This is a genomic window from Nocardia sp. GP40, from assembly GCF_050434125.1.
Taxonomy (GTDB): Bacteria; Actinomycetota; Actinomycetes; order Mycobacteriales; family Mycobacteriaceae; genus Nocardia; species Nocardia albiluteola.
This window is the reverse complement of record NZ_JBNPVW010000002.1, coordinates 515452-573122: the sequence shown is the minus strand read 5'-3', so window position 1 is coordinate 573122 and position 57671 is coordinate 515452. Positions and strand designations below refer to the sequence as shown.

General features: G+C 68.1%; 49 protein-coding genes and 1 pseudogene (2 of these 50 only partly in view). 23 read left to right on the top strand and 27 right to left on the bottom strand.

All coding sequences use genetic code 11. From position 1 onward, the window contains the following. From ABH933_RS07195 to ABH933_RS07175, 5 genes are all read right to left on the bottom strand, one after another. Positions 1–523 carry the 5' portion of an MCE family protein gene (locus tag ABH933_RS07195; protein WP_429419213.1) on the bottom strand. It extends 473 nt beyond the left edge of the window, so 523 of the gene's 996 nt are visible here — the first part of the coding sequence; it begins with the start codon at positions 521–523; the stop codon falls past the left edge of the window. Then, positions 523–1551 (bottom strand): MCE family protein, encoded by a 1029-nt coding sequence (locus ABH933_RS07190; RefSeq protein WP_429418524.1) that lies wholly within the window; start codon positions 1549–1551, stop codon positions 523–525. Before ABH933_RS07190 ends, ABH933_RS07195 begins: the two co-directional genes overlap by 1 nt. Positions 1552–1627: 76 nt before the next feature. Continuing rightward, a complete protein-coding gene (locus ABH933_RS07185) occupies positions 1628–3124 on the bottom strand; it encodes an MCE family protein (RefSeq protein WP_429418522.1) in 1497 nt (498 codons plus the stop codon). 9 nt (positions 3125–3133) lie between these two features. Continuing rightward, the gene (locus ABH933_RS07180; RefSeq protein WP_215914956.1) at positions 3134–3997 is read right to left on the bottom strand and encodes an MlaE family ABC transporter permease; all 864 of its coding nucleotides are present in this window, start codon (positions 3995–3997) and stop codon (positions 3134–3136) included. A 3-nt stretch (positions 3998–4000) separates the two neighbouring features. Then, entirely contained in the window at positions 4001–4819 is an 819-nt protein-coding gene (locus ABH933_RS07175; RefSeq protein ID WP_429419211.1) for an MlaE family ABC transporter permease, read from the bottom strand. Between the two features lie 582 nt (positions 4820–5401). Here ABH933_RS07175 and ABH933_RS07170 point away from each other — a divergent pair. Further along, positions 5402–6073, top strand: coding sequence for a serine protease (locus ABH933_RS07170; RefSeq protein WP_429418520.1), 672 nt, complete (start codon positions 5402–5404; stop codon positions 6071–6073). A 90-nt stretch (positions 6074–6163) separates the two neighbouring features. Here ABH933_RS07170 and ABH933_RS07165 read toward each other — a convergent pair whose 3' ends face one another. Beyond that, positions 6164–7639: an MFS transporter gene (locus tag ABH933_RS07165; RefSeq protein ID WP_429418518.1), complete on the bottom strand. Its 1476-nt coding sequence runs from the start codon at positions 7637–7639 to the stop codon at positions 6164–6166. A gap of 143 nt (positions 7640–7782) precedes the next feature. Here ABH933_RS07165 and ABH933_RS07160 point away from each other — a divergent pair, with 143 nt between their 5' ends. The 9 genes from ABH933_RS07160 to ABH933_RS07120 all read left to right on the top strand — a co-directional run bounded on the left by ABH933_RS07160 (position 7783) and on the right by ABH933_RS07120 (position 18403). Next, entirely contained in the window at positions 7783–8364 is a 582-nt protein-coding gene (locus tag ABH933_RS07160) for a DUF6764 family protein (RefSeq protein WP_429418516.1), read from the top strand. 164 nt (positions 8365–8528) lie between these two features. Then, entirely contained in the window at positions 8529–9755 is a 1227-nt protein-coding gene (locus ABH933_RS07155) for a serine hydrolase domain-containing protein (protein WP_429418514.1), read from the top strand. Then, on the top strand, positions 9755–11155 hold the full coding sequence (locus tag ABH933_RS07150) for a cytochrome P450 (RefSeq protein WP_429418512.1): 1401 nt from the start codon (positions 9755–9757) through the stop codon (positions 11153–11155). The genes ABH933_RS07155 and ABH933_RS07150 overlap by 1 nt, the downstream gene beginning before the upstream one ends. 335 nt (positions 11156–11490) lie before the next feature. Continuing rightward, entirely contained in the window at positions 11491–12372 is an 882-nt protein-coding gene (locus tag ABH933_RS07145; protein ID WP_429418510.1) for a L,D-transpeptidase, read from the top strand. Between the two features lie 328 nt (positions 12373–12700). Continuing rightward, on the top strand, positions 12701–13624 hold the full coding sequence (locus ABH933_RS07140; protein ID WP_429418508.1) for a carbohydrate ABC transporter permease: 924 nt from the start codon (positions 12701–12703) through the stop codon (positions 13622–13624). Further along, entirely contained in the window at positions 13624–14472 is an 849-nt protein-coding gene (locus ABH933_RS07135; RefSeq protein WP_429418506.1) for a carbohydrate ABC transporter permease, read from the top strand. Before ABH933_RS07140 ends, ABH933_RS07135 begins: the two co-directional genes overlap by 1 nt. A gap of 82 nt (positions 14473–14554) precedes the next feature. Continuing rightward, entirely contained in the window at positions 14555–15826 is a 1272-nt protein-coding gene (locus ABH933_RS07130; protein WP_429419209.1) for an ABC transporter substrate-binding protein, read from the top strand. An 88-nt stretch (positions 15827–15914) separates the two neighbouring features. Then, entirely contained in the window at positions 15915–17147 is a 1233-nt protein-coding gene (locus tag ABH933_RS07125; RefSeq protein ID WP_429418504.1) for an alginate lyase family protein, read from the top strand. A 116-nt stretch (positions 17148–17263) separates the two neighbouring features. Then, positions 17264–18403, top strand: coding sequence for a Fic family protein (locus ABH933_RS07120; RefSeq protein ID WP_429418502.1), 1140 nt, complete (start codon positions 17264–17266; stop codon positions 18401–18403). 145 nt (positions 18404–18548) lie between these two features. On the opposite strand, the gene ABH933_RS07115 is transcribed toward ABH933_RS07120, so the two are convergent. The 3 genes from ABH933_RS07115 to ABH933_RS07105 form a co-directional block, all read right to left on the bottom strand. Then, positions 18549–20531 carry a M13 family metallopeptidase gene (locus ABH933_RS07115; protein ID WP_429418500.1) on the bottom strand — a complete coding sequence of 661 codons (1983 nt, stop codon included), beginning with the start codon at positions 20529–20531 and terminating at the stop codon, positions 18549–18551. A gap of 82 nt (positions 20532–20613) precedes the next feature. Continuing rightward, positions 20614–21003: a DUF397 domain-containing protein gene (locus ABH933_RS07110; RefSeq protein WP_215914966.1), complete on the bottom strand. Its 390-nt coding sequence runs from the start codon at positions 21001–21003 to the stop codon at positions 20614–20616. A gap of 10 nt (positions 21004–21013) precedes the next feature. Then, on the bottom strand, positions 21014–21865 hold the full coding sequence (locus ABH933_RS07105) for a helix-turn-helix domain-containing protein (RefSeq protein WP_429418498.1): 852 nt from the start codon (positions 21863–21865) through the stop codon (positions 21014–21016). 113 nt (positions 21866–21978) lie between these two features. Between ABH933_RS07105 and ABH933_RS07100 the strand changes: the two genes are divergently transcribed. Continuing rightward, positions 21979–22506 (top strand): hypothetical protein, encoded by a 528-nt coding sequence (locus tag ABH933_RS07100; RefSeq protein WP_429418496.1) that lies wholly within the window; start codon positions 21979–21981, stop codon positions 22504–22506. Position 22507: 1 nt separating this feature from the next. Here ABH933_RS07100 and ABH933_RS07095 read toward each other — a convergent pair whose 3' ends face one another. Both ABH933_RS07095 and ABH933_RS07090 read right to left on the bottom strand, forming a co-directional pair. Then, entirely contained in the window at positions 22508–22990 is a 483-nt protein-coding gene (locus tag ABH933_RS07095; protein WP_429418494.1) for a DUF4190 domain-containing protein, read from the bottom strand. A 70-nt stretch (positions 22991–23060) separates the two neighbouring features. Beyond that, positions 23061–23852 (bottom strand): pirin family protein, encoded by a 792-nt coding sequence (locus tag ABH933_RS07090; RefSeq protein ID WP_215914969.1) that lies wholly within the window; start codon positions 23850–23852, stop codon positions 23061–23063. A 205-nt stretch (positions 23853–24057) separates the two neighbouring features. On the opposite strand from ABH933_RS07090, the gene ABH933_RS07085 reads away from it, so the two are divergent. Beyond that, entirely contained in the window at positions 24058–25428 is a 1371-nt protein-coding gene (locus ABH933_RS07085; protein ID WP_429418492.1) for an MFS transporter, read from the top strand. A gap of 16 nt (positions 25429–25444) precedes the next feature. Here the strand turns inward: ABH933_RS07085 and ABH933_RS07080 are convergent, their stop codons facing one another. After that, complete coding sequence (locus ABH933_RS07080; RefSeq protein ID WP_429418490.1) at positions 25445–25753, bottom strand: hypothetical protein; 309 nt, start codon at positions 25751–25753, stop codon at positions 25445–25447. Positions 25754–25955: 202 nt separating this feature from the next. On the opposite strand from ABH933_RS07080, the gene ABH933_RS07075 reads away from it, so the two are divergent. Beyond that, positions 25956–27563 carry a DUF4185 domain-containing protein gene (locus ABH933_RS07075; RefSeq protein WP_429418488.1) on the top strand — a complete coding sequence of 536 codons (1608 nt, stop codon included), beginning with the start codon at positions 25956–25958 and terminating at the stop codon, positions 27561–27563. Here ABH933_RS07075 and ABH933_RS07070 read toward each other — a convergent pair. The 5 genes and pseudogenes from ABH933_RS07070 to ABH933_RS07050 form a co-directional block, all read right to left on the bottom strand. Next, complete coding sequence (locus ABH933_RS07070; RefSeq protein ID WP_429419207.1) at positions 27551–28177, bottom strand: TOBE domain-containing protein; 627 nt, start codon at positions 28175–28177, stop codon at positions 27551–27553. The genes ABH933_RS07075 and ABH933_RS07070 overlap by 13 nt on opposite strands. Beyond that, positions 28151–28936, bottom strand: a pseudogene (locus tag ABH933_RS07065) (sulfate/molybdate ABC transporter ATP-binding protein); the annotation flags it as partial. The gene ABH933_RS07070 and the pseudogene ABH933_RS07065, both read right to left, overlap by 27 nt. A 289-nt stretch (positions 28937–29225) precedes the next feature. Beyond that, entirely contained in the window at positions 29226–30080 is an 855-nt protein-coding gene (locus tag ABH933_RS07060; RefSeq protein WP_429419205.1) for an ABC transporter permease, read from the bottom strand. A gap of 448 nt (positions 30081–30528) precedes the next feature. Next, positions 30529–31296, bottom strand: a complete 768-nt coding sequence (gene modA, locus ABH933_RS07055; protein ID WP_429418486.1) for a molybdate ABC transporter substrate-binding protein — start codon at positions 31294–31296, stop codon at positions 30529–30531. After that, a complete protein-coding gene (locus ABH933_RS07050; RefSeq protein WP_215914973.1) occupies positions 31293–31691 on the bottom strand; it encodes a TOBE domain-containing protein in 399 nt (132 codons plus the stop codon). Before ABH933_RS07050 ends, modA begins: the two co-directional genes overlap by 4 nt. A gap of 140 nt (positions 31692–31831) precedes the next feature. Between ABH933_RS07050 and ABH933_RS07045 the strand changes: the two genes are divergently transcribed. Continuing rightward, positions 31832–32647, top strand: a complete 816-nt coding sequence (locus ABH933_RS07045) for a hypothetical protein (RefSeq protein ID WP_215914974.1) — start codon at positions 31832–31834, stop codon at positions 32645–32647. A 10-nt stretch (positions 32648–32657) separates the two neighbouring features. Here ABH933_RS07045 and ABH933_RS07040 read toward each other — a convergent pair whose 3' ends face one another. Further along, positions 32658–34115, bottom strand: coding sequence for a CCA tRNA nucleotidyltransferase (locus ABH933_RS07040; RefSeq protein ID WP_429418483.1), 1458 nt, complete (start codon positions 34113–34115; stop codon positions 32658–32660). Positions 34116–34239: 124 nt separating this feature from the next. On the opposite strand from ABH933_RS07040, the gene ABH933_RS07035 reads away from it, so the two are divergent. From ABH933_RS07035 to ABH933_RS07000, 8 genes are all read left to right on the top strand, one after another. Further along, positions 34240–34776, top strand: a complete 537-nt coding sequence (locus tag ABH933_RS07035; RefSeq protein ID WP_429418481.1) for an NUDIX hydrolase — start codon at positions 34240–34242, stop codon at positions 34774–34776. Between the two features lie 22 nt (positions 34777–34798). After that, complete coding sequence (locus tag ABH933_RS07030) at positions 34799–37369, top strand: DUF6049 family protein (RefSeq protein ID WP_429418479.1); 2571 nt, start codon at positions 34799–34801, stop codon at positions 37367–37369. A gap of 1483 nt (positions 37370–38852) precedes the next feature. After that, positions 38853–42731, top strand: a complete 3879-nt coding sequence (murJ, locus tag ABH933_RS07025; RefSeq protein ID WP_429418477.1) for a murein biosynthesis integral membrane protein MurJ — start codon at positions 38853–38855, stop codon at positions 42729–42731. 293 nt (positions 42732–43024) lie between these two features. Then, a complete protein-coding gene (sigM, locus tag ABH933_RS07020) occupies positions 43025–43582 on the top strand; it encodes an RNA polymerase sigma factor SigM (RefSeq protein WP_429418475.1) in 558 nt (185 codons plus the stop codon). Positions 43583–43774: 192 nt separating this feature from the next. After that, the gene (locus tag ABH933_RS07015; protein ID WP_429418473.1) at positions 43775–44623 is read left to right on the top strand and encodes a hypothetical protein; all 849 of its coding nucleotides are present in this window, start codon (positions 43775–43777) and stop codon (positions 44621–44623) included. Positions 44624–44772: 149 nt separating this feature from the next. Next, on the top strand, positions 44773–45759 hold the full coding sequence (gene trxB, locus ABH933_RS07010; protein ID WP_429418471.1) for a thioredoxin-disulfide reductase: 987 nt from the start codon (positions 44773–44775) through the stop codon (positions 45757–45759). A 26-nt stretch (positions 45760–45785) separates the two neighbouring features. Next, complete coding sequence (gene trxA, locus ABH933_RS07005) at positions 45786–46112, top strand: thioredoxin (protein ID WP_215914979.1); 327 nt, start codon at positions 45786–45788, stop codon at positions 46110–46112. A 305-nt stretch (positions 46113–46417) separates the two neighbouring features. Continuing rightward, complete coding sequence (locus tag ABH933_RS07000; RefSeq protein WP_215914980.1) at positions 46418–47611, top strand: N-acetylmuramoyl-L-alanine amidase; 1194 nt, start codon at positions 46418–46420, stop codon at positions 47609–47611. 85 nt (positions 47612–47696) lie between these two features. Here the strand turns inward: ABH933_RS07000 and ABH933_RS06995 are convergent, their stop codons facing one another. From ABH933_RS06995 to rpmH, 9 genes are all read right to left on the bottom strand, one after another. After that, positions 47697–48449, bottom strand: coding sequence for a GNAT family N-acetyltransferase (locus ABH933_RS06995; RefSeq protein WP_215915848.1), 753 nt, complete (start codon positions 48447–48449; stop codon positions 47697–47699). A 208-nt stretch (positions 48450–48657) separates the two neighbouring features. Further along, positions 48658–49674 (bottom strand): ParB/RepB/Spo0J family partition protein, encoded by a 1017-nt coding sequence (locus ABH933_RS06990; RefSeq protein ID WP_215914981.1) that lies wholly within the window; start codon positions 49672–49674, stop codon positions 48658–48660. A 4-nt stretch (positions 49675–49678) separates the two neighbouring features. Next, on the bottom strand, positions 49679–50671 hold the full coding sequence (locus tag ABH933_RS06985; protein ID WP_245400320.1) for a ParA family protein: 993 nt from the start codon (positions 50669–50671) through the stop codon (positions 49679–49681). An 803-nt stretch (positions 50672–51474) separates the two neighbouring features. Continuing rightward, on the bottom strand, positions 51475–52209 hold the full coding sequence (gene rsmG / locus ABH933_RS06980) for a 16S rRNA (guanine(527)-N(7))-methyltransferase RsmG (RefSeq protein ID WP_429419202.1): 735 nt from the start codon (positions 52207–52209) through the stop codon (positions 51475–51477). A gap of 212 nt (positions 52210–52421) precedes the next feature. Continuing rightward, positions 52422–53060, bottom strand: a complete 639-nt coding sequence (locus tag ABH933_RS06975) for a protein jag (RefSeq protein WP_429418467.1) — start codon at positions 53058–53060, stop codon at positions 52422–52424. A 32-nt stretch (positions 53061–53092) separates the two neighbouring features. Then, the gene (gene yidC, locus ABH933_RS06970; protein WP_429418465.1) at positions 53093–54298 is read right to left on the bottom strand and encodes a membrane protein insertase YidC; all 1206 of its coding nucleotides are present in this window, start codon (positions 54296–54298) and stop codon (positions 53093–53095) included. A gap of 4 nt (positions 54299–54302) precedes the next feature. Further along, a complete protein-coding gene (gene yidD / locus ABH933_RS06965; protein WP_429418463.1) occupies positions 54303–54692 on the bottom strand; it encodes a membrane protein insertion efficiency factor YidD in 390 nt (129 codons plus the stop codon). Next, positions 54689–55090, bottom strand: coding sequence for a ribonuclease P protein component (gene rnpA, locus ABH933_RS06960; RefSeq protein ID WP_215914985.1), 402 nt, complete (start codon positions 55088–55090; stop codon positions 54689–54691). The genes yidD and rnpA overlap by 4 nt, the downstream gene beginning before the upstream one ends. 159 nt (positions 55091–55249) lie before the next feature. Further along, positions 55250–55393: a 50S ribosomal protein L34 gene (gene rpmH, locus ABH933_RS06955; RefSeq protein ID WP_033085250.1), complete on the bottom strand. Its 144-nt coding sequence runs from the start codon at positions 55391–55393 to the stop codon at positions 55250–55252. Between the two features lie 599 nt (positions 55394–55992). Between rpmH and dnaA the strand changes: the two genes are divergently transcribed. Next, positions 55993–57671, top strand: the 5' portion of a protein-coding gene (dnaA, locus tag ABH933_RS06950; protein ID WP_429419200.1) for a chromosomal replication initiator protein DnaA. It continues 67 nt past the right edge of the window; 1679 of the gene's 1746 nt are visible here — the first part of the coding sequence; it begins with the start codon at positions 55993–55995; its stop codon lies off the right edge, out of view.

The following is a 57671-nucleotide window of genomic DNA, read 5'->3' as shown; positions in this document are numbered from 1 at the left end:
CGGTCAGCTGCGGTGAGCCGTCGAGCTGATCGCCGATAACCTTGAACGACTGCACCAGCTGCTGGGTGTTCAGCGCCTCGAACTTCGGTGTGCCGACCTGGATCACGTCGTTCAGGTCATAGGGAACCACGGTGTTGTTCTTGTGGATCCGGTTGCCGCTCAGGCCCGATCCATCGCCCGGATCCAGGCTGATGTAGCGGGCGCCGAGCAGCGTGGCCATCTTGATCGAGGCCTTCGCATCCGGGCCCAGCTTCAGATCGCCGTTGACCTGCAACGTGATCAGGACGTGGTCGCCCTCGAGCTTCTCACCCGAGACCGCGCCCACCGGTACGCCCGAGACATCGACCTTGTCGCCCACGCGCACGCCCGCGGTCTGGGCGAATTCGGCGTCGATGGACTGCTTGCCGACGCCCAGCTTGTTGAAGCCGGAGGAGCCCACGAGCAGCACCACGATCAACGCGGCGCCGATCATGCCCAGCCAGAAGTTGCGGTTGCTGTTGAAGCGCGCCTTGATTTTTCCCATCATGGCCGGCACACCGCCGACTGGGAGTGACCGCCGATCTGGGTGAGCAGGCCGCGCGGCAGCAGCACCCCGTACAGCGAGACGTCGAGGCTGCACACGTAGGCCTGGCCGTACGCGCCGTCCTGGGTGAACTTCTCGACGTCGGCCAGGATGTTCGGAAAGTCGATCGCGGCCTGATCGAGCTTGGCGCCATTGGCGATCAGCATGGTCAGCGCGTCGACGGTGGCGTTCTGCGCGGCGGCGATCTTCGGCTGCACGCCGCCGACCATGTTCACCAGCGAGGTCGTGGCGTCGGCTATCTGCACGGTCGAGCGCTGCAGCGACTGGCCCTGTTCGTACAGCCCGCCGATCAATGCACGGGTCTGGGTCACCAGCGTCTCCAATTCGTCGCCTCGTTTCGCCAGCCCCTGCATGACCCCGGACAGGTTGACGATGACATCGGACAGGATCGCGTCGCGGCGCTGGAAGTCGCCCGCGAGCGCGGCGGCCTGGGTGATGAACGCGCTCAGCGAGACGCCGTCACCCTGCAGCGCCTGGATGAAGGTGTTGGACAGGTCGTTGACCTGCTGCGGGTTCAGCGTCTGGAACAGCGGCTGAAAGCCGTTGAGCAGCCCGGAGATATCGAAGGACGGCTCGGTGTGGTTCAGCGGGATCGAGGCCCCGTCCCGCAGCGCGTTCCCGTCTCCCTCGGTGCCGGGGGCCAGCGCCACGTACCGCTGGCCGATCAGGTTCTGGTAGCGGATCAGGGCCTTGGTGGTGCCGAACAGGGTCTGTTCGCGCTGCACGATGAACGTCACGACGGCGTGGTGCTGCTTGTCCAGGTCGATCTTGCTGACCTTGCCCACGCGCACCCCGGCCATCCGCACGTCGTCGCCCGGACGCAGGCCCAGCACATCGGTGAACGTCGCGGAGTAGGAATTGGTGGAGCCGGAAACGCTGCGCGCCAGCGTATTCCAGATGACCACCGTCACCAGCACCGAGACGATCGCGAAGACGCCGAAGCCGATCAGCGGTTTACGAATACTCACGACTGCGCCTCGCTGGCGCTCGGCTCCGTCGTGCCCGAGGCGTGCTGGCTCATTGGTTCACTCCGCTTCGCTCCGTTCACCGGCCCGCACCGTTTTCGGTAACTTGCAAGGTTCCACCGTTCAATATCGAGCTCAGCAGCAGGTATTCGGCGATGGTCGGCTGGCGTCCCAGCAGCGCGGTGACGGCCGCGTCACCGGTGTAGTCGACCGTCCCGGCGATCGGCGCGGCGGCCGGTTTCGGCGAGACCGGAAGGGCGGCCGGGCCATTCGGCGCGGCCGGCTTCGGCGCGGTGGGCATCGAAAGGCCCGGGATGCCGCTCGGGAACAGGCCCTGCAGCGGGGTCCCGGCGAAGGGAACCGCGGGCGCGACCGGGGCCGCGGGCGCGGACACCGTGAGGCCCGGGATCGCGGGCAGGCCCGGAACCGCCGTCAGCGGCGGCAGGCCCCGCGCGGAGTCCAGCGCGCGCGGCTTGAGCGCCGGGGTCGCCGGACCCGGATCCGACACCACCGGTGCGGTCCCGCAGCTCGGCCCGGCCATGGTGCCGTAGCGCGGGCAGTTGCTGCGGTCGTAGGGCTTGTACGGGGTGAAGGTGAGGCCCACATTCCAGACCATCTGCCGCTGCGGACCCCAGTGGAAGGTCGTGTTCAGCGCCCGGATCGAGGTGTTCAGGCTCGCGATGGCCGCGGGGATCGCCTGCGGATCGGCCGAGATCGCGCCGAACACAGTGCCGGTGTCCCGGGTGAGCCGCTCGCCGGCGTCCCCGTTGGCCGCGAACAGGGCGTTGACCTTGTCCACGGTGCTCTCGCTGCCGGTGATCAGTGCGGCCACCGCGGCCCGCTTGTCGGAGATGGTCTTCGCCGTCTTCACCGACTCGGCCAGGGTCTGCACCAGCTGCGGCGCGGACTGGTTCAGGGCGTCGAAGGAGGAGGAGAAGTTGTCCAGGGTCTGGCCCACGTTCGGCACGGCCGCGCGGACCTTGGTCAGCCAGTCGTTCAGCCGCTCCACGGTGGAGCCGGGCACCCGGCTGCCGCTCTCCAGCGCATAGGACAGCGTGCCGAGCACCCGGCCCAGCTGCACCGGATCGATCTTGTTCAGGATGGTGCGAACCGTGGTCAGCGTGTCCTGCAGCGCGATGGTGCCCTGGCTGCGGTCCTCGGCGATCTGCGAACCCTGGTGCAGGGAAGCCTGATCGGAGCCGTTGTAGACCAGCTCGACCGAGGTGACGGCGAACAGGTTGCTCGGTACCACCCGGGCGGTGACGTTGGCCGGGATCCCGTCGGTGTACTCCGGCTTCAGCTCGATATGCACCTGCTGTTGGGTGCCCTGTTCGGCGACGGCCACGTCCTTGACCGAGCCGACCAGCACGCCGCGGAACTTCACATCGGCATCGGAGGGAAGTCCGTCGCCCGTGGTGCTCAGGTTCGCGGTGACGTCGACCTTGGGATGCAGGATGTAGCCCTTGTAGCGGGCCATCAGGAAGGTCAGGATCAGCGCGAAGACGACCACCCCGGCCACGCCCGCCACCAGCAGCTGCCGCATCGTCGGTCCGCGCCCACTCGGATCGATGATCATGCCCGGCCCCTATCCCGAAATCCTGATGCCGGGGTTGACTCCCCAGACGGCCAGCGTGATGAACAAGTCGGCGAAGACCACGGCGATGATGCAGTACTTGATGGCGCGCCCGGCCGCGACGCCGACGCCCTCGGGGCCGCCGGAGGCGAAGAATCCGTAGTAACACTGGATGAAGGTGGTGATCGCCACGAAGACAATGGCTTTCAGCAGCGACCACAGCACGTCGTGCGGTACCAGGAATTGGTAGAAGTAGTGCTGGAAGGTGCCGCTGGCGGTGCCGCCGTAGAGCCGGACCGTGATCGCGCAGGAGATGTAGGCGAACGGCAGGGCCAGGCAGTACAGCGGTACGATCGCGATCATCGCCGCGATCATCCGGGTGCTGACCAGATACGGCAGCGGGCGAATGGCCTGAGATTCGAGGGCGTCGATCTCCTCGGCGATGCGCATCGAGCCCAGCTGCGCGGTGAACCGGCAGCCGGCCTGCGCGGCGAACGCCAGGGTCGCGAGCATCGGGCCCAGTTCACGGGTGGTGGCGAAGGCCGAGATGGCGCCGGTGATCGGGCTCAGCCCCAGCAGATTCAGCGAGGTGTAGCCCTGGATTCCCACGGTCATACCGCCGAAGGCGCTCAGGATCAGCACCACGCCCACGGTGCCGCCGCCGACGATCAGGCTGCCGTTACCCCAGGTGACGTCCGAGAGCAGACGCCAGATCTCCTTGGGATAGTGCTTGAACGCCAACGGCATCGAGCCGATCGACCGCAGGAAGAAGAAGACCTGGTGACCGATGCGGGCCAGCCAGTCGCGCGGCGCGCCGGCCGACGACTTGAGGCGCTCGAGAGGCCGCAGCAGCGGCGGTACATAGGTTGACGACACCGCTCAGACCATCTGTGGGGGGAACAGGGTGTTGTAGATCTCCGTGACGATCAGGTTCACACCGAACAACATCACCGCGGACAGCACCACGGCCGTGTTCACCGAGTTCGCAACTCCGCCCGGGCCACCACGGGTGTTCAGCCCGGTGTCGCAGGCGATGATGGCCGCCAGCAACCCGAAGATCAACGACTTCACCAGTGCCACAAGCAGGTCCGTAGTGACCGCGAAGGAGGCGAAGGTTCCGATGTAGGAGCCCGGCGTGCCGTTCTGCGCAAAGATATTGAAGATGTAGCCGGTCAGGAAGCCGACGAAGACGACGAACCCGCACAGCAGAACCGACACTAACATAGCGGCGCCCAGGCGGGGCGCTACGAGACGGCGCATCGGGTCGACACCCATCACCTTCATCGCGTCGATCTCCTCGCGGATGGTGCGGGAACCGAGGTCGGCACAGATGGCCGAGCCGACCGCGCCCGCGATCATCAGCGAGGTGACCAGCGGGGCGCCCTGCTGGATGATGCCCAGCCCGTTGGCCGCGCCGATGAAGGAGGTCGCGCCGACCTGCCCGGCGACCGAGCCGACCTGGATCGAGACGATGACACCGATCGGGATGGCAACCAGCAGCGTCGGCGCGGCGGCGACGCTGGACATGAACGCGCACTGGCGAACGAATTCGCCGAAGGGAAACCGGCGGCGGAAGATGCTGACGAACAGCTCGGCGACGGCCGCAATGCCCATGGTGATCTGACGGCCGAAGGTTTCCAGCGAACGCTTCGGATGGTCCTGCCAGTACCCTCTGGTCCAGTCGAGCGCGCCGCTCATTCGCGACGCCGGACGCGTGGCCCCCGACCCGCCCGGACCGTCGGTGGTGACTTGCACTGGCTAACCCCTCTCGACGCCGGTTACTCGCCCCGACGACTGTTTGCTTGACGCACCCTACTACGGAGTTAGGAAAAACACATCACCATCAGTGACTCCAGCCATAGACCCACATCACGGCCGGTCCGGGGCTGTGAAATGGGCCAATTGGTTGGGAAATGCAACAAAAATGGCGGATGACTTCTAGAGCAGGTTCTACACTCCTGAACGAATGTCCAACTCTTCTCGGTCGCTCCGCGAAATAAACCGGAACGAATTAATCTAAATAATGGCTCGCCGTGTAAACTCGGAGCCTATCTCCCGAACCCGCGAATCGTGTATCTTTGCGGGCCGTGTCGCGGCGCCGACGCGCCGGTCACGACGCCGCGTGCGCCCCGCGCGCCGCGCCCGGCCCGACCTCACGATCCGTGGCAGCCGACCAGCAAACTACAGTCCCGTAGAACGCACACCGGAGCGCGAATACTGACAGGATGTAGTAACTACATGGATTGATATCGTGCGGGCTTCCGACGTCTCTGGAGGGACATGTTCAATACACTCGCCAAGGCGGCGCGTACCGCCTTCGCAGTCGCCATCGGCGCGGCGCTGCTCGGGACGGGCGCGGGAGTCGCGCAGGCCGCGGCCGGACCGGCGGTCATCGGTGGCGGTTCCGGAATCATCATTGACAACCAGTTCGAGTGCACGGTCACCACGATCGGCCACGACGGGGCGGGACGGCTGGTCGGCCTGACCGCCGGCCACTGCGGCGAGGCGGGCGCGCAGGTGTGGGCCGAACGGGATCGCGGCGCGGGTGTGATCGGCCGCTTCGTGTATTCGAACCACGATCTGGACTACGCGGTGATCCAGTTCGATCCAGGCAAGGTCGTCCCGGTCAATCGGGTCGGCAACGTGACGATCACCCGGCTCGGCGCCCCGGCGCAGTTCCCCAACATCGTTTGCAAGGAGGGCCGCACCACCGGCAACACCTGCGGCATCGCGTGGGGCGACATCTTCCAGACCGATGAGACCTGGTCCCAGATGTGTGTGGTGGAGGGCGATTCCGGCGCACCGGTGGTCATCGGCTCGACGCTGGTCGGCATGGTGAACGCCTACCTGGCGGTGTCCTGCTTCGGTCCCGAGGTCGGCACCAACATGAGCGCGATCGTGCGCGATCTGAACACACGCGGCGGCGCCGGCGCGGGCTTCCGCCCGATCTGACCGGTTCTCCCTCGTTCGGAGCGCGGAGTGAAACCCGCACCGCGGGGCGGCAATTCGAGTGTTCGACTCGGACAGCCGCCTCGCGGTTTTTTATTGCCCGGAAAGCTTCGGCTGCACGGCCGGTCCGGTCACTCCGCAGTTCGGCAGGCAATCCACGTCGGTCGGCTGGGCGGGCAGCGCGTCGCGCTGGCGCGGGCTGCCGAGCAGTGCGGCCGCGATGACCGCGCCGACGACCAGCAGGCCCGCACAGATCCACATTGCCACCCGGAAGCCGTGATCGATCACGGCGGCGTCCCCGATCGAACCCGAAATCCCCGCCAGCCCCGGCAGCGCTGCCACCGCGAGCAACTGCGCGGTACGGGCGACCGCGTTGTTGACCCCCGACGCGATCCCCGCCTCGCCCGCCGGAACCGCGCCCAGCACCGCCCCCGTCAGGGGGGCGACCAGCGCCGAGAGCCCCAACCCGAACACCAGCACACCGGGCAGCACGTCCCGCAGATAGCCGCCGATGCTGCCCGAGCCGGATCCGATGCGCAGCAACAGCACCAGCCCGCCCGCGGACAGCAGCGGTCCGATCGTCATGAGCGGGCGCGGGCCGTGGTGCTGGGCCCAGCGCCCCGCGCGGGAGGACAGGACCAGCATGAGCAGCGTGATCGGGAGCGTGGCCACGCCCGACATCAGCGGTGAGAAGTGCGCGACCTGCTGCAGCTGCAGCACCAGCAGGAAGAACACCCCGCCCAGCGCGGCATAGACGGCCAGGGTCACCAGGTTCGCCGCGGTGAACACCCGGGACCGGAACAGCGACGGCGGCACCAGCGGATGATCGCTGCGCAGCTCGATCACCACGAACACCGCCAGCAGCACCAGACCGGCGACCGCGAGCACCGGCATCTTCTCGATCAGGCCGAAGGTCAGCGCGCCCAGCGCGAGGGCCACCACCACCGCGCCCGGAATGTCCAGCCGCGTCGAGGCGTTCGGATCGCGGCTCTCGGGCACGTGCCGCAGCGAGACGGCCACCACCACCGCGGCAAGCGGCACATTGATCAGGAAGATCGAGCGCCAGGTGGCCACGTCGATCAGCCAGCCGCCCAGGAACGGGCCGATCGCGCCCGCGATCCCGCCGAATCCGGACCACAGGCCGATCGCCGCGCCCTGGTCGCGCCGGTCGATGGACGCCGAGATCAGAGCCAGGCTGCCCGGGGTGAGCAGCGCACCGGCCACCCCCTGCACCACCCGCGCGGCGATCATCATCTCGATGTTCACCGCCGCGCCGCACAGTACCGAGGCCGCCGCGAAACCGATTGTGCCCCAGACGAATACCTTACGACGGCCGAGTTTGTCCCCCAGCGATCCGCCGAGCAGGATGAACGAGGCCAGCGTCAGCGTGTAGCCGCTCAATGTCCATTGCAGCCCGGAAACCCCGGTGTGCAGGGCATTCCCGATGCGCGGCAGCGCGATGTTGACGACCGTGGCATCCATCGAGGCCACCGCGGAGCCCAGCACCGTGGCCAGCAGAATCCATCGCCCGGTCGCCGAACGCAGGCGCGGGGATGCAGAATCACTCATTGCTCTCACGCTACGGATCGCGACGAGAATCGGTGTCGTTTCACATGCGGGAATCCGCCACGTGAAACGGTCGCGTACCGAATTACTGAGTCATAGCAACCATCTGGGTACAGTGGTCTCGTACGTCAGGATGGAGTTTAACCATGAAGCTGATCAGCATGATTGCGTGTTCCACCGCAGCAGTCGGTATATATGCAAATGGAATTAGCAACGCATCAGCTACCGCAGTGAACTGCGATTCCGACCGGGGCGAGGACGTCACGGTCGTCGACGGGCACACGGCCTGCCGGGCCGCGGTCTCCGATGCCGGATACGCCCGCGCCGGCGCCTACGACGGGGTCGGATATGCCAGGGCCAGTTCGGGTGCGATGGCCTTCGGATTCGGCGCGAGCGGCGGCGTCGGAGCCAGCGACGGGGCCGCGGGGGTGCCGATCGCGATCGGCCTGGGTCCCGACGCGTTCGCGTACACCTCGCTGCGCGCAGCACCGGCCGGCGACCTGATCGCCCTCACGATCGCGATGAACGGCTCACAGGCACAGGTGATTTCGGGTGGGCCGACGGTCGTCTGCCTGGGTTCGGCGGCCCTGGCCTGGGATTCGCACAGCGGCGCGGCGTGCCTGGCCACACCGTTCGGCCGCTGGCAGACCGCCTCGCCGCCGGGCTGCCCGGCTCCCCAGGAACGGTCGGCGGCGCCCGCCCGCCCGGAGGACTTCCGCATCGGCTGAAGGCACGCCCGCGGCGGATCGAGGCCGTGAATGTGCCTGATCACACCACGTTACCTGCGAGTAAGGTCGGAGCGGGCAGAGTTAGGCTGGCTGTCGGGCCGTCGTCGCCCTGACGAGGCCCGATATCGGAGCAGGGCGAGGAGGTTCGGCAGATGGTTGCGGCGATGCCAGATCAGGACGACATCACCCCGGAGCCGGGCGCGCCGCGGATGCTCATCGACCCGCGCTTCGTCCCGGTCGTGCACCACTTCCTCCGGATATACGACCGGCCCACCCGCGGCGGCGGCGCGCTCGCGATCTATCTGGACGGCCGTCCGGTGGTGGACGTGTGGGCGGGATGGGCCGCGCCGGACCGGCGCTGGGCGGCCGACACGGTCGCGCTGAGCTTTTCCACCGGCAAGGGCGTCGCGGCCACGGTGCTGCACCGGGTCGCCGAGCGTGGGCTGATCGACTACGACGCGCCGGTCGCCGAGTACTGGCCGGAGTTCGCGACGAACGGCAAGGCCGCCATCACCGTCCGCGAGGTGCTCGCCCACCGCGCCGGGTTGCACCGGGTGCGCGGGCTGGCCCCGGCCCCGGCCGACCTCCTGGACTACGACGCCATGGTGGCGGCGCTGGCGGCGGCCCCGCCGGACCCGCGGCGCCTGCACGCCTCGGGATACCACGCGGTCACCTTCGGCTGGCTGGTGGCCGAGATCGTGCGCCGGGCCACCGGCGACGATTTCACCGAGGTGCTGCGCCGCGAGATCGCCGAACCGCTGGGCACCGCCGAATTCTGGTATCGCGTACCGGAATCCGAGCGGTTCCGCATCGCGCCGACCTTTCCCCGGCTGAAGATCCCGGGGATGCGGTGGGATACCGCGGCCGCACAGTTCGAGCGCAACCACGTGATGCGCGGTGTGGCCGAGGCCGGAATGCCGGACGGATTCGACACCCTGGCCGCGGACCCCCGGGTGCACGACGCGGTGATGCCCGGGTTCAACGGCGTATTCACCGCGCGCTCGCTCGCGCGCATGTACGGGGCCCTGGCCAACGGCGGCCGGCTGGCCGGTGCCGCCCCGGATGCCCCGCCGCTGCTGCGGCCGGAGACGATCGCGGCGATCAATCACGTGCAGCGCGCGGAACGTCGCGACTACGTGCTCGGCGTTCCGTCCCCGTTCACCCTGGGATATCACCGCCCGCCGGTACTCTCGCGCCGCCCGCCTGGCAAGGCGTTCGGGCACTACGGTGTCGGCGGTTCGGGCGCGTTCGCCGATCCGGAGCTGCGCCTGTCGGTCGCGTTCGTCACCAACCGGCTCGGCAACGCGCTCAACACGATCGGCGACGGTCGCATGGCCCGGCTCGGGGGTATGGCGCACACCGCGGTGCTGGATGAGGCCAGGTTGGAGTGATGTCGTCTCCGACGCCGGACAGCCACGGACCGCGGGCGCCGCGGCCCGTCCTGCTGCACGCACTGTTCGCGGGGGTCGACTTCGAGCGGTATTTCCGGTGGCGCCGCGCCCGCGACGGGGATCCGTTCCTGGTCCGATTTCCCGGGTTCGGCGGCGGCCTGTTCACCGGCACCCCCGCCGGGGCGCGCGAGCTGTTGCGCGCGCCGATCGAGCTGGTGGTGCCGCCACTGCCGAATCCCATTGAACCGATGGTGGGTTCGGCGTCGCTGATCCTGGCCCGCGGGGAGCGGCACCATCGCGAGCGCACGCTGCTCGCACCGGTCTTCCATCGATCCCGAATGATTCGCTACGCCACCATCATTCGCGATTCCGCCCGGAACGAATTGGACGGCCGCCGCACCGGAAAGCCGTGGGCCCCGGGCACCCGGGTCGATGCCCGCGCCGCGGCCCGCGCCATTACCCTGCAGGTCATTCTCGAGGCGGTACTCGGCATCGAAAGCCCTTCCCGCCGTGCCGAATACATCGATGCAGTGACCCAATTTCTGAATGCCTTCGGCGGCCCGCTGATGCTCGTTCCCGCATTGCGGCGCGGCGTATTCGGCCGTTCGCCGTGGGACCGGTTCACCGCGGCCCGTGCGCGCCTGGATGCGCTCATGTCCGCCGATATCGAAACCCGCCGCGCCACCGGAATATTCGGCGAGGATGTGCTGGCGATGCTGCTCGAGGCCCGCTACGACGACGGCGAGGCGATATCCGACACCGATCTGCTCGAACAGCTGCGCACCCTGCTCGTCGCGGGGCACGAGACGACCGCAACCACCCTGGTCTGGGCGCTGTACCGGCTGCACCGCCATCCCGAGGCGCTGCGGCGGCTGCGCGCGGAGCTGGCGCAGGTGGATCCGGCAACCGCACCGCACGACCTGGTCCGGCTGCCCTACCTGGATGCGGTCTGCCAGGAGACGCTGCGCCTGCATCCGCCGGTGCCGATTGTGCTGCGCCGCTTGACCGGGCCGTACACGTTGCGCGGCGTCGAGCTCGGCGCGGGGGACACCATGGGCATCGCGGTGCCGCTGCTGCATTCGGATCCCGAGGTCTGGAGCGATCCCGCGCGGTTCGCGCCCGAGCGTTTTCTCGAACGCCGTTACGGCCCCTTCGAATTCGCGCCGTACGGGGGTGGGCACCGCCGCTGCGTGGGCGCCTCGCTCGCGGACTACGAACTGCGCATCGTGCTGGCCACCGTGATCGCCCGGACCGAACTCGCGCTCACGCCCGCATACGCCCGGGGGCCGATGCCGCTGTCGGTGCCGCACAACATCGCCACCGGACCGCGTTCGGGTATTACCTTCAAGGTCATCTCTCGCCCCGGCCAGGACAGTGATTTGCCTCACAATGATGTTTGAGTAGGCATCGTTTCTCTTATCTGCGACCACGTCGCAGTTCCGGTCCGGCAAACCGCCCCGAGCGGCGCAGACGACCCGGATCGATACCGCACTCCGGGATCGGTGATCGATCGCACATCGCGCGCTGCGAGTTCATAACTGGCATTGGACGATTGGATCGCATCGCCCGGAGATGTAGTAATGGAATACGAGCAGGGGGCGATACACATTTCGCTGTGGATCGTGAGCGAGATCTTCCGCGCGTTTTCGCGCGTGAGTTTGTGAGATTGAGAGGACGAACGGCTTTGCGCATCACCACCTGTCGGAAACCCCTGCGGGACAAGACACCCCGGACAATGCGGATCGGAGTCCTATCCCTCGCGGTAGCCGCCGCCGGTGCGCTGGCCGCAGGCACGGCCGCCGCCACGCCGCTGTGGCCGGGTGGCCCCGATATCCCGGGTGCGCCCGCGCTGGTGCAGAGCCCGCAGCCCGCACCCGGCGCCGCGCCGATGCAGAACCCGCCGGCGCTCCCGCAGGCCAACTTCGCCCGGCCCACCCTCAGCCCCGGTGACGGCGACGTCGTCGGCGTGGCCGAGCCGGTCTTCATCAACTTCAAGGATCCGGTCACCGACCACGCCACAGCGGAGAAGGCCATCCGGATCACCTCGTCGACCCCGGTGAAGGGCCACTTCTACTGGTACGGCGACAAGCAGGCGCGCTGGCGGCCGGAGAACTTCTGGCCCGCCCACGACAGCATCACCGTCGAGGCCGGCGGCACCAAGGTCGCCTACAAGACCGGCGACGAGGTCATCACCACCGCCGACGACACCACCCACACCATCACCATCACCAAGAACGGCCAGGTCATCAAGACCATGCCGACCTCGATGGGCAAGACCGCGCACCCGACGCCCAACGGCATCTACTACGTCGGTGAGAAGAACCGGAAGATGATCATGGATTCGGCCACCTTCGGTGTGCCGGACACCTCGCCCGAGGGTTACAAGGTCCCGGTCGAGTTCGCCACCCGGCTGGCGAACAACGGCATCTTCCTGCACGCCGCGCCCTGGTCGGTGTCCCAGCAGGGCAACTCGGACGTCAGCCACGGCTGCCTGAACGTCAGCACGGCCGATGCCCAGTGGTTCTTCGAGAACGCGCAGAAGGGCGACCCGGTGGTCGTGAAGAACACCAACGGTGGCGCCGCCAGCCACAGCGACGGCATGGGCGACTGGGCTTGAGAGTGAAATAGTTGCTGGTCACGCGGCCCCGGACATCGAGTCCGGGGCCGCGTTGCATCTATTGATCTACCAGCATTGTTGTCCGCTGGGTGCCGTTTCCCCCATGGCACCGTCCGCCGAGCCGACATCATCGGTGGGCGTTGTGTTGATCTCCGACTGAAGTTCATTGGCGATTAACCACGCAATCGAGATCCGTCCCTTTACGATTCGGCGCATGTCTGGTTTGCCCGGGGAGACGTCGGCGATAGGTGATCCACCGCGCGGACTGTTCAGCAGGCGGGCAACGGCGATTAACCGACTGTTCGCCCGAAGGCGTAAGGCTGCCACGGTGCGACCGCGACCCGAACGAGTTCTGCCTGGCCGCGGGCGTGGCCTGCGGGGGCGGCCCTGGAGTGACTATGGGCTGTTCCTTGTTCTGGTGGTGCCCAATCTGGTGCTGCTCGGGGTGTTCGTCTACCGGCCGCTGATCGACAACATCCGGCTGTCCTTCACCGACTGGAATCTGGCCGATCCGCTCGCGAACTACATCGGCCTGAGCAACTACCGGGAGTGGTTCGGCCGCGGCGATTCCTGGCAGATCGTGGGCAATACGGTGATCTTCACCGTGGCCGCGGTCGCGGGCAGCATGATCCTCGGACTCGCGCTGGCCATGCTGCTGGATCGGAAGCTGTTCGGCCGCAATGCTGTTCGGTCGGTGATCTTCGCGCCGTTCGTCATCTCCGGTGCGGCGATCGGGGTGGCGTTCCAGTTCATCTTCGATCCCAGCTTCGGCCTGGTGCAGGACGTGCTGCACCGGCTCGGGGTGTCGAATGTGCCGGACTTCTATCAGGATCCGCACTGGGCGCTGTTCATGGTGACGATCACCTACATCTGGAAGAACCTCGGCTACAGCTTCGTCATCTACCTGGCCGCGCTGCAGGGCGTGCGGGCCGAGCTGTCCGAGGCCGCCAGGATCGACGGCGCGGGCGCGTGGAGCCGGTTCTGGCACGTGCTGCTGCCGCAGCTGCGCCCGACCACCTTCTTCCTGTCGATCACCGTGATGCTGAATTCGCTGCAGGTCTTCGACATCATCAACGTGATGACCCGCGGCGGACCGCTGGGCACCGGTACCACGACGATGGTCTACCAGGTGTATCTGGAGTCCTTCCGCAACTTCCGGGCCGGCTACGGCGCGACGGTCGCGACCATCATGTTCGTCGTGCTGCTGATCGTCACGCTCGTGCAGGTCCGCGTCATGGATCGGGAGGCATAATGACCATGACATACCAACGCCGCCGGTTCGCCGCCACGTTCCTCGGTTACGCCGCGATGGTGTGCGTGCTGATCATCGTCGGGGTGCCGCTGTTCTGGATCCTGATCACCTCGTTCAAGGCGCGCCCGGACATCTACACCCAGCCGGCGACGTACTGGCCGCACAGCTGGCATCCCGAGAACTACCACGTCGCCACGACCGCCCTGCCGTTCTGGCATTTCCTGCGCAATTCGCTGATCGTCACCGCGATCGTGGCGGGGGTGAAGTTCGTGCTCGGCGTGCTCAGCGCGTACGGGCTGGTATTCCTGCGCTTTCCCGGCAAGACAGCGATCTTCCTGCTGATCATCGCGGCCCTGATGGTGCCCAACCAGATCACGGTGATCTCCAACTATGCGCTCGTCGCGCAGCTGGGGTGGCGAAATACCTTCCAGGGCATCATCGTTCCGCTGTGCGGGGTGGCGTTCGGAACGTTCCTGATGCGCAACCATTTCCTGTCGCTGCCGAGCGAGGTCATCGAGGCCGCGCGGATCGACGGCGCGAACTGGTGGCGGCTGCTGACCCGGGTGGTGCTGCCGATGTCGGGGCCGACCATGGTCGCGTTCGCCGTCGTCACGCTCGTCAACGAGTGGAACGAATATCTGTGGCCGTTCCTGATGGCCGACGACTCGCGCGTGGCCACCCTGCCGGTCGGGCTGACGCTGCTGCAGAACACCGAGAATCCGAGCGTCACCAACTGGGGTCCGGTCATGGCCGGAACCCTGCTCACCATGGTGCCGATCCTGCTCGTCTTCCTGATTCTGCAACGCCAGATGATCAAGGGCCTCACCTCCGGTGCGGTCAAAAGCTAACCATTACAAGGAGTTTGCCGTGTTCAGTTCGGATTCCCTTCGGCCCGCGCTGTCGCGCCGCGGCTTTCTGGGCCTGACCGGGATGGCCGCCACCGGCCTGGCGCTGACGGCCTGCGCCGGAACCGGCGGCGGGACAAAGCAATCCGGTGATGCCAAGACGATCACCTTCTGGTCCAACCATCCCGGTACCTCGAAGGATCAGGAGACCGAGCTGATCAATCGGTTCCACGCCAAGTACCCGGATCTGACGGTCAACCTGGTCGACGCCGGCAGCAACTACGAGGAGGTCGCGCAGAAGTTCAACGCCGGGCTGACCGGCGGCGAGCTGCCCGATGTCGTTGTGCTGTCGGATGTCTGGTGGTTCAACTACGCGCTGACCAACGCGATCGAGCCGCTGGACGGCCACTTCTCCGCGGCCGGGGTGAACGTCGCCGACTACGTCGACTCCTTCGTCAACGACTACAAGTTCAACGGCAAGACCTGGGCGCTGCCATATTCCCGCTCGACCCCGATCTTCTGCTACAACAAGGACATCTGGGCCAAGGCCGGGCTGCCCGACCGCGGCCCCGAGTCCTGGCAGGAATTCGACCAGTGGGGCCCGGAGCTGCAGCGCGTGGTGGGCGACGGCAAGTGGGCGCATGGCTGGGGTAATGCCAAGAACTACCTGGCGTGGACGTTCCAGGGGCCGAACTGGACCTTCGGCGGCGCCTACTCCGATCAGTGGACGCTGAAGTTCACCGATCCCCACACCATCGAGGCCGGGAACTACCTGCGCTCCTCGATCAACGACAAGAAGTACGCCAGCATTCGCCCCAACATCGCCACCGATTTCGGCACCGCCGTCGTGGCCTCGGCCATCACCTCCACCGGGGACCTGAAGGGCATCAACGCGAACGCCGTGGGCAAGCTCAACTTCGGCACCGCCTTCCTGCCGCACCCCAACGGTCCCGGCTGCACGACCGGCGGCGCCGGCCTGGCCATTCCCGCCCGCATCTCCGATGCGCGAAAGGCCAACGCGCTGAAGTTCATCGACTTCATCACCAACGCCGCGAACACCTCGTTCTTCTCCCAGGCCACCGGCTACATCCCGGTCCGCAAGTCGGCCGTACAGGAGCCGAGCGAGGCTGACTTCCTGGCGAAGAACCCGGTCAACAAGACCGCCATCGATCAGCTGGCCCTGACCAAATCCCAGGACTACGCCCGCGTCTTCCTCCCCGGCGCCGACCAGATCATCGGCACCGGCCTCGAACAGATCGGCCTCCAGAACAAGGACGCCGCCGCGGCCCTGGCGGGCGTCCAGGACCAGCTCCAGGCCATCTACACCCGCCAGATCCAGCCCAAGCTCCCGAAATAGCGCGCACGGGATCCCCCACCGGTAGACGATCGAACGCTGCGCGACGATAGGTTGACTGCGACCACACTCGACACCGCACCGATCTCCGATGGGGGACATCCGTATGCCCCGGCACCGCCGCGCCCGAATCGTATCGATCCTGATCGCGGTCATGGCCATCGCCGGATCATCGGTGGGGTGCTGGAGCGGAGGCGGGCAGCCGGGTGCGCATGCCGCGCCGGCCACCACCGCCTCCGCAACAGGGGATTTCGCGCATCCAGGGGTGCTGGTATCGCGCGACCAGCTGGATTTCGTGAAGAAACAGGTCGCCGCGAGGGCGCAGCCGTGGAAGCAGGCCTACGATGCGATGCTGGCGACACCGTCTGCTGCGGCGGGTTATCGGACCAAGCCGCGTGCTGTCGTGGACTGCGGTCCGTACGACCATCCCGACAACGGATGCGGTGACGAGCGCCGCGACGCCGCCGCGGCCTATACCGACGCGCTTGCCGGGTACATCTCCGGTCAGGCGCGATTCGCGCAGAAATCCATCGAGATCATGGATGCCTGGTCGCAGGCGCTCACCGGACATACCGGTAGTAATGCGCCGCTGCAGAGCGGGTGGGCCGCCTCGGTGTGGACCCGGGCCGCGGAGATCGTGCGGTACACCTACACCGGCTGGCCGGGCGCGGAAAAGTTCGCCGAGCTGCTGCGAAAGGTGTACCTGCCCAAGGTGATCACCGGTTCCCCCTCGAACGGGAACTGGGAGCTATCGATGCTCGAGGCGAGTCAGGGCATCGGGATATTCCTCGACGATCGCGCCACCTACGACAAGGCCGTCGCGATGTATCTGAACCGGGTCCCGGCCTACGTCTACCTCAGCTCCGACGGCCCGCTGCCCAAGGTCTCGGCCCGCACGCACGCGCACACGCCGGCGGAGATCACCAAGTACTGGTGGGGGCAGTCCCAGCTCGTCGACGGCGTGGCACAGGAGACCTGCCGAGACTTCGCCCACACCGGGTACGGCCTGTCCGCGATCGCGCACATCGCCGAGACCGGCCGCATCCAGCATCACGACCTCTATCCGCAGGTTGCCGACCGCCTGCGGGCCGGCTTCGAACTGCACTCGAAATACCAACTGGGCGAACCCATGCCGGCCTGGTTGTGCGGCGGACACCTCGAGCGCGAGCTCGGCCCGGTCACCGAGGTCGCGTACAACGCGCTGCACAGCCGGATGGGCATGGACATGCCCTACACCGGGCAGCTCACCGATAAGCAGCGCCCGGCGGGCATGGACCTGTTCACCATGTGGGAGACCCTGACCCACGCGAGTAATCCCGCCTGAATTCCCCGCCGTCGTATCGAGGGTCGACAGCCTCGGCGCCCGATGCCGAACCAGATGCAATAGCCGACAATTCTGTACGCATTGACGTAATTAATGTATCTATATATCATTTATACATGCTGTATCCAACCCCCACGCTGACCGCAGCTGATACCCGCGTCTTGGCCGATGTGGATCGGATACGCGACGAGCTACGCAATCAACTTCAGGCTCATCCAGGAAAATGGACTAGTGGTCTGCGTAAGTTCCTCACCGCAGACGCTGTGGCAGCCTCCAATTCGATCGAGGGTTTCAAGGTCTCCACGATCGACGTGGAGGACCTGATGTCGGGCGAACGTGACGTCGAAGTCTCCGAAGAAAACCGGGCCGAAACGCTCGCATACGAGCGGATGATGACGTACATCCAGACCCTGCATGATGCGGACGACTTTGCCTACAGCAAAGGTCAACTCAACGCATTGCACTGGATGTTGCAGGGACACAGGCACACACGGAACAAGCCCGCCGGACAATGGCGGCGGGGCCCGGTCTATGTGACCAGTGCCCGCAATCCGAGGACCGCCGCATACACCGCACCCGATGCCGACAGTGTTCCCGCTCTGATGGCCGAACTCGTCGACTGGCTGAATACCCCAGATGACACCCATCCATTGATCCGGGCCTCGATGGCGCATCTGCACCTGGTGTCGATCCATCCGTGGCCTGACGGCAATGGCCGATTGTCACGCTCCCTACAGACCCTGTTGATCTCCCGCGAAGGAGTGCTGGCTCCTGAGTTCTCGTCCATCGAGGCATGGTTGGGTGAGCCCGGCAACACCTGGGAGTACTACCAAGTACTCAGTCGACGGGGCAGCACATACCAGCCGGAGCAGGATGTATCCGAATGGATCCGGTTCAATCTGCTCGCCTACCATCAACAAGCGCAGACCGTGCATGCCAGGTGGAAGCAATCCGGGCAAGTATGGGCACTGCTGGACGAGTTCGCCGCGAACGCCAAGCTCGACGAGCGTGTCGTGGCGGCCCTGCACGATGTAGCGATGTCCGACCGGGTACGGCGCACTCGTTATGAGCAGTCCGAGGGATTGAGTCTGCAACAGGCTCAGCGCGATCTACGCGACCTCGTCAATCTGGGGATACTCCAGCCCGTCGGTCGCACCCGTGCGCGCTACTACATCGCCGGACCGCAATTCCCCGCCGACGTCCTCGATGTTGCACAGACACCGACCGTGTTGTCCGACCCCTACGGGGAGAGGTGATCCGCCCGTTGGCTGGTTATCGACTCGGCACGTCCTACGTCAGATCTCCTGGCCGACAACAAGTCCCGAGTTCCAGGTAGGTACCCGCGCAGAGAGCAGTACTCCGAAAGGTACCGCGCTCTGCGCGAACGACGGTCCCGCACGCCTACCAGATGCGGACGCGCTCGGCGGGGGCGAGATACAGCTCGTCGCCGGGCTCGACCTCGAATGCCTCGTGGAAGGTGTCGAGGTTGCGCACGACGCCATTGCAGCGGAATTCCGGCGGGGAGTGGGGGTCGACAGCGAGGCGGCGGATGGCCTCCTCGGCGCGAGCCTTGGTGCGCCAGACCTGCGCCCAGCCGAAGAACACGCGCTGCAGGCCGGTCAGGCCGTCGATGACGGGAGGCTGATCGGCGCCCAGGGCGATCTGGTAGGCCACCAGGGCGATCGAGAGGCCGCCGAGATCGCCGATGTTCTCGCCGATCGTGAACTCGCCGTTGACCTTGTGGTTACCGGCGAGAGCCTGGGGGGAGAACTCGTTGTACTGGTCGATCAGAGCCCTGGTGCGCTTGCCGAATTCGGTGCGGTCGGCGTCGGTCCACCAGTCGACCATGTTGCCGTCGCCGTCGTATTTGCTGCCCTGATCGTCGAACCCGTGGCCGATCTCGTGACCGATGACGGCGCCGATGCCACCGTAATTGGCCGCGTCGTCGGCGTTCATGTCGAAGAACGGCGGCTGCAGGATCGCGGCGGGGAACACGATCTCGTTCATGCCCGGGTTGTAGTAGGCGTTGACCGTCTGCGGGGTCATGAACCACTCGTCGCGATCGACCGGGCCGCCCAGCTTGTTCATGTCGCGGTCGTGATCGGCGGCATGCCCGCTGCGGTAGTTGCCGACCAGATCCGACGGGTCGATGTGCACCTCGGAGTAGTCGCGCCACCGATCCGGGTAGCCTATCTTCGGGGTGAACTTCTCCAGCTTGGCCAGCGCCGCCCGGCGGGTGTCGGGCCCCATCCACTCCAGCTCGGCGATGTTGCGGCGGTACGCCTCCTGCAGATTCTCCACCAGCACCTGCATGCGCTGCTTGGCCGCGGGCGGGAAGTGCTGTGCCACATAGAGTTTGCCGACGACCTCGCCGAGCAGGTCCTCCACCAGCGACACCGCGCGCTTCCAGCGCTCCCGGTTCTCCTGGGTGCCGGACAGGGTGCGGCCGTTGAAGTCGAAGGCCTCCTCGACGATCGCCGCGGTGAGATATGGCGCCCGCGCCCGCAGCACGCGCCAGCTCGCCCATGCCTGCCAATCCGCCAGCGGCTCCGAGGCCCACAGCCCGGCGAAGGTGCGCACGTAGTCCGGCTGGCGCACAACGAGTTCGGCGAAGAGCTCCGGACCGGACTTCTCCACGTTCTCGGCCAGGGCGGAGGTCCAGGCATCCCAATCGAATTCGGGATGCTCGGCGGACAGGTCCGCGAATGTGGTGAGGTTGTAGCTCAATTCGGCATCGCGGCGGCGCACCACGTCCCAGTGCCCGGCGGCCAGCTTGGTCTCGAGCTCGAACACGCGCTGCGGATCGAGATCGAGCCCGGCCAGGGCGAACATGCGCCCGATGTGCTCGACGTACTTGGTGCGGATCTCGGCGTAGTCGTCGCCGCGGTAGTAGGACTCGTCGGGCAGTCCGATGCCGGCCTGGCTGGCATGCACCAGATAGCGCTGGGAGTTCTTGTCGTCGGTGTCGACATAGAATCCGAGCGCGCCGCCGACGCCGGTGCGCTGCAGCCGGCCCAGCAGCGCCGCGAACTCGCTGCGATCGGCGACCGCCGCCACCGCGGCCAGTTCCTGCGCAATCGGGGTCAGCCCGGCCGCCTCGGCCGCGGCCTCGTCCATGAAGCTGTTGTACAGATCGCCGATCTTGCGCTCGTCCGAGCCGGGGGCGGCATCGGAGGCGGACGCGGCCTGGATGATCTTGCGCACGTCCAGCTCGGCCTGGTCGTACAGCGTGCGGAAGGCGCCGTCGACCGCGCGGTCCGCGGGGATCTCGTGGGTATCCAGCCATTGGCCGTTGACGTGCGCGAACAGGTCGTCCTGCACCCGCACTGCGGCGTCGCGGAAGGAGAGATCAAGGCCCGAGGAACTCGTCACGTCTGCAGTCACGCTGTCCAGTATGCCGATGCGAGCTGACCTCCGCGACGAACCAGCACATACCGGGCACATCGCCCCGCGGCGCCGTCGTGGCTCAGACCGACAGCGGGGTCCGATCGAATTCGCCGTCGCGCGCGCCGGCCACGAAGGCCGCCCACTCGCCCGGGGTGTAGGTCAGCGAGACCGCGCCGTGCCGGATCGTGGTGTGACCGTCGGCCCCGCGCTCGGCCACCGGCCCGGCGGGATCGGCCACCGCCACCCGGCCCAGCACCGCGTCGAGGAAGGCCATCCATTGGCCCGCGCTCACGGTGATGACCGGCTCGTCCTGCGGCCGGTTCGCCGGATTGCGCCGGAACTTGCTATCGCGGACGAGGACCGCCGCCCAGTCGAACCGGACCTCGACGCACTGGTTGCCGTTGTTGGTGCGGGTCGAGGCGAACCAGCCGGTGACCTCCGGCCGATACAGGACCTGTGAATACGGCATGGGCAGGATTTTACACGCGAGCGTACTTTCTGATCATGGCCAATGAGTCAGTGCGACTGAGGGATTGGTCCAACGCTCGCACATATGCGAACGCAAGATCGCGAACTTGTTCCGGATTGTCGACCGCACCCCCGAAGACCGCGCTCTCGGACCATCCGAAAGTCGGCAGGGTCTCCCCGGCGAAATCGAGCAGATGGAAGCTGGCCGCGCCCAGGATCGCGCCGGCGGGAGCGCTGAACGGGATGACCCGCAGCTCGACGGTGTCGACCCGATCGAGCAGGTTCACCAGATACTCCAGCTGCCCGCGCAGCACCTTCGGCCCGCCGATCTGCTGCAGCAGCGTCGCCTCGCCGACCACGGCGGTCAGATTCACCGGATCCGGGCCGTGCACCCGCTGCTGTCTTCGCATCCGCACCGCCACCAACTGCTCCACCTGCACCGGCCTGATCATCACATCCGCGCTGATCAGCGCCCGGGCATAGTCCTCGGTCTGGAGCAGGCCGGGTATCACCAGGCTGTCGTAGCTGCGAATGCTCTCCGCGCCGTACTCCATCCCGTAGTAGCGCTGCAGCTCCACACCGGTCAGGGCCGAGGTCTTGGCCCACCAGCCGCGCTCCTTGCTGGCCTGCAGCAGGGCCAGCAGCTCCTCGCGCTCCTCGTCGGAGACATCCAGCAGTTCCAGCACCGGGCCGATGGTGTTCACGGTCAGGACCCTGCGGCCCTTCTCCACGTGCGACCAGTTGGCCGCGGTGAATCCCACCCGCCTGGCGAAGGTCGCCGAATCGAATCCGCGTTGTTCACGCAGTTCCCGCAGGCGCAGAACCAGTTCCCACCGGGCCACCGTGGGGGACATAGGTGCCATGTGCGCCGATGGTACGCCGCCGAATTCGCTGGCGTGTGACTATTGTCATTTCGATTGCGCAGGGCTAGCGTCGATCTATCGGTGCACCGCCATCCAATGCTGGGAGGCTCGCCATGGGCACGCTCGACGACCCGGCACCCGCCGCGCCGGCGCCCGCGCTCGCCGCGCCGGTGGCATCCTTCGTGACCACCCAGGAGGCGCTCGAGCGCTGCCGGCGCTACCGCAAGGAAAACGGTCTGTACGGCATGGTCGAGCCGCACCTGGGCCGGATCATGCTGGAGATCGGGGCCATCGGAGCGGTCACCGTCCCCGCGGCGCTGGGCACGCGGGTACGCGAACGGCTGCGGGCCAACGGCGAGCCCGGCGCGGCCCCACACGGTCGCTGCGGCCCGATCATCGGACATCCGCGCTCGAGCCGCTGGACCTTCCTGACCGCGCACGCCGACGAATCCGTGCACGATACGGCCGTGCTGGCGGCGCTGTACCGGGAGTATGCGGGGTTGGCGCTGCCGGGCACGAGGATCGTGCTGCCCTCTCCGGCCGACGAACGCACCGGCTACCGGGTCTGGATCGACTCACCCGAGGGCCATTTCCGCCCCGACCTGGCCGAGGTCATCGCGGCGATTCGCGACAGGCACTGAGTCAGCGCACGGGCGTGGGTGTGTTCTGCAGGCTCGACTTCCATTCATCGGCACACTTCTGAACCTGCGACTGGTCGTTGCCCGCCCGCTTCACGCAGTCCATGTAGTCCCGGCCGCCGTGATCGGCGAGCCAGTTACCCGCCACGATGCCGACCACGATGCCGCCGGCCAGGCCCAGGACGGCCAGGATCAGCCCGGTGATCGCCATCCCGCCGCCCGTGGCGGTACCCCGGCGCGCCTTGACCGTGGCGATAATGCCGAAGAGCAGGCCGAGCAGGCCGAAGAACACCCCGCCCAGCACCGTCGGGGTGCTCAGCAGCGCCAGGACGCCCAGCACCAGCGCGGTGACGGCCAGGCCACGGCCGCCCTGCGGCCGGTACTGCTCGCCGGGCGGCATCGGATAGCCCTCGGAGGGCGGTGGGGGATAGCCGCCGCCGGGGCCCTGTGCAGACGGGTACTGACCGGGCGGGGGATACTCCGTCATGGCTGTCCTCTCGTCCACCCGGACGCACGGCCGGGTTCGCTTCGGCTGCCGATGGTATTGCCCGGTGCGGCTATTGCCCACCCAGGCGTGCGTGCATCTCCCACACCAGCATCTCCGAGGGTCTATTCGCCGTGATCCGCTGGCCGCCGCTGCGCGTCAGGCGCACCGCATCGCCCGCGTACAGCACGCCCAGGCCCTCCATCTCGACCTCGCCCTCGGTCACGAACAGGTGCAGATAGGGCGCCGCGGGCAGGTCGACGACCGCGGGCTGACCGGGCAGACCCAGGCGCGCGACGTGCATGGCCGAATGGCTGCTGTTGATGGCGATCGCGGTGCGATCGCGGTAGCGGGGCAGGCCGGAGGCCACCGTGACCAGGCCCCCGCCGGCCAACTCGTCGTCGATCTCGAGCTGCTGGTAGCCGGGCTCCAGACCGGGCTCGTCGGGCACCACCCACATCTGCACGAAATGCACCGGATCGTCGTGCTCACCGGTGCCGCCCTGCTCGGGCGGCAGATGCCAGGAATCGTTCTTCTCCGAGTGCAGGATTCCCGTGCCCGCGCTCATCCGCTGCGCCAGTCCGGGATAGATGACGCCGGCGTGCCCCAGCGAATCCTGATGCACCAGTGAGCCACTGAGCACCCAGGTCACGATCTCCATGTCCCGATGCGGATGGGTCTCGAAACCCTCGCCGGGCCGCACGACATCCTCGTTGTTGACGAGTAACAGTCCGTGGTGGGTGTTTTCGGGATCGTAGTGTTCGCCGAAGGAGAAGGAATGCTTCGAATCCAGCCATGCCACACGGGTTTTCATGCGATCGCCGGCGCGATGGACATCGATGTGCGGGGTTGTGAGTGTGGACACCGCGGTCCTCCTCTCGGGCCGAGCAGCGATCGCCTTTCAGGGTAGGAGCGGATACCGCACCGGACCCTGAATTCCTCTTGAATTCTAGCGTGCCACAGCATTGCCCAGGGTGACGCGGTATCCACAGCAACAATCCCGCATACACACCGGGGCGCGGCGGGCGGCAAATGACCAGGGTCGGAGGGGTATCCAGTACCCTCGCGGGGTGTCCGGTGGACCCGATGACGAGGTAGCCGCGCCCGGCCGGTCCGCCGCGCGGCACGAGCTGCTCCGCGCGCTGCGGCAATCCGGTGCGGATCTGCCGCGGTTGGCGCTGGTGCGGTTCGCCGGGCAGTTCGGGGACGGGATGTTCCAGGCGGCGCTGTCGGGGGTGATCCTGTTCGATCCCGCGCGGCGGACCGATCCGCTGGCCATCGCGGCCGGGTTCGCGGTGCTGTTGCTGCCGTATTCGGTGATCGGTCCGTACGCCGGTGCGCTGCTGGACCGCTGGGACCGGCGCATGGTCCTGCTGGTGGCAAATGTGTTGCGCGCCTTGCTGATCGGCGTGACGAGCGGATGCCTGCTCGCCGGCGCGCCGACACCGCTGCTGCTGACGCTGGCCCTGTCGGTGGTCGGGATCAGCCGATTCGTGATGGCCGGGGTGTCCGCGGCGCTGCCTCGGGTGGTGGATCGGCGGTGGCTGGTGGCGATGAATTCGGTCCTCGCGACGGTGGCCTCCGGCTGCGCGGGCGCCGGGGCGGCGGTGGCGGTCGCGATCATCGGGGCCATCGGCGCCGGGGACCTGTCCGGGGCGGTCGCGGTGGCGGCGAGCGCGAGCGGGTCGGTGATCGGGGCGGTGTGCGCGATCGGATTCGGCGCGGGGACACTGGGGCCCGCGCCGGACGAGCACGCGGGCCGGCGGCCCAGCTCGGTCCGGGCGATTCTGACGGGGCTGCGCACGGGCGCCGGGGCGGTCCGGGAATCGGTGGAATGCACGACCGCGATGATCGGGATCGGCGTGCACCGGATCGTCTTCGGCGCGGACACGCTCCTGATGGTGCTGGTGCTGCGGCGCTCGACTCGCGGCGGACTCTCGCTCAGCGGCGGACTGGTCGGCTTCGGGGTGGCGATCGCCGCGACCGCCTCCGGCATGCTGGTCGCCGCCGTGATCGCGCCGCTGCTGATCCCGCGCCTGGGCCGGGCGCGGACCGTGGTGGTGGGGCTGTTCACCGCGCTCGTGGTGCAGGTCGTCCTGGTCACGCCCATCACGCTCACCACCAGCGCCGACGATCGGCGGGCCCGGGCACTGCTGTTGGCGGGCGCCTTCCTGCTCGGTCTCGCCGGGCAGACCATCAAGCTCACCGGCGATGCCGCAATGCAAATCGATATCGACGACGCCCGGCGCGGCCAGGTGTTCGCGCTGCAGGACACCGTGTTCAATATCGCCTTCGTGCTGGCGATCGCGGTGGCCGCGGCGGTGATGCCCGCGGACGGGCGTTCGGTCGGGGTGGTACTGGCGGGAGCCTGCTGTTACGGACTGGGGATCGGGGTCGTCGCGGTGAATTCGCGGCTGCGGCGCGGGCGCAGGCTCGCCTGAGGACACGACGGAGGCCTCATCCCGCGACGTCCGTTCGGGCGAGTTCGGCATCCGCGGGCCAGATCTGGTGATCCCAGGTGCCCAGGCCGCTGGGATCGGTGAAGTAGTGGTCGAGCACCCCGTCGCCGTCCAGGTCCAGAGCGGCGATATCGGCGACGCCGTCGCCGTTCGAATCCCAGAGGGCGTCGTCGGCCCGGCCGGAACCGTCGAAATCGAGCCGGACCGCGTCGCACCCACCGGATCCGGACAGCGCCAGGTCCGCCGGCGACGACCAGGCGTGGACGGTGCCGTCGCCGGTGCCGAAGACGTAATCGATATCGGTCATACGGATTTCGACGCACCGTACTGCCTGCGGGTTCCCGGCAAATCGGGCCGGATTTGCCCGCCGCGCCGGGGTTTACCCGGCACCGGGGCGAGTCGGTCGGCTAGATTGAACCCCGCTGTGCCGACGCCCGGTGATGGCCGGGACCAATGCACTGCCATGACGGCGCGGCGAATACCGGAGCGGACCGAGAGAGGCCACTGGCTTGCTGGCGAAGTACTCAGGCGCTGCGCCCGCACTCCTCGGAGTATTGCTGACCGGCACCGTACTGCTGCCCGCCCCGGCGCAGGCTACCCCGGCGCCCTGGGCTCCGCCGCCCGTGAATACCTGTGGCGAAACGGGTTTCGATCCGCTTGCCCGCCAGCCCGACCCGCATGCACCGCCGGCGCCGCTCTTTCCGCCGACCATCCAGATCCCCATCCCGGTACCGAAGATCACGCCCGTGCCGATACCGGGGCCACCGCCGAACAACACGCGGATCGCCCCCGCGCCGCTGCCGCGCAACCCCTGCCAGAATCCGTGCCCGGACATCCGCGACACTCCCAAACCCGTGCCGTCGACCCCCGCACTACCGCCGGCGCCGGGCAACTCCGGCTCCGCGTCGGGGTCGGGCACCGGCTCCGGCACGGGATCGGGCACCGGCTCGGGGATGTTCAACCTGCCGCAGATCCAGATCACGCCCGATATCGAGCCCATTCCCATCCCGGTGCCCGGCGGACCGGCGCCGAAACCGGAGACCCCGCCGCGCCCGGCGGTGCATCCCGCCCAGCCGGGACCGATCGCCGCGCCGCCCGCACCGCGCACTGTCGGCTCGGTGCATCTGGTCGATCAGGTGACCGGCCACGGATCCGCCAACCGCACCGATATGCGCTGGCAGCTCGACGGCACCGATCTGGGCATCATGTGGCAGACCAAGCCCGGCCAGGTCGCGATCATCTTCGGCGATACCTTCGGTAAGGGCTGGAAGCCCGGCGGCGCCGGTCAGGACGACCAGGACTGGCGCAGCAACGTGCTCGGCTACAGCACCGATCACGACCTGTCCAAGGGCATGAAGATCGACACCATGGTGCAGGACAGCCGCTGCCACGCCGCGGAACTGCTGGACAGCCGCAAGATTCGGAACTTCGAGACCACCGTCATCCCGACCTCCGGGTTCGCCTTGGGCAAGCGGCAGTATCTGAGCTACATGTCGGTGAATCACTGGAGCAAGATTCCCGGCATGTGGTGGACCAACAACGGTGGTCTGGCCTACTCCGACGACGAGGGCAAGACCTGGGTCAAGGACCAGTACGCCCAGTGGGACAACATGTTCGGGATCGACCGCTTCCAGGTCGCGACCATGGTGCCGCACGGCAAATACGTCTACATGTTCGGCACGCCCAACGGCCGCGTCGGGGTGATCGGGCTGGCGCGCGTACCCACCGACCAGGTGCTCAACAAGACCGCCTATCAGTACTGGGTCAACGGCACCTGGGCTCCGGCACAGGAAAACGTCGCCACCCCACTGGTTCCCGGCATCGCCGGTGAGCTCTCGGTCCGGTACGACGATTCCAGCGGTCAGTGGCAGATGGTGTACCTCGACCCGCTGCGCTCGGCCATCGTGTTGCGCACCGCCGCCGAGCCGCAGGGCACCTGGACCGACGACGTGCCGCTGGTCAGCACCACCGACTATCCGACCGCGTACGGCGGGTTCATCCACCCCTGGTCCACCGGCAAGGACCTGTACTTCACCATGTCGGCCTGGAACAGCTACAACGTGTACCTCATGCACGCCACCCTGAACGACCCGCACACCACCGCTCAGCACGGATAGACCTGCACCTCACCGGCTTTCACCGAAAAGTACACCTCCTCGCCGGGGACGATCTCCAGCTCGGCGACGGCCGCGGGCGTCAGATCCGCTACCATACCGGCGGTTCCGTCCGGACGGTCGGCGCTGTGCACCCTGACCACGCCGCCACGATCGGTCAGCTCGGCGACCCGGACGCGAAAGACGTTGCGGGGGCTCCCGATCGGCCGCTGCTTGTACACCGCCACGGCGGCGGGGGAGAAGACCGCCGCCGCCCGGACTCCCGGCGTCCACGGTCCGGCACACCGGCCGTACACGGTGTCCTCACCACAGCGAACGGCGCCCGCGGCCGAATGGATTTCAGGCTGTTCCCCAGCAGCCGAGCCCTCGGCGCGCACCGAACCCGGCGCAACCGCATCGTGCTGCCACGCAGCGGTATCGGACGCCAGGTCGTCACGGCGACCGGCGCTCGGCGCAATCTCGTGTCCACCGCCGAACACACCGGGCAGGGCATCGCGTTGCAACACATCGTCTTCCCGGGCCGCAGTGCCGAGCGACGCACGCTGACGCCGGCCCTCTTCCACGCCGAGCGGGGTGTGCGCGGATTCTGTTTCCGGGGCGACGGCGGCGCCGATCATGAGGTTGACCCCCGCGATCCGGGCGGCGAAGGCGCTGCGGGGACGGGACAGGACCTCGGTCACGGGACCCTGTTCGACGATGCGCCCGGATTCGACAACCACCACCCGATCGGCGAGGGTAAGGGCATCGACGATGTCGTGAGTGACCAGAATTGCGCTGCGGGCGTGGGTGTTTTGCTGCGAGAAAGCGCCTGCCGAATCGCGTAGCGCACGGCCTAGCAGGATGCGCATGGCGGGGGCGGCGGCCACGTCCAGGGCCGCCATCGGCTCGTCCAGCAGCACCACCCGCGGCTGCACGGCCAGCGCCCGCGCCAGCGCGATCCGCTGGGCCTGACCGCCCGACAGCTCGCCGGGGCGTCTGTCCGCCAGCGCGGTCGCGTCGACCGCGCGCAGCCATTCCCGTGCGACGGCGACCGCGGCGCGGCGGCCGATGCCTCGGCTGCGCGGGCCGAAGGCGACGTTCGCCGCGGCGGTCAGGTGCGGGAACAGCAGTGGATCCTGTGCGAGCAGCGATATCTCACGTCGATGCGCCGGAATCGCCACTCCGGCAGTGGTATCGGTCAACGCGCGCCCGTCCAGCCGGACGTAGCCCGCGTCGGGACGTACCAGCCCCGAAATGATCTCCAGCAGTGTCGATTTACCCGCGCCGTTCGGACCCAGCACCGCCAGCACCTCGCCCGGCTCCACCGCCAGCTCGACGTCCAGGCCGCGCTCGGCCAGCCGGACCGAAACCGCCAGCCCGGCGTCACCGTTCGACAAAGGGGTATTCACCACCGACCGTCCTGCGCCACTTCGGTTGTCGCTCCCAGGCGTTCGACCATGACCGGGCCTGCCGTACCCCGCACAGCTCCGGAGCCCGCCGCGCGGCGGCAATCAGCCAATGCCACGATGGATTCGGCGACCGCGTTCCCACTCGCAGCCACATCGATCACTGCCACTACGGATCCGGCGGCCGCGCTCCCAGCCGTAGCCGAGGGGGCGGCTCCGGAACGCGTCAGGAAGCGCCAGTCCACAGGTACCGCGGCGGATCGGGCCGCGTTGAAGTCGGTCATTCAGGCACCCGCACCCGGCCCGAACCGCCCCACCGCCAGAGCCCACCCGCCCACTCGCGCCCCTCCGGCACCCCGACGCGGCGGTACGCGACCAGCACGATCAGCACGGCGATCACGACCAGCAGCAGCGAAAGCGCCACCGCCGCACCGGGATCGTTCTCGCGCCGCAGGTAGATCTCGAGGGGCAGCGTGCGGGTGCGCCCCTGCAGGCTGCCCGCGAAGGTGATCGTGGCGCCGAATTCGCCCAGCGCCCGCGCGAAGGCGAGCACGGCGCCGGAGATCAGCGCCGGACGCAGCAGCGGCAGGGTGATGCGCACCCACACCGTGGTCGGCGCGGCCCCGAGGGTGGCGGCGATCCGCTCGTAGCGCTCCCCGGCGGTGCGCATCGCGCCCTCGAGCGTGATGACCAGAAACGGCAGGGCCACGAACGTCTCCGCCAGCACGACCGCGGTGGTGCTGAAGGCGATCTCGATGCCCATCGCCTCCAGCCTGCGTCCGAGCAACCCGTACCGGCCGAAGAGGTACAGCAGCGCCAGACCGCCGACGACCGGCGGCAATACCAAGGGCAGCAACACCATCGCCCGGAATACCGGCAGCACCCGCCACCGCACCCGGGCCAGCAGCACCGCCATCGGCACCCCGAGCACCACGCAGAGCACGGTGCTGGCCAGCGCGGTCTTCATGCTGAGCCACAACGCATCCTGCGACGACGGACCGGTCACCAGCGAGAAGAAATGCGACCAGTCCACCGCATCGGTCAACGCCACCAGCGGCAGGATGACGAACGCGAATCCCACAAAGGCGGGCAGCAACGACCACCGCGGCACCGCGGGTCCGGGCGCTCGCACGATCGCCCGAATCCCGCGCCGCACCGGATTCGGCACCCGTCGCGCGGCCGCCTCCGCCTCGTCACGACCGTGACCGCGCCCCTGGTCAGCGGTCACGACGGCACTCCCGCCCGAATCGCCCCGGGCGCCAGCCGGTCCCGTAACCGATAATCGGCCGAGTGGACCGGTTTCGAACCCGGCCGGACGGCTCGAGGCAGCAGTGCCCGGGTATGGGCCGCCTGCCTCGGCGGCCGCCGCCGGCGTCGAGTAGAGCGTCCGGACCGCCCGGAGATCAGCTCGGACCGCGCAGGTCCGCACGCTGAGAACGCCGATACCGCAGTGCGATCCGACGCCCATCCGCGACCTGCGGCCCTTTGTGCGCACGGAAACCGCACGGGAACAGCGTCATTCGCAGCACGGCGGACACCGCTCGGCCGCGCCGCCCCGCGGAAGTCCGCCGTACCCGGGTTTTTCACGGCGCGCCGAATCCCGCCTTCGCCAGGGCCGCGCGACCGTCCGGGCCGGTGACCAGCGCATCGAACTGCTCGGCCAGGCCGGCATGCTTCGAATCGGCCACCGCGGCAATGGGATAGGTGTTCACCGCGCCGGCGGACTCCGGGAACGAGACGGTGGCGACCTTGTCACCTGCACCGGAGGCATCGGTCACGTAGACCAGCCCGGCGTCGGCATCCCCGGAGGTGACCTTGGCAAGCACGTCCGTCACGTCGGACTCCTCGCTCACCGGCGACAGCTTGGTGTGCGAGGCCGCCTCGACCTTCTTGGTCGCCGAACCACACGGCACCTGCGGCGCGCAGACGACCACCTTGATCCCCGGCTTCGCCAGATCGGCCAGGGTGGCAACGTGCTTCGGGTTGCCCGGCGGCGTGACGATGGTCAGCACATTGGTCGCGAAGTTCCGGGGCTTCTCGGCGATTCGCTTGGTCTTGACGACCTTGTCCATGTTCGCGGTGTCGGCGGAGGCGAAGACGTCAGCCGGTGCGCCCTGATTCAGCTGGGCGGCCAGGTCCGAGGAACCGGCGAAGGAGAACGCGACCTTCGTGCCCGGATGATCGGACTCGAACTTCTTGCCCAGATCGGCGAACACGTGGTTGAGCGAGGCCGCCGCGAAGACGGTCAACGTCGTCGTGGAACCGCCCGAACCGCCCGAACCGCACCCCGCCAGTGCCGCCGCCAGCGCGCCGGCGGTGATCAGCACGCCCGCGCGACGAGCGTGGCTCATGCCGGTGGCGTTTCGACCACCACCGTGGTCGCCTTCACGCTCGCCACCGCGACGCTGCCGGGCTCGAGACCCAGCGCTCGCACCGACTCGCTGCTCATCAGGGATATCACCGTGAACGGGCCGCATTGCATCTCCACCTGTGCCATCACCCCGTCCGCCACCACGGTGGTGACCAGTCCGGGAAACCGATTGCGGGCCGAACTGGCGCCGCCGAGTGTCACCTGCGGCGGCCGCGCCTGTGCGACCGCCCATGCCGCGAGAGCCTTGCCGTCGATCACCATCCGTCCGGAGGCGTCCTTGTGCGCCGCGAGCGCACCGGTATCGATCCACCGGCGCACGGTGTCGTCGCTGACGCCGAGCAATTCGGCGGCTTCACGAATCCGCAGGTTGGGCATGCAGTGAGAGTAGTTCCGCATTCACGGTGGAAACAACGTGTGATCCTCCGAATCTGCGGATCGAATGGGCGCGTTATTCGCCGGATCTCACCAGGGACAAGAGCCACGTGTCACCGCGTGCCGGTACCCTTGAGCCAGTTATGGCCGCCTACTTCGATCCCAAGGCCTGGTCGCCGATGCGGGCGGTCGATCTGGGCAGACGCCTGCTCGACCCGGTCTGGCTGGATCAGTGGAGCGGCTTCACCACCGCCTGGCTCGACCCGGTAGCGGACCTGAGCGCGGGCGCGGTCACGGCGCTGATGCCCGATGTGCTGATGACGCTCCTGAGCGAGGGAATCCTCAGTCAGTTCGGCGGCCGCGAGCTCAACGCCGCCCTGCTCGGGCACGACCTGCGTGCGGTGCTGCGGACCCTGAAGGTGCGCCGCCGCGGCGCCCATTTCCAGACCAAAGCGGTGCTGGAGGAGCTGCGGTGGAACGGTCACCCGATCGAGCAGATGTCCGTCGTCGCCCACGGCGTGCGCCTGATACCCGGCGTGCCGACGAAGCTGCGCAGCTCGCACCTCGACATCACCGGCACGGTGGGACTGGCGGCGCTGGTCGAGTGGCTCAACACCTGGGAGCTGGACTGGGAACTCGGCGTGCATGCGGACGGGCTGATCACCGCCCGGCACCGGCGCCTGCGGGTACGCGCGCTGGTCGAGGCCGCGGTCGCGGACGACCTGCTCACCATCACCGTGCACCGGGCGGGCTGGTCCGGGGTGCGAATTCCGCGGCGGTGGATCGCTCTGGCGCCGATTCCGCTGACCGGCCTCCCGAAGAACCTCCGGGTGCACAGCGCCGACCGTGACGGGGAGCGAGTCCGGTTCCACGTGGAACTCCCCGAAATCACCGGATCGTTCGACCTCGCGCAGATCCGCTCCGCCATTGTCGCGGGCACCACGCTCATCATCTTCTGATCGCGCGGGGCTACTGCGCGCCCGAATCCCACCAATCCCGCAAGGCGGCTTCGGCTTCCGCGCGCGACATCGGCCCACGGTCCAGCCGCAATTCCTTCAGATACTTCCACGCGCGGCCCACCTGCGGCCCGGGCTCGAGGCCCAGCAGTTCCATGATGGCGTTGCCGTCCAGGTCCGGGCGCACCCGGGCCAGATCCTCCTGCTCCTGCAGGCGGGCGATGCGCACCTCGAGATCGTCGTAGGTGGCGCGCAACGCGGCGGCCCGGCGCTTGTTGCGGGTCGTGCAGTCCGCGCGCACCAGCTTGTGCAGCCGTGGCAGCAGCTCACCGCCGTCGGTGACGTAGCGCCGCACCGCCGAATCGGTCCACTGTCCCTTGCCGTAGCCATGGAAGCGCAGGTGCAGATACACCAGCCGGGCCACGTCCTCGGTGAACTGCTTCGGATACTTCAAGGCGCGCATGCGCTTTCGGACCATCTTCGCCCCCACCACCTCGTGATGGTGGAAGCTGACCCCGCCGCCGGGCTCGTTGCGCTTGGTCGGCGGCTTGCCGATGTCGTGCAGCAGCGCCGCCCAGCGCAGCACCAGGTCCGGATCGCCCTGCTCCTGATCGATGGCCTGGCGCAGCACCGTCAGCGAATGCTGGTAGACGTCCTTGTGCTGGTGGTGCTCGTCGATCTCGAGCTGCATCGCCGGCACCTCGGGCAGCACGCGCTCGGCCAGTCCCGTCTCGCACATGATGTCGATGCCCTCGGTCGGATACTCACCGACGATCAGCTTGTCCAGCTCGGTGTGCACCCGCTCGGCGGTGATGCGGTCGATCTCCGCGGCCATGGCGGCGATCGCGGCACGCACCCGGGGCGCGAGCGCGAAGCCCAGCTGCGAGACGAACCGCGCCGCGCGCAGCATCCGCAGCGGATCGTCGTTGAACGAATCCTCCGGCGCGGCAGGAGTATCCAGCACGCCCGCCAGCAGCGCCGACATGCCATCCAGCGGGTCGACGAACTCCAGCGTCCCGTCCACCCCGACCCGCACGGCCATCGCGTTCACCGTGAAATCGCGGCGGATCAGGTCGTCCTCGAGGGTGTCGCCGAATGCCACCGCCGGATTGCGGGAGACCCGGTCGTAACTGTCGCTGCGGAAGGTGGTGATCTCGATCTGCCAGCCCGCCTTCGACGCGCTCACCGTGCCGAAGGCCAGGCCACCGGTGTCCCAGAGATTGTCGGCCCAGCCGCGCAGCATCTCCTGCACGGCCTCGGGCCGTGCGTCGGTGGTGAAGTCCAGGTCGGTGCCCAGGCGTCCCAGCACCGCATCGCGCACGCTGCCGCCCACCAGATACAGGTGGTGTCCCCGTGCGGCGAACATCTCACCCAGCGGAGCCAGCACGTTCGCCACGCGCCCTAGCGTGATCGCCGCCGAGGCGAGCAGGCGCGTTCGCCGATCCTCGAGTGCTGGATCGGGGGCGGGCACAGCTACATCCTCGGACTTCGGTGAAACCACAGAGACGCAGCTTACTGGGCCACACCGCGACCGAGTGCGCCGCGCCGGAGCCTGGGCGGGAAGGAAGGCCCTTCCACGCAGCTAGACTAACCGGGTGTCTCCGGCCGATCGCGCGAACAGTCGACGCCGCCAGCCCCGGCGCCGCGGTTCGGCCGGTAATGCGGCCAAGCCGAGGATGCGCACTGTCCGGGAAACCTCGGCCGGCGGGCTCGTCGTGGACGGCTTGGACGGGCCGCCGGACAAGCGCTGCGCCGCCCTGATCGGGCGTACCGACCGGCGGGGCCGGCTCCTGTGGTCACTGCCCAAGGGTCATATCGAGACGGGCGAGACCGCCGAACAGACCGCGGTCCGCGAGGTCGCCGAGGAGACCGGGATCAACGGCCTCGTCGTGGCGGAGCTGGGCAGCATCGACTACTGGTTCGTCACCGACGGCCGCCGGGTACACAAAACGGTGCACCACTATCTGATGCGCTCGGTGGGCGGCGAGCTGTCCGACGCCGACGTCGAGGTGACCCAGGTCGCCTGGGTCCCGCTCACCGACCTGGATTCCCGGCTGGCCTACGCGGACGAGCGGCGGCTGGCGGAGGTCGCGAATCGCCTGATCGACCGGATGGAGAACGGCAGACAATGACGCATGCGGGTCGGAGGCGTCAATGAGCCAGCTCATCGACGCCCCGCAGGCGCGGCTGCGCACAGCACACCATCGGCGCCGCTGGGCGCCGCTCCTCATTGTCTTGGCGCTGGCTGCGCTCGGCCTGCCGCTGACCGGCCCCGCGGCGGCGGACCCCACCGGCTCCGGATCGACGACGACACCCAAATTTCTCAAGCTCACCCTCGATTCGGTGACCCCGAATGCGGTTACCACCAGCAGCGATTCGGTCCTGACGATCTCCGGGACGGTCACCAACATCGGCGACCGGGAGGTGGACGACATCGCCGTGCGCGCGCAGCGCACCGCCGCGATCAAGGATCCGCGGGGCCTGCGCTCGGCGCTGCGCCTGGACCAGTCCGACTACACCATCCCCACCCCGTTCCAGGACGTCGCCACTCGGCTGGAACCCGGGCAGCGCCAGCAGTTCGCGCTGCGCGTCGGGGTGCGCGCAGGCAGCAGGGGCGCCGCGGGCAGCGCGCCGATCACCGCGTCCCTGGACATCACCGAGCCCGGCATCTACCCGCTGCTGCTGAACGTCAACGGCACCCCCACCTACGGTGGCCAGGCCCGCCTCGACGATGCCCGCTTCCTGCTCCCGGTGCTCGGCCTGCCCCCGCTGCCCAGCGACTCGGACCAGAAACCCAGTGGATCGCAGCCGGTTCCGGCGCCAACCGACGCGCCGGTGGCGACCACGATGCTGTGGCCGCTGGCCGATCGGCCGCGACTGGTCGCCGGTATTCCCGGCTCGGTCACCGGCAAGGCGCTGCTCACCGACGACGAACTGGCCGGTGAACTGGCCACCGGCGGGCGCCTGGACCAGCTGCTCGGCGGGCTGGAATCGGCGGTGCGGCCCGACACCGCCCGGACCGGGCCGAATGTCGCGAGCGCGCTGTGCCTGGCGGTCGACCCGGATCTGCTGATCACCGTGTCGGACATGACCACCGGGTACCGGGTGCTGGCCAGCCCGTCCGATCCCGACGGCCCGACCCGCGACGGCACCGGGACCCAGGCCGCGAAGGCGTGGCTGGACCGGCTGCGGGCGCTGGCACCGTCGATATGCACCGTCGCCGTGCCGTTCGCGCAGGTCGACCTCACCGCCCTGGCCGCCGTGCACGACGATGCACTGACGGCCCGCGCCATCCAATCGCCCGCCGACGTCGTCGATCAGATCCTGTCGGTGCGGTCGTTGCGCGGGGCCGCCCTGCCCGACTCCGGAAGTATCGACACCGCCGCCGCGACCATGCTCACCGGACACGGCTTCACCAGCGCCGTGCTGGCCGACAACGCCGTCGCCGAGCCCGGAAGCGCCGCAACGGATTCGGAACCGACCGCACACAACGCCGCTGCGGTGTCCGCGAATTCGCCTACCGGTACCCCGGAAATGGTTCGGCTACCAGGTGTTTCGTCCACGGGCGCGGCCACGCCTCCCGCCGGCGGCACGACCGCGCCCGATCCCGGACTGAAGGTGGCCACCTTCGACATCTGGTCCGCGACCGCGCTGGCCGCGGTCGGCTCGAATCCGCCGACCCCGGCGTTCACACCCGAGCGGGTGCGGTACGAGGTCGCGAAGGATTCGCGTGCCGCGCGCCTGCAGGATGCGCTCGGCGCGATGTCCTGGACCGCGCTCAATCCACAGCCGAACCGGCCGCGTTCACTGGTGCTGATGCCGCCCCAGCAGTGGAGTGCCAACCACGACGAGGCCGCGGCCCTGCTCGGCCAGCTGGATGCGATGTTCCGCAACGGCCTGGCCACGCCGCGATCGTTCCAGGATCTGCTCGCCCTATCGCCGAACCCGCACCCCTACGCGCCGAGTCGTCTGCCCGACTCGTCCGACAGCGCGCCTCGGCAGTACACCGGCCCGGTCCGGCAGCAGACCGGGCGGATCACCGGTCTGATGAACGCGCTGGTCGAGGTGCCACAGCAGGAACCGACCCCGCACACGTTCCTCACCCCGCTGCGCGACGACCTGGTGCGGGCGCTGTCGCTGTCGGACCGCACCAGCCCGGGAGCCCAGGCCGATACCGCCGCACAGCGTCGTCTCGATCAGACCACCCACGCCCTGGACGGGCTCTATCACTCCGTGACGGTACTGCCGCCGGGCGGGGTGTACACACTGGCCTCGGAGCAGAGCCCGCTGCTGCTGGTGGCGCGCAACGAGCTGCCGGTCGCGGCCCGGATCCGGTTCCGGATCGAGGCACCGGCCGGCGCCGACATCACCGACATCGGCGAGCAGACGCTGCCCGCGGAGGGCACCCGGTCCTTCCAGATCCCGACGAAAGTCAGCGACAGTCGCAACCTGACAATCCCGATCTCCATTACCACACCTGACGGAATCCCGCTGGGCAACGCCGCGTCGGTCAAGGTGCGGTCGAACGCCTACGGTTCAGCGTTGGCGATAATTACCGCATGTGCCGGTGCACTGCTGTTCCTGTTGGCCGGTCGCCGCTTGTGGCGCCGCTTCCGGGGCAAGCCCGATCCGGCCGACGAGGGGTTGGACCCGGGAAAGCGGCGCAGGCTCAACAGGTACCTGCGCGCGCGCAAGCGGGTCCTGCAGCGACAGGAGACATCATGACCAAGCGCAGCGGCCGAGTGGACAGGACCGGCCACGGCACGGCCGCGTCCGCTCGCGGTGCCTTGTCGCGTCTGGTCGGTGCCGGGTCACACCGGGGTTACATGGCGTCGCGGGGTGCTGCCCCGTCACACCCGAGCAGTGTCTCGACGTGCCCGGTCGCGGTCACATCGCGCTCCGAGGCCGTCGTTCCCGGCCGCAGCGGCGGGTCGTCCCGCCCCGGTGCTGTCGTGTCACATGGAGGCAGCGAGTCGGCTCGTCTCGGTGCGGTCGCATCACACCGGAACCACGGGTCGCCCCGCCCGGACGCTGTCGTGCCGGGCCTAGTCACTCTGTCCTCCGGCACGGGTGCTGTCATGGCACACCGACACCGCACGTCGTCCCGCGCTGTCTCTGTCATGTCAGGCCGAAGCGCTCTGTCCTCGCGCCCGGGCGCTGTCGCGTGGCGCCGGAACAGTCTGTCGCCCTGCCTGACTGCCACCGACTTGTGCCCGACGAGTGTCCTGTCGCGCCCCGGCCCGAGTGGAGCCGTGCGTGGGCTTGTCCGCCGAGCGCAGGGGGCTCGATGAGTGGCTACGAAGACCCCCGGCGTACCGACCCCGCGGAAGACGATCCGGGCTTGCGACGGCATCCGGCCGCGCCCTGGGAGCGCGGTGGTGGCCGCCCCGGCGAGCAGGACGATTCCGGCGCGCCGCTGCGAGTTCCGTTGACCGGTCCGATTCCGGTGATCCCTCCCGCCGATGCGCGCCGGCCGGGTCCGCCCAACGGACCGGTCCGGCAGCCGCCGCCGAGCGGGACGATGCGACAGGTGCCACCGAACGGGCCGGACCGCCGGATGCCGCCGCCGGACCGGTCCGCAGGCGGTCCGGTTCGACCGGACCAGGCGCCGCCCAGCGGCACCATGCGCCGGGTACCGCCGGGCGGACCGGACAACCGGCGCCGCATGCCACCCGACCGCCGGGGCCCCGAAGGAATGCCACCCGGCGGCACCATGCGACAGGCGCCAGCGAGCGGACCCGATCGCCGAATCCCACCGGAGCAGGCACCGCCGAGCGGCACCATGCGCCGCATGCCACCGGACCGCCGGGGACCCGAGGGGATGCCGCCGAGCGGCACCATGCGGCAGGTACCGCCGGACCGCCGGTCACCCGAAGGAATGCCACCCAGCGGCACCATGCGACAGGTACCACCTGGCGGACCGGCACGCCGGATGCCGCCGGACCGGTCCGCGGGCGGTCCCGCCCGCCCGGACGGGATGCCGCCGCGCCCCGACCAGACACCCCCGAGCGGGACCATGCGCCGAGTGCCACCGGGTCCCGGAGGCGGCCCTGTCCGCCGGATGCCGCCCGGCACCGGACCCGATGGCGAGTCGGCGGGGCGGCCGAAGCCGGCGCAGTCCGGTAGACCGCCGCGTCCGGCCGGACCGCCCAGTGGTCCGCAGCCGGCGCGACGTCCCGGGCCACCCCCGCATACCGAGAACCGAGCGATGCCACAGCGCATCCCCGCGGGCGCGCGGCGGCGCCCCGCAGGCGAGCCGGACGAGTACGAGCGCTCGGCCCCGGAAGCCCATGAGGAGGCGGGCACACCCGCGAGCGCGAACTCCCGGCTGCTGAGTGCGACCGGTTCCATCGCGATCGCGACGCTGATGAGCCGGATCACCGGCTTCGCCAAGCAGGCGCTGGTGCTGATGGCGCTCGGCCCCGCGGTCGCCAGTGCGTTCACCGTCTCCAGCCAGATCCCGACGATGATCGAGCAGCTGGTGCTGGGCGCCGTGCTGACCGCCTTCGTGGTTCCCACGCTGGTCCGCGCGCAGAAGGAAGATCGCGACAACGGCGAGGCCTTCATCCGGCGACTGTTCACCGTGGCGGTCGTGGTGCTGGGTGGGGTCGCGTTGATGTGCACCGCCGCGGCGCCGGCGCTGACCAAGCACCTGTTCCTGACCGACGACGGCAAGGTCAGCGTCGGACTCACCACCGCACTGGCCTTTCTGCTCATCCCGGCGGTGCTGTTCTACGGCATGTCCTCGCTGCTGATGGCGGTGCTCAACACGAACGAGATCTTCAAGCCGGGCGCGTGGGCGCCGGTGTTGAACAACCTCACGGTGCTGCTGGTGCTGGGGCTGTACCTGCTGTTGCCGGGCGGGATCACCCTCGACCCCTTCACGATGGCCCAGCCGAAGGTGCTGCTGCTGGGCGGCGGTATGACCTTCGGCGTCTTCGTCCAGGTGGCGAGTATGGTCCCGGCGATCCGGCGCGCGGGGATCAACCTGCGTCCGCTCTGGGGGTTCGACGACCGGCTCAAGCAGTTCGGCGGTATGGCCAGCGCGGTCGTGCTGTACGTGGCCATCAGCCAGATCGGCTTCATCTTCGCCACCCGGGTCTCCTCGCACTGGGACGTGGCCGGTCCGGCCATCGTCAACCAGGCATGGAATCTGTTGCAGCTGCCCTACGGCGTGCTGGGCGTCACCGTGCTCACCGCGATCATGCCGCGGCTGAGCCGCAACGCGGCCAATGACGACACGCCCGCGGTGGTCGACGATCTCGGCACGGCCACCCGGTTGACCATGATTGCCCTGGTCCCGGTGGTGCTGTTCCTCACCGTGGCCGGCCCGCAGGTCGGCGAGCTGCTGTTCGGCTACGGCCATTTCGGTCACGACAACGCGCATCGGCTGGGCGAGGCGGTCAGCTGGTCGGCCTTCGCGCTGATCCCGTACGCGCTGGTGCTGATCCATCTGCGCGTGTTCTACGCCCGTGAGCAGGCCTGGACACCGACCTGGATCATTCTCGGCATCACCGCGGTCAAGATCCTGGTGTGCGCGATCGCTCCGATGCTGGTCCGACCGGACCAGATCGTGATGGTGCTGAGCATGGCCACCGGTCTGGGCTTCCTCACCGGCGCGATCGTCGGCGGCTGGCTGCTGCATCGCAGCCTGGGCGACCTGCGCATGTCGAACGTCGGCCGGACGGTGACCAGGGTGGTCCTGGCCTCGGTCGCCGGCGCGGCGGTCACCCTGATCGTGGATCAACTGCTGGGTCTGCCGCGCCTGCATCACGGCTTCGGCGCGATGTTCCGGGTCGGCGTCGACGGCATCCTGATGTTCGGTGTCGCCTTCGGACTCATGCGCCTGGTGGGCATTCCGGAGATCGTCGCCATCACGGTCGCGATCTCCCGCAGGCTCGGCCTCACCCCGCCCGCGCCGGATCTGGATCTCGACGGCCCGGCCGGCGAGGGCGACACGACCTTGCTGCCGCGACCCGAACTCGCCTCGCCGTACTACTACCGCTACGACCCGTACGCCGACTCGCAGCAAACGATGGTCCTGCCGGTTATCCGGCCTGAAGCGGTTGACCGTACCGGCGGGGGTGAGTTCCCGTACCCTGTTCGGCAGAGAAACGCAAATGCCGGTCCCGGCGATCGCGGGCAGGCCGATGCTGCTTCCCGCGCGGAGCGGGGTGTCGGCCGGGTGGGCGACGGGCCGGGTGCGCCGTCGACATATCGGACTTCGACACACCACGGTGAAGGAGGAACGAGGGTGAGCGACGACGCGGCGGGCGGCGTCCCTGCCGCAGATGCTGTCGGCAGTGCGGCAGGCGCAGTGCGCACCGATGACGTCGTGCCCGGCAGGTTCGCGCCTGATGAGCCCGGCGACGACAGGTATGTGGCCGAGGACCTGGCCGATCTGCATGCCGAGGCCGGGCCGGACTACACCGGCCAGCACGACGACGACACACCAGTGCACGATCCGACCTACGACACCGGCATGCTGCCGGTGGGCGCGCCGGAGATGCCGCCGATGCGGGTCGAATCGCCGGGTCGGCGCGCCCAGCGCGGCCCCAAGTTGATTCCGGGCGCGTCGGTCGCCGGCGGCCGCTACCGGCTGCTGGCCGGTCACGGCGGCGCCCGCGGGCTGCGGTTCTGGCAGGCGCTGGACGTGAAGCTGGATCGCGAGGTCGCGCTGACCTTCGTCGACGCGGATCAGAAGGCGGCCGACAACGCCGGCCACGACGGTCCGCAGGCGATCCTGTCGCGCACCCTGCGCCTGGGCCGGATCAACTCCCCGGGCCTGGCCCGGGTGCTCGACGTGGTCCGCGGCAGTTCCGGCGGCATCGTCGTGGCCGAGTGGACACCCGGGCGTTCGCTGCGTGAGATGGCCGAGACCGTGCCCTCGCCGATCGGCGCCGCGCGGGCGGTCCGGGCGCTGGCCGCGGCGGCCGAGATGGCCCATCGCGGCGGCGGCTCCCTCTCGATCGACCACCCGGATCGGGTGCGCATCAGCGCATCCGGCGATGCGGTGCTGGCCTTCCCCGGCACCCTGTCCGATTCGGATGCGCAATCGGACGTGCGCGGCCTGGGCGCGATGCTGTACGCGCTGATCACCGCGCGCTGGCCGATCCGGACCGCCGGTGTCTCGGGGACCGCCGCCACGATCGGTGGGCTGCGGCTGGCCGATTTCGGCCCGGACGGCACCCCGGTCGAGCCCCGGCAGATCCGGCCGGAGACGCCGTTCGAGATCTCCGCGGTCGCGGTGCGATCGCTGGAGTCGAACAAGGGCGTCCGCACGGCCGCGACGGTGCAGCACGTCCTGGAGCAGGCCTCGGTGGTCGATCAGAAGACCGACTTCATCCCGGTGCTGCGGCTGGGTCAGCGCGCGAATGCCACGGCGGCCGACGAGTCCCTGGCCGATCCCGAGCTGCTGGCGGCGGAGAAGGAACGCTCGCAGCGGATGATGTGGATCCTGGTCGGGCTCGGCGTGCTGGCCGCGCTGGTGGTCGGCGTGATCATCTGGTGGCTGCTGAGCGTGTTCGCACCCGCGAGCTCCAACGCCCCGCTGGACGAGCAGCGCAAGCTAGGTCTCACCACCGCCGCCGTGGCCCCGGTGAGCCACGGCGCGGCCACCTCCGCGCCCACGACCCCGGCCACGGGCGGGGTCCCGGTGCCGATCACGGCGGCCACGGTGTTCTCCCCGGAGGGCACCCCCGACGATCCCGGGCACGTCACGGCGGTGCTGGACGGCAACCCCACCACCGCATGGCGCACCGACCAGTACTTCCAGCAGTTCCCCGCGCTCAAGAAGGGCGTGGGCGTCATGACCACCCTGGGCAGCCCCAGCAAGCTGACCAAGGTGGTCATCACCTCGCCCAGCCCGGGCACCGTGGTGGAGCTCCGCACCTCGCCGACCGCCTCGCCCACCCTCGACCAGACCCAGCTGATCGGCCAGGCCACGCTCGGCAACGGCAATACCGAGATCTCCGTGAAGACCGATCAGCCGGTCAATTACATACTCATCTGGATCACGACGCTGGCCCAGTCGGGTGGTCAGTTCCAGTCCGCGATCGCCGACATCCGCTATCAGGCGGCGCCCTGATCGGCGTACCACCGGCCCGTCGCGGTGGCACAGCCGCGCCCCGCCCGAGTTCCCACGGTCTGGTTGCTCGAGGTTCGAACCAGCCGATATGATTCTCAGCGCGCTCTCAGCAGGGGAGCTTCCCGGGATCTGACAACGCGGTCCCGGACGAGCGAAGTACCGCCGGTGTCCATTTGTGGACGCGTATGCCATCGTGAGCGCTTTTCGAGGGGTATGTGTTGTCGTTTGAAGCGATCGAGCGATCCAGTGGGGGGACGTCGGGGGCGTCCGTTCAGCGCAGGCGCCCGATCGAGTTGGATACGGCCACCGATGTCGAACTCCTCGATGCCCATGTCGCCGGCGATCGTGATGCCTTCGGCACGCTGTTCCGCCGTCACTACAACCATCTGTGGCAGCTGGCACTGCGAACCTGCCGCATTCCGGAGGATGCCGCCGATTCGCTGCAGGACGCGCTGTGGTCCGCGCATCGCAATGCGGCCCGATTCCGCGGCGACGCGGAGGTCCGCAGCTGGCTGCACCGGATCGTGCTGAACGCCTGCCTGGATCGCATTCGCCGCAACAAGTCCCGCTATAGCGTGTCGCTGTCGGACGAGACCGTCACCGAGCCCGCGGCCGAACGCGACGACATCGCCCAGCTCGAGGTATCGATGCTGGTCGACGGCGCGCTGCTGCGCCTGCCCGACGATCAGCGCGCCGCGCTTGTGGCGATCGATATGGAGGGGTATACGGTGGCAGAAGCGGCGCAGTTGCTGGGCGTCGCCGAGGGGACCATCAAGAGCCGGTGTGCCCGGGGCCGCAAGCGACTTCAGCAGGAGTTGGAATTCCTGCGGAATCCGGGGAACCGGAAGTAGTCGAGATGCGTCAGTACTAGTGACGAACAAATTTCGCCGGACTCGCAAGGCCCTCACCCGCACTGCGAGGTCCGCGGGTACTACTTGCTCAGCACGGCCTGATCCGGAGAGACGATGGACGACAAGCGCGAGAGCGCCGCGCGTCGGCGCCATCCCGGGGCACCCGGTGACAAAGAGGAATCAGGAGGTTCGATGGTAGCCAGCTCGGCTCCCAAGCCTCCCTTCTCCACCGATCTACTGGCCGACCTGCATGCGGACAATGTCACACCCGATCTGTCCGAACAGCTGTGGCCGCAGGTCCGCAGCGATCCGGAGGCCCTGCGGTTCCTGCGCTCGCTGGACGATGTCACCGCCGAATTACACACGCTCGGCCAGGACTCGGCCGTACTGCACGCCATGCCACCGGATGTCACCGCGCGCCTGGACCGGCTGCTCGACGAGCTTGCCAGCGGCACCGCACAGCCACCGGCCGAGCGCGTCGCCACCGTGCATCGTCTCCGGGTCGCCCGTGCCGCCACGCAGCCGCCGGCGACACATCCGTTGCCCGCGGTCGATACCGCGGCCCTCGAAGCCATAGACCCCCTCGAATCGGACGAGCCCGTCCCCGCGCCCATCCGGATCGACCGGCGCCGATGGCGCTGGCTCGCCGCGGCGGCCGCCGCCATCGCCCTCGTCGCGGGCACCCTCGTCGGAGTGGACTCGCTCCGGGGGCACCAGGCGGCACCGAATGCGCTGCCCACCAAGCAATCCGACGATGTCGTCAACCTGTCCGATGATCTGCCCGTCTCCCAGTTGCTCGGCGCCATGGGCCGCCGCGATCTGAGCGGCCCGCTGCAGAATCCGGGCGCGCTGAACGGCTGCCTCGCCGCCGTCGGCCTGGATCGGACAGTGCTGGGCGCGATGAACGCCACCTATCGCAGCCAGCCCGCGGTGCTCGTGCTGCTGACCGGACCGAACCCGCCGAAGATCACCGCGCTGATCGTCGGGAAGGACTGCGGGGCCGGTCACCCCCACAAGCTTGTGATGCAGGACATCGGCTGAGCCTCGGGCGCGGCGGGCGGCGGCACCACCGGCAGTAACGCCGTGTCCGGCCGTAACGCCGTGAGTACTGCAGGACACAGTGCGGGAACAACAGCGTTTACCCTGTTGTTGACCGACACGCCTGTTGAGACATCTTTCGAAAGGGCCTCATGAGTACGCCAGTTCGCGACCTGATCATCGTCGGCTCCGGCCCCGCCGGCTACACCGCCGCGGTCTACGCCGCGCGCGCCGAGCTCGAACCGCTGCTGTTCGAGGGCACCCAATTCGGTGGCGCGCTGATGACCACGACCGAGGTGGAGAACTTCCCCGGCTTCCGCTCGGGCATCATGGGCCCGGACCTGATGGACGAAATGCGTGAGCAGGCAAAGCGTTTCGGCGCCGACATCCGCACGGAGGATGTGGACGAGCTGGACCTGTCCGGCCCGATCAAAAAGGTGACCGTCGGCGGCGAGACCTACGAGGCCTACGCGGTCATTCTCGCCATGGGTTCGGCGGCGCGTTATCTGAACGTTCCGGGGGAGCAGCGGCTGCTGGGCCGCGGCGTGAGCGCCTGTGCCACCTGTGACGGATTCTTCTTCAAGGGTCAGGACATCGTGGTGGTCGGCGGCGGCGACTCGGCGATGGAAGAGGCGACCTTCCTCACAAAATTCGCCTCCAGCGTCACCATCGTGCACCGCCGCGAGGAGTTCCGCGCCTCGCGCATCATGCTGGAGCGGGCGAAGGCGAACGAGAAGATCCGTTTCCAGCTCAACTCCGAGGTCGTCGAGGTGCACGGCGACAGCAGCGTGACCAGCCTGACCCTGCGCGACACCCGCACCGGCGAGACCTCCGAGCTCGCCGCGACCGGCCTGTTCGTCGCGATCGGCCACGATCCGCGCAGCGAATTGGTCCGCGGGCAGGTCGATCTCGACGGCGACGGCTACGTCAAGGTCAGCGAGCCGGGCACTGCGACCTCCCTCGCCGGCGTCTTCGCCGCGGGCGATCTGGTCGATCACACCTACCGCCAGGCCATCACCGCCGCGGGCACCGGCTGCCGCTCGGCCATCGACGCCGAACGCTGGCTGGCCGAGCAGGGCGACATCACCAGCAACACACTGAACCACGCCGGTCAGCCGGTCGAAGTCACCGCCCACTGATCCGCAGTTCGAGGAGTTACACCACCATGTCCGAATCCACGAAAACCGTCACCGACGCCAGTTTCGCGCAGGACGTCCTGGCCAGCGACAAGCCAGTGCTAGTCGACTTCTGGGCGGACTGGTGCGGGCCGTGCAAGATGGTCGCGCCGGTGCTGGAGGAAATCGCGGCCGCTCATGGCGACAAGTTGACGATCGCGAAGCTCGACGCGGACGCCAACCCGGCGACCTCGCGCGATTACAGCGTCCTGGCCCTTCCCACCATGATCCTGTTCACGGATGGCAAGGAGACCAAGCGCATCGTCGGCGCCAAGGGCAAGGCCGCATTGCTTCGCGAACTCGAAGGCGTGATCTAACCGGCGATCAGCATCACGACGGCGGCGGCGCAGGGTACGATTTCGGCGCCGCACGCTGGTGGTGTGTCTCGATCACGCCGTCAGCGGAGCCTCCGTCGTTGCGCAGTGTGGCGTCGACAGCGGGGTAGGATCCTCTGCACTCGCCAGAATTGCCGAAATTCGGTCCGGGTCTGAGACAATCGACCGGCGCTCCGGTCGTGTGCCCTGCGGGGGGCGGCGCCCTCGTACATCCTCGGAAAGGTTTCGGGGTTGGGTGGTCCCACGAATGGGTACCCGGGTTTGGCGGAAGGAAAGGGCTCTCACGCATGCACCGACTTCGTCACGGCGATACCGGTCCAGCCGTAGCAGAGGTTCGGAGCACCCTTGCAAGTCTGGGTTTCCTACATATGCATCCGCGCATCGGGGATGGCGAGTCGGGTGAGTACTGGAAGGATGCCGACGCCTCCTTCGATCACGAACTCGATTCCGCAGTGCGCGCCTTTCAGCAGCACCGCGGCCTGCTGGTCGACGGAGTGGTGGGTCCCGCCACGTACCGCGCCCTCAAGGAGGCCTCCTATCGCCTGGGCGCCCGCACGCTGATCTATCAGCTCTCCGCACCGCTCTACGGCGACGACGTGGCCACGCTGCAGCGGCGCCTGCAGGACCTGGGCTTCTATGTGCACCGCATCGACGGATACTTCGGCCCGCACACACACGACGGGCTGACCGCGTTCCAGCGCGAGATCGGCCTGTCGGCGGACGGCATCTGCGGCCCCGACACACTGCGCTCGCTCGATCTGCTGGGCGCCCGCGTCACCGGCGGCAATCCGCACCGCATCGCGGAGGAGGAGGTCGTGCACCGGGCCGGGCCGCAGCTGACCGGCAAGCGGATCGTCATCGATCCGGGCATGGGCGGGCCGGACAAGGGCGTCACCGTGCCCACCGAGTTCGGCGACGTGTACGAGTCGGAAATCCTGTGGGACCTGGCCAACCGGCTGGAGGGCCGGATGGCGGCGACCGGCATGGAGACCTTCCTGTCCCGGCCGTGGGGCGCCAATCCGACCGATGCCGAGCGGGCGGAGATCTCCAACACCTTCGACGCGGATCTGATGATCTCGCTGCGCTGCGCGACCAATCCCAGCCCGCTGGCCAGCGGTGTCGCCAGCTTTCACTTCGGCAATTCGCACGGCTCGGTGTCGATGATCGGCCAGGTGCTGGCCGGATTCATCCAGCGCGAGATCGTTGCCCGCACATCGCTGCAGGATTGCCGGACGCACTCGCGTACCTGGGATCTGCTGCGGCTGACCAAGATGCCGACCGTTCAGGTCGATATCGGCTATCTCACAAACGATTACGACTCCTCGGTGCTGACCAACCCGCGGATGCGCGACGTGGTCGCCGAGGCCATCCTCGTCTCGGTGAAGCGGCTGTACCTGCTCGGCCAGGACGATCAGCCCACCGGCACATACACCTTCGCCGAACTGCTGGCGGAGGAACTTGCCGCGGCGGACCGTATGTGAGGAAGGGCGCGCAGACGCCCCCCGGCACCGAAAACGGCGGCCCCCGGTTATCCCGGAGGCCGCCGTCTTTGCTGTGTGCCGTTCGCTACCGGCAACCGACCTTCGTCGGCGTCACGGTCAGTGCCGCGGTGGCCAGCAGCTGATCCAGCGCGCGCTCGACGTCTTCCTTCCAGAGGTGGTCACTGTCCAGCTCGAGGCGGAGCCGGGGGAAGCGCTGATGCGGCGCGACGACGTCGAAGCCGACATCCTCGAGGAATTCGGCATCGATCATGCAGCCCTCGGGGGAGCAGGCGCCGTTGGCTCGCGACGCGGACGGCGTTCCGGGCGAGGTAATTCCGAAGGCCGGGGTGTCGATGCGCTCCATGAGCATCATCGAGCTGATCGAGCGGGTCGGCAGCAGCGTCGCCGAGGGATCCTTGCGAATGCCGAATGCCTCGATCGCACGCACGCCGCGACGCATCAGATCGGCCACCACGGCCTGCATGAGCCGGTTGGTAACGTCGGTGTCCTGATACTGGAATTCGGCGCGCAGCGTGGTCAGCAGCACGGCGTCCGGGCTTACCGGTGAGGTCGGGAAGAGCCCGGCCCGCGGCACCACGCTCGGCGGCGAGTACAGCGCGCAGCCAGCGGGCTGATCGTTGACTAGTGCGACCTGACCGCAGGAACCCCACTCGAGCATGACCGTGGACAGCCATGCTTCCTTTTCGAAGACCGGATCGCTGAATTCGCGAGAGTCCTCGGCCACGGCGGGGTCGATCTCCCAGAACACGCATCGCCGTGCGTGCGCGGGGAGCTTGTCCAGTCCGCCGAGGGTCAGTGCGGTCACGCTGGTCGACACCGCTCTGCTCAGCCTCCAGCTGTCGGATTCATCCACACTCACGTCGCATCAATATCTTCTCGCCAGCAAGAATAAGCGATCAACGCCAACCGCCTCATTTCACATCGTCACACCCGGCGCCCCGACGCTGTCACAGTGACGTTTCTACGCCGGGGCAATACTCATCAGGTGTTCGCGGGTGTTTGCCCGCATATTTGCGCTGTCAGGGCTACCGCTGCTGTTCCATCAGACTCACGATGCGTTCCAGGTCCGCCAGGTCCCCGAACTCCACGGTGATCTTTCCCTTCTTCTTACCCATGCTCACGGTGACACGGGTATCGAAGGAATCCGCGAGCCGTTCGGCGAGGCGATCCAGTCCGGGGGAGTAGACGGGCTTGCGCTCCGGCCCGGGCTTGCGCTCCTGTTCCGGATACCGGTTCGCGAGCGTGACGGCCTCCTCCGTCGCCCGGACCGACAGGCCCTCGGCAACGATTCGCTCGGCCAACTTCTCCTGAGCCTCCGCGCCGGAGTCCAGGCCGAGCAGGGCACGCGCGTGGCCGGCGGAGAGAACACCGGCCGCTACCCGACGCTGCACGGGAATCGGCAGCTTCAGCAGTCGGATCATATTCGTGACGACCGGTCGGGACCGGCCGATGCGGTTCGCCAGCTCCTCGTGGGTGACGTCGAACTCCTCCAGCAGCTGCTGATAGGCCGCCGCCTCTTCCAGAGGATTGAGCTGCACGCGATGGATGTTCTCCAGCAGAGCATCGCGCAGCATCGCATCGTCGGTGGTCTCCCGGACGATCGCCGGGACCGTCGTCAGGCCGGCCTCCTGGCAGGCGCGCCAGCGACGCTCGCCCATGACGATCTGGTACTGCACGGGGGAGTCGGAACCGATCGCGGTCACACCGGACAGGGCGCGCACCACGATCGGCTGCATCAAGCCGAATTCGCGAATCGAGTGAACCAGCTCGTCCAGCGCCTCCTGCTCGAAGACCTGACGCGGCTGCTTGGGGTTGGGCTGAATCTGCTCCGGCGGGATCTCGCGGTAGGTCGCACCGGCGTCCGATTCGCTGACCGGATCGGGTACCCGATGCAGATACGCCTCAGCCGGATGCGGACCGATCGGATCGAGTCCGATGACGGCATTTGCCGCGGCGCTTCCGAGCCCCTGCACCTCGGTCGGTCCGGTCGGGATCAGCGCGGCCAGCCCGCGCCCCAGTCCACCCTTCTTCGCCTGACTCATCGGCTTATCGGCCCCTTTCCTCGTTATCGCCACTCTCCACCGGCGCCGCGGCCACCAGGTCCGACGCATGTCCGGAGCCGGTCGACCGTGCGGCCATCTCCCGACCCGCATCCAGATAGCTCATCGCACCGCGAGAGCCGGGATCGTAATCGAGAACCGTCATACCGTAGCCGGGCGCCTCGGACACCTTGACGCTGCGCGGAATCACCGAACGCAGGACCACATCGCCGAAGTGTCCGCGCACCTCCTCGGCGACCTGGTCGGCGAGTTTGGTGCGCCCGTCGTACATCGTGAGGACCACGGTCGACACGTGCAGTTCTGGATTGAGATGCGACTGCACGAGCCCGATATTGCGCAACAACTGCCCCACGCCCTCCAGCGCGTAGTACTCGCATTGGATCGGGATCAGCACCTCCTTGGCCGCAACGAGCGCGTTGACGGTCAGCAGGCCAAGCGAGGGCGGGCAGTCGATCATGACGTAGTCGATGTCGTAGCCGGCCAGATTCGCCTCTTGAATCGCGGCCTTGAGCCGGCCCTCGCGGGCCACCATCGAGACCAGCTCAATCTCGGCGCCCGCCAGATCGATAGTGGCGGGGATGCACAGCAGGCGCTCGTTGTGCGGGCTCTGCTGAATCGCATTCTGGACCGAGATCTCGCCGATGAGTAGCTCATAACTCGACGGCACACCGGAGTGATGCTCGACGCCGAGGGCCGTACTGGCGTTGCCCTGCGGATCGAGATCGATGACGAGCACCGTCATCCCCTGCAGCGCGAGCGCGGCGGCCAGGTTGACCGCCGTGGTCGTCTTACCGACCCCGCCCTTCTGGTTGGCGATCGTGATGATTCTCTGCTCGCGGGGCTTCGGGATGTTCATTCCTCCAGGGTGTAGGACCTGGCTCGCGCGCTGAGCCTCGGCCGCGATCGGCGTATCGGCGGAGATGCCCGAAAAGGCAGAGCGGCCGAACTCATCTGGATCGAAGCCGCTACCCTCCAGCATTCCAGGGACCCGGGACGTTGTTTCCCGTGAAACGTTCGACATACAGGCTCCTAACCCCGAGAACTTCAGACACGCGCCGGAGCGGCTTCAGCGCCGCGTGGCTCGAGCAAGCGGAGCGTGGCGCCTAGGGTGAGAACGATGCCCTTCCGGCGAGCCTGTCGGGCATCACATTCCGCGCTCACGCTCAACGCCACTTAGCTTGCCAGCACCGGACCGAATACGGAAGTTGAACCGCGGCAATCCTTCTACGACACGCGCAGAATGACCGATTCGCGTCCACAGATCCGGCTCCGCATCAAATTTCGGGATGTTTCACATGAAACCTCGACGCCGAATCAGCGGGCCCGCCATGGGGATCGGGAGGGCGATACCGATAGACATGAGGTACGACACCGGGATGGTCGACAGACCTTCGTCACCGTGACGAAGCGATCCGAACTGGAGCAATAGGGCATGAGCGCATCAATTCACGCGCACCGCGAGGCATCTCGATCGGACACACGACCGAACGGGAACTCCCGGTCAGCCACCCGGCCGGAGGGACAGCTCATCGCGAACAGCTGCACTCGAACACCCTGCGCATCGATGGGGGTACACCCCGGCGTGGGGACGACGTAAGCGGCCGAGCATGTTTCATGTGAAACACCACGATCGTCGCTCAGCGCGACCCGATTTCGATCATCGGGTTTCATGTGAAACATCGCACCCCCGCGGGGTTTCACATGAAACACCCGAGCGAACATCCCGACGCAAACCCGGCGGCGCAGCCCACCAGATGGCCGCGAGCGCGCCGCCTGACATGATCAGCGGGCGCGCTGCTTTCGAGCTCCGCGCCGATTCTCCCTCTCGGAGCGAGGGAGTCGTTCGACGCTCAGGACGACCGTCGGCGGCGTGACGATCCCCGCGCCACATTCGAGCACCTCCGCATTACCGCCGCCCGCGCGCGTCAGCTCCTCGCGATCACGCTCGAGTTCCTCAGCGACGCTCGAACCCTTCAGCGCGAGCATGCGCCCGTGATCGTGCACCAGCGGCAGCGACCACTGCGCCAGCTTCGCCAACGGGGCCACCGCGCGCGAGGTCACCACATCCGCGCCGCCGGCCTCCTTCCGGACACCGGGCTGTTCCGCACGACCGCGCACGACGGTCACGTTCAGCCCTGCGGACTCGATGAACTCGGCCAGGAAGATGGTTCGACGCAACAGCGGTTCGACCAACGTCACCCGCAGATCGGGCCGGGCGATGGCCAGGGGGATTCCCGGAAGTCCGGCACCGCTGCCGATATCGACCACCGTGGCCCCCTCCGCGATGAGCTCTCCGAGTACTGCACAGTTGAGGATGTGCCGATCCCACAGCCGCGGAACCTCTCTGGGCCCGATCAGTCCACGCTCGACGCCGGCGGAGGCCAGTGCCGCATGGTACTGCCGAGCGAGCGGCAGCCGGTCGCCGAACACGCGTGCCGCCTCGGCCGGCGGCGGCTCGACATCCGAACCGGGGGAGGGGTTCGAGTCGGTCACGCCCGCGCCCAGCCGATTGGGCATGACCGGGGAGCCTGCGTGGTTACGCTCCGCTGCCGCCTCCCGCGCTGACCCACTCATGCCTCGTTCCACGTGAAACTTCCTTCCGGACCGATGGGACTCAGTATCCATTGACGATGTTTCCGGCCGTGCGACTACCTCCGTACAAGCGTAGGGCCCCCGGTTCCAGGGAACCGGGGGCCCTCTCGCACGCTGGTGCTCGCGGTGCTGGCGTCCTACTGAGCGGGAACAACCACCACGTGCCGATTGGGCTCGACGCCCTCGCTCTCACTCTCCACGCCGTCCACGACCGCCACCGCGTCGTGGACGATCTTGCGCTCGAACGGAGTCATCGGCGCGAGGGACTCCGGCTTGCCCGACTCGAGCACCCGCTGGGCGGCCGCCGCACCGAGGGCACTCAACTCCTCGCGGCGCTTGGCCCGCCATCCGGCCACGTCCAGCATCAGTCGGCTGCGCACGCCGGTCGCCTGCTGAACCGCCAGCCGGGTCAGCTCCTGGAGCGCGTCCAGTACCTCGCCGCGGCGCCCTACCAGCTTCGACAGATCGCGACCGCCATCGATGCTCACCACGGCGCGATCGCCCTCGACATCGAGGTCGATATCGCCGTCGAAGTCCAGCACGTCCAGCAATTGCTCGAGGTAGTCACCGGCGATCTCGCCCTCCTCGATCAGCTCCTCCTCGGCGTCGCCCGCGTCGTCGTCCTCCGTGGCGGCAACCTCTCGTCCGGCCCCGTCTTCCGCGGGTGTGTCCGAGGCGGGCTCTGCGGGGTGCGTCTGTTCCGTCGTGGCTTCCTCCATGGTTCCGTTCGCGCTCAGCGCCACAGTGGCGTCCCCTCCGTCGGTCTCAACAGTCATGTTGTCGTTTCCTTCATTCCAGCCGCGAGTTATCAGCGACGTCGCTTCTGATTCGGGCGGCCACGATTACCGGATCGCTTGCGATTGCCCTGCCCTGCCGATTTACCCGCCGAGGCCGGACTCTTCCCGGACCTAGCGGTTCCGTTCTTCGACTGCGCCGTGACCTCGGTGCCGGTGACGGGTGCATCCACGGGCTCGTCCACGGGAGCATCGATGGGCTCGTCCACGGGAGCATCGGTCGCCGCACTGCCGCGCTTACGCCGGGCATCGGGCTTGGCGCCCGGCTTGGGGGCATTCTGCGCACGACGCTCCAGCGCCTCCTGCTTCTTGGCCGCCTCTTCCCTGTCGATCTGCTTGAAGACGACGTGCTGCTGACCGAAGGTCCAGATGTTGTTCGAGACCCAGTAGAACAGGATGGCGATCGGCAGGAATGGTCCACCGATGATCACACCGATCGGGAAGACATAGAGCGCGAGCTTGTTCATCATCTCGGCCTGGTTGGGACCCATCGGGCTCGTCGTGGGAGCGGCTCCCATGCCGGTCGGATCGACGCCGCCGACGCCGGTCGCACGCTGGCGGGCAACCGAGGCGCGAGCGTTCAGGTGAGTCGCCAGACCCGCGATGAGCATCAGCGGGACCGCGACCGCGATCATGTTCGCCACATGGGGGATGCCGCCGAAGTCGGCGAACGCGGCCAGCTGCGACTTGGGGGTCGTGATGGCCGCGGAGATCGGCGCACCGAAGATGCGGGCCCGCAGGAACGACTGCACGTCGCCGACGCCGAAGGCGTAGTTCGGGGTGTGCGCGTTCGCATAGGGAGTCATGCCGCCGCTGTGGCCGAGTCCGGGCAGACCGCTGACCACACCGACACGGTTGAACGAGCGCAGCACGTGGTACAGGCCGATGAAGACGGGGATCTGCACGAGCATGGGCAGACAGCCCATGAGCGGATTGAAGCCGTGTTCCTTCTGCAGCTTCTGCATCTCGACCGCCATTTTCTGGCGATCGTTCTTGTACTTCTTCTGCAGTTCCTTGATCTTCGGCTGCAGCGTCTGCATCTGCCGAGTGGTGCGCACCTGCTTGAGGAACGGCCAGTACAGCACGACGCGGAGGGTGAACACGAGGAACACCACGGCAAGCGCCCAGGCGAACCCGTTGTCCGGGCCCAGCGCGAACCCGAAAACGCGGTGCCAGAACCAAAAGATCCAGGACACCGGATAGTAAATGAAATCGAGCACGGCTCTATGCACTCCCGTCGGTCGTGTCGCCGGTCACCGCGGGCGGCGACCCCTTCAAAGGCTTCTGTTCGGCTGCCTCACCGGTCGCCGGGCTCGGCGCGGGCGCGGAGCTCTCGGGCACAACCAGATCGGCGGCAGCCCCCTTCCGCTTCCGTTCCGGAACGGGGTCCCACCCACCAGGGTGCCAGGGCGCACATTTAGCCAGACGCACGGCCGTCAATCCGAGGCCGATGAACAGCCCTCGGGTGCGCAACGCGGTCACCGCGTACTCGCTGCAGGTGGGGGTGAACCGGCACACCGGCAGCCGGGTGGGGGAGATGTAGGTGCGGTACAGCTCGATGAGGAAGATCAGGAGTTTGGCCGGGAAATGGCCCGCGGCGCGAAGGTACTTCATGAGAGCCTGCCGGATTCCAGCGTGGGCGGCTCGGACGGACTCGCCTCGGGTAGCAGCCGGCGCAGCGCGGACCGCAGCTGCCGATCCAGTTCGGCGCTGTCCACGGTCGCCGCGCCCGGCAAGGCCCGGATAACGATATCCGCCAGGACGGGAAGCTCACCCGCCACACCGGCGCAGATATGACGCAGGCGGCGGGCCACGCGGTGACGCACCACCGCATTGCCCACCGCCTTGCTGACGATCAAACCGAATCGCGGGCCGCCGGAGCGGACATTCTCGATCGACACAGGTGTCAGGAGCGCGTGCACGACAAGATCATGTCTCCCGACTCGCCGGCCATGCCGCACCGTCCGGGAGAAATCGGCACGATGATGCAGCCGATACGGCTCAGGCAACACCTGGGTGTCCGAGCACGTATCGGGTGGAGAGGTACGGACCGAACGGCGAACAGTTCACGACGCTCCATCCTCCGGCGCCGCTTCCGAGGGCCCTGCGTAGTTACGCAAGCTGCCTCCTTCGGGCCCGCCGGTGCGCGGCGCGATGCCGGTACCGATCGATCAGGCCGTGAGCTTGGCGCGGCCCTTGCCGCGGCGCGCCGACACGATGGCGCGACCCGCGCGGGTCCGCATCCGGAGACGGAACCCGTGGACCCGCGCCCGACGACGGTTGTTCGGCTGGAACGTCCGCTTGCCCTTGGCCACGGTCAACACTCCTCGAGTTGGTGAGCGCCAGGCGGCGCCCGAAGTTAGTCGGTGAAACATACTGTGTTCGCAATGTGGACCTGGAGGCCGCATCCGAACACGCCCATCGGGGTGCAATGACCTGTCCGTGTGGAGACAGCAGGCACTGCGCACCGCGTCAATGGGTGACTGTACGAGGGTACTGATCAGCTCGTACAGGGTCAAACTCGGGTCCCTCGATGCGATCTGCGCCACTACCGAGGCCCCGCGGCGACTCGCCCAGTGCCCCTGCCGGACGGTCACGGCAACGAGTACAGTGCGTTGCTGGGGGATTGCCAAAGAACGCCTGGTCTGGGCATCGTCCGGGGGATGTGTACAGCCCTACGCGCACTGATGCGCTTTTCCACATCTGTGGATAATTGTGTGGAAACAACCCTGGGGTGGCATATTCTTATGGCCCCCAGCCCACCAAGACGGCCTTGCCGACGCCCATGCTGCGGGGGACTGCGGGCGATGCCGACCGTCTGCTCCAAGCGAGATGTTCCGGGGAGGAAGTATACGTGGACGACGAGCAGAACGTGTTGACCGCAGTCTGGCCGGAGGTGGTCGCCGAACTCACCATGGGCTCGGCCGACGGTGCCATCCCTCCGGTGAGCAACGCCCAGAAGGCATGGTTGGGCCTGGTCAAACCGTTGACGGTGGCACAGGGATTCGCCCTGCTCTCGGTGCCCTCCTCACTCGCCCAGGAGGCGATCGAGCGCGATCTGCGCGAACCGATCCTGCGTTCCCTCGGCCGACGGCTCGGCCCACAGGTGGAAGGACTCGGCGTCCGGATCGCGGCGCCCGCGGCCCCGCCCGCCGATCGTCTCGGCGGCCAGCCCCGGCATGCGCGCCTGACCTCCCGCCCGGACCGGCTGCGTGAGCATCCGCGCGCTCCCCGCGAGCCTGTGAATTACCCCGCACCACCGGAGTACCAGGCACCACCGGACTACCCGGCGCCGCGCTATCACACCCCGCCCGAGTATCCGGCCGGCGACGACTATCCCCAGCCCGAGTTTGCGGCCGTGCAGATGGCCGGAGAGTTGCCGAACATCCCCAACCACGGGGTGGCAACCCCGGTGCGCCACGACATGGAGCTGCCCCCGGTCCGCAACGCCCCGAGCCCGCCCGGACAGGAGTCGCTTTTCGCGCCCGAGTCCGAACCCATACCGGTGCGGCGGCCACAGCCGGAGAAGCCAGAGGACGACGAACCGGTCGTGCAGGGCCCCAACTCGTGGCCGACATACTTCGCCAAGCCCCCCCAGCCACCCGCGCCGGCGCCGGCCGCCTCCTCCTCGTCGGCGAGCCTCAATGCCAAATACACGTTCGAGACGTTCGTGATCGGCGCCTCCAACCGGTTCGCCCACGCGGCCGCGGTGGCGATCGCCGAGGCGCCCGCGCGCGCTTACAACCCGCTGTTCGTCTGGGGCGCTTCGGGTTTGGGCAAGACGCACCTGTTGCACGCGGCCGGCCACTACGCCCAGCGGCTGTTTCCGGGGATGCGGGTGAAGTACGTCTCGACCGAGGAATTCACCAACGACTTCATCAACAGCCTGCGCGACGACCGCAAGGTGGCCTTCAAACGCCGCTACCGCGAGACCGACATCCTGCTGGTCGACGACATCCAGTTCATCGAGGGCAAGGAAGGCATCCAGGAGGAGTTCTTCCACACCTTCAACACTCTGCACAATGCCAACAAGCAGATCGTGGTGTCCTCGGACCGGCCGCCCAAGCAGCTGGCGACGCTGGAGGAGCGGCTGCGGACCCGGTTCGAGTGGGGCCTGATCACCGATGTGCAGCCGCCCGAACTCGAGACCCGGATCGCCATCCTGAGCAAGAAGGCGCGGATGGACCGCCTCGACGTGCCGCATGACGTGCTCGAACTGATCGCCAGCCGGGTGGAGCGCAATATCCGCGAGCTCGAGGGCGCGCTGATCCGGGTGACGGCGTTCGCCTCGCTCAACGGGCAGCCGCTGGATCTGTCGCTGGCCGAGGTGGTGCTGCGGGATCTGATGCCCGACACCACCACGCTGGAGATCACCGCCTCGACGATCATGGCCGTCACCGCGGAGTACTTCAACACCACGCTGGAGGAGCTGACCGGTCCGGGCAAGGCGCGGCCGCTGGCCCAGGCGCGGCAGATCGCGATGTACCTGTGCCGCGAACTCACCGATCTGTCGCTGCCCAAGATCGGGCAGGCCTTCGGCCGCGACCACACCACGGTCATGTACGCCGAGAAGAAGGTGCGCAAGGAGATGAC

Excerpts from the sequence above, each read along its gene's own strand:
- ABH933_RS07185 (WP_429418522.1), bottom strand. The coding sequence starts at position 3,124 with ATGATCATCGATCCGAGTGGGCGCGGACCGACGATGCGGCAGCTGCTG.
- ABH933_RS07175 (WP_429419211.1), bottom strand. The coding sequence starts at position 4,819 with ATGAGCGGCGCGCTCGACTGGACCAGAGGGTACTGGCAGGACCATCCG.
- ABH933_RS07170 (WP_429418520.1), top strand. The coding sequence starts at position 5,402 with ATGTTCAATACACTCGCCAAGGCGGCGCGTACCGCCTTCGCAGTCGCC.
- ABH933_RS07165 (WP_429418518.1), bottom strand. The coding sequence starts at position 7,639 with ATGAGTGATTCTGCATCCCCGCGCCTGCGTTCGGCGACCGGGCGATGG.
- ABH933_RS07160 (WP_429418516.1), top strand. The coding sequence starts at position 7,783 with ATGAAGCTGATCAGCATGATTGCGTGTTCCACCGCAGCAGTCGGTATA.
- ABH933_RS07155 (WP_429418514.1), top strand. The coding sequence starts at position 8,529 with ATGCCAGATCAGGACGACATCACCCCGGAGCCGGGCGCGCCGCGGATG.
- ABH933_RS07150 (WP_429418512.1), top strand. The coding sequence starts at position 9,755 with ATGTCGTCTCCGACGCCGGACAGCCACGGACCGCGGGCGCCGCGGCCC.
- ABH933_RS07145 (WP_429418510.1), top strand. The coding sequence starts at position 11,491 with ATGCGGATCGGAGTCCTATCCCTCGCGGTAGCCGCCGCCGGTGCGCTG.
- ABH933_RS07135 (WP_429418506.1), top strand. The coding sequence starts at position 13,624 with ATGACCATGACATACCAACGCCGCCGGTTCGCCGCCACGTTCCTCGGT.
- ABH933_RS07130 (WP_429419209.1), top strand. The coding sequence starts at position 14,555 with ATGGCCGCCACCGGCCTGGCGCTGACGGCCTGCGCCGGAACCGGCGGC.
- ABH933_RS07125 (WP_429418504.1), top strand. The coding sequence starts at position 15,915 with ATGGGGGACATCCGTATGCCCCGGCACCGCCGCGCCCGAATCGTATCG.
- ABH933_RS07120 (WP_429418502.1), top strand. The coding sequence starts at position 17,264 with ATGCTGTATCCAACCCCCACGCTGACCGCAGCTGATACCCGCGTCTTG.
- ABH933_RS07110 (WP_215914966.1), bottom strand. The coding sequence starts at position 21,003 with ATGCCGTATTCACAGGTCCTGTATCGGCCGGAGGTCACCGGCTGGTTC.
- ABH933_RS07105 (WP_429418498.1), bottom strand. The coding sequence starts at position 21,865 with ATGGCACCTATGTCCCCCACGGTGGCCCGGTGGGAACTGGTTCTGCGC.
- ABH933_RS07100 (WP_429418496.1), top strand. The coding sequence starts at position 21,979 with ATGGGCACGCTCGACGACCCGGCACCCGCCGCGCCGGCGCCCGCGCTC.
- ABH933_RS07095 (WP_429418494.1), bottom strand. The coding sequence starts at position 22,990 with ATGACGGAGTATCCCCCGCCCGGTCAGTACCCGTCTGCACAGGGCCCC.
- ABH933_RS07080 (WP_429418490.1), bottom strand. The coding sequence starts at position 25,753 with ATGACCGATATCGATTACGTCTTCGGCACCGGCGACGGCACCGTCCAC.
- ABH933_RS07070 (WP_429419207.1), bottom strand. The coding sequence starts at position 28,177 with ATGATCGGCGCCGCCGTCGCCCCGGAAACAGAATCCGCGCACACCCCG.
- modA (WP_429418486.1), bottom strand. The coding sequence starts at position 31,296 with ATGAGCCACGCTCGTCGCGCGGGCGTGCTGATCACCGCCGGCGCGCTG.
- ABH933_RS07050 (WP_215914973.1), bottom strand. The coding sequence starts at position 31,691 with ATGCCCAACCTGCGGATTCGTGAAGCCGCCGAATTGCTCGGCGTCAGC.
- ABH933_RS07045 (WP_215914974.1), top strand. The coding sequence starts at position 31,832 with ATGGCCGCCTACTTCGATCCCAAGGCCTGGTCGCCGATGCGGGCGGTC.
- ABH933_RS07030 (WP_429418479.1), top strand. The coding sequence starts at position 34,799 with ATGAGCCAGCTCATCGACGCCCCGCAGGCGCGGCTGCGCACAGCACAC.
- murJ (WP_429418477.1), top strand. The coding sequence starts at position 38,853 with ATGCCACAGCGCATCCCCGCGGGCGCGCGGCGGCGCCCCGCAGGCGAG.
- ABH933_RS07015 (WP_429418473.1), top strand. The coding sequence starts at position 43,775 with ATGGTAGCCAGCTCGGCTCCCAAGCCTCCCTTCTCCACCGATCTACTG.
- trxB (WP_429418471.1), top strand. The coding sequence starts at position 44,773 with ATGAGTACGCCAGTTCGCGACCTGATCATCGTCGGCTCCGGCCCCGCC.
- trxA (WP_215914979.1), top strand. The coding sequence starts at position 45,786 with ATGTCCGAATCCACGAAAACCGTCACCGACGCCAGTTTCGCGCAGGAC.
- ABH933_RS07000 (WP_215914980.1), top strand. The coding sequence starts at position 46,418 with ATGCACCGACTTCGTCACGGCGATACCGGTCCAGCCGTAGCAGAGGTT.
- ABH933_RS06990 (WP_215914981.1), bottom strand. The coding sequence starts at position 49,674 with ATGAGTCAGGCGAAGAAGGGTGGACTGGGGCGCGGGCTGGCCGCGCTG.
- ABH933_RS06985 (WP_245400320.1), bottom strand. The coding sequence starts at position 50,671 with ATGCTGGAGGGTAGCGGCTTCGATCCAGATGAGTTCGGCCGCTCTGCC.
- rsmG (WP_429419202.1), bottom strand. The coding sequence starts at position 52,209 with ATGCCCAATCGGCTGGGCGCGGGCGTGACCGACTCGAACCCCTCCCCC.
- ABH933_RS06975 (WP_429418467.1), bottom strand. The coding sequence starts at position 53,060 with ATGACTGTTGAGACCGACGGAGGGGACGCCACTGTGGCGCTGAGCGCG.
- yidD (WP_429418463.1), bottom strand. The coding sequence starts at position 54,692 with ATGAAGTACCTTCGCGCCGCGGGCCATTTCCCGGCCAAACTCCTGATC.